At 51.2% G+C, this 51,472-nt stretch carries 54 protein-coding genes (1 of these 54 only partly in view); 36 read left to right on the top strand and 18 right to left on the bottom strand.

Features of this window, described 5'->3' with window-relative positions; all coding sequences use genetic code 11:
* Positions 1-1,302: phage tail fiber protein (locus tag OGX97_RS10390; RefSeq protein ID WP_286592342.1), on the top strand; the 1,302-nt coding region annotated here is incomplete at its 5' end.
* A 134-nt stretch (positions 1,303-1,436) separates the two neighbouring features.
* Here the strand turns inward: OGX97_RS10390 and OGX97_RS10385 are convergent.
* Positions 1,437-1,679, bottom strand: a complete 243-nt coding sequence (locus OGX97_RS10385) for a DinI family protein (protein WP_008323361.1) — start codon at positions 1,677-1,679, stop codon at positions 1,437-1,439.
* Positions 1,680-1,757: 78 nt separating this feature from the next.
* Between OGX97_RS10385 and OGX97_RS10380 the strand changes: the two genes are divergently transcribed.
* Positions 1,758-2,147, top strand: a complete 390-nt coding sequence (locus OGX97_RS10380; RefSeq protein WP_182316990.1) for a HumD family translesion DNA polymerase — start codon at positions 1,758-1,760, stop codon at positions 2,145-2,147.
* Positions 2,148-2,194: 47 nt separating this feature from the next.
* Here the strand turns inward: OGX97_RS10380 and OGX97_RS23210 are convergent, their stop codons facing one another.
* The 3 genes from OGX97_RS23210 to OGX97_RS23205 form a co-directional block, all read right to left on the bottom strand.
* Positions 2,195-2,311 carry a YnaM/YnfT family protein gene (locus tag OGX97_RS23210; RefSeq protein WP_352446998.1) on the bottom strand — a complete coding sequence of 39 codons (117 nt, stop codon included), beginning with the start codon at positions 2,309-2,311 and terminating at the stop codon, positions 2,195-2,197.
* Between the two features lie 254 nt (positions 2,312-2,565).
* Positions 2,566-2,979, bottom strand: a complete 414-nt coding sequence (locus OGX97_RS10375) for a hypothetical protein (RefSeq protein WP_182291830.1) — start codon at positions 2,977-2,979, stop codon at positions 2,566-2,568.
* 443 nt (positions 2,980-3,422) lie between these two features.
* A complete protein-coding gene (locus OGX97_RS23205) occupies positions 3,423-3,767 on the bottom strand; it encodes a hypothetical protein (protein WP_048235186.1) in 345 nt (114 codons plus the stop codon).
* A 204-nt stretch (positions 3,768-3,971) separates the two neighbouring features.
* Here OGX97_RS23205 and OGX97_RS10365 point away from each other — a divergent pair, with 204 nt between their 5' ends.
* From OGX97_RS10365 to OGX97_RS10340, 6 genes are all read left to right on the top strand, one after another.
* The gene (locus OGX97_RS10365) at positions 3,972-4,661 is read left to right on the top strand and encodes a LolA family protein (protein ID WP_279850698.1); all 690 of its coding nucleotides are present in this window, start codon (positions 3,972-3,974) and stop codon (positions 4,659-4,661) included.
* A 12-nt stretch (positions 4,662-4,673) separates the two neighbouring features.
* Entirely contained in the window at positions 4,674-5,144 is a 471-nt protein-coding gene (locus tag OGX97_RS10360) for an SRPBCC family protein (RefSeq protein WP_032943818.1), read from the top strand.
* Between the two features lie 208 nt (positions 5,145-5,352).
* Complete coding sequence (locus OGX97_RS10355; RefSeq protein ID WP_032943816.1) at positions 5,353-6,495, top strand: transglutaminase-like domain-containing protein; 1,143 nt, start codon at positions 5,353-5,355, stop codon at positions 6,493-6,495.
* Positions 6,473-6,829: a hypothetical protein gene (locus OGX97_RS10350; RefSeq protein ID WP_267445884.1), complete on the top strand. Its 357-nt coding sequence runs from the start codon at positions 6,473-6,475 to the stop codon at positions 6,827-6,829. The genes OGX97_RS10355 and OGX97_RS10350 overlap by 23 nt, the downstream gene beginning before the upstream one ends.
* On the top strand, positions 6,826-7,107 hold the full coding sequence (locus OGX97_RS10345) for a heavy-metal-associated domain-containing protein (RefSeq protein WP_003833910.1): 282 nt from the start codon (positions 6,826-6,828) through the stop codon (positions 7,105-7,107). The genes OGX97_RS10350 and OGX97_RS10345 overlap by 4 nt, the downstream gene beginning before the upstream one ends.
* A 209-nt stretch (positions 7,108-7,316) precedes the next feature.
* The gene (locus OGX97_RS10340; protein ID WP_003034581.1) at positions 7,317-7,982 is read left to right on the top strand and encodes a YecA/YgfB family protein; all 666 of its coding nucleotides are present in this window, start codon (positions 7,317-7,319) and stop codon (positions 7,980-7,982) included.
* A gap of 26 nt (positions 7,983-8,008) precedes the next feature.
* On the opposite strand, the gene tyrP is transcribed toward OGX97_RS10340, so the two are convergent.
* On the bottom strand, positions 8,009-9,220 hold the full coding sequence (gene tyrP / locus OGX97_RS10335; RefSeq protein ID WP_003833907.1) for a tyrosine transporter TyrP: 1,212 nt from the start codon (positions 9,218-9,220) through the stop codon (positions 8,009-8,011).
* Positions 9,221-9,445: 225 nt separating this feature from the next.
* Between tyrP and OGX97_RS10330 the strand changes: the two genes are divergently transcribed.
* A complete protein-coding gene (locus OGX97_RS10330) occupies positions 9,446-9,685 on the top strand; it encodes a YecH family metal-binding protein (protein WP_003034586.1) in 240 nt (79 codons plus the stop codon).
* Positions 9,686-9,730: 45 nt separating this feature from the next.
* Here the strand turns inward: OGX97_RS10330 and ftnA are convergent, their stop codons facing one another.
* Entirely contained in the window at positions 9,731-10,228 is a 498-nt protein-coding gene (gene ftnA, locus OGX97_RS10325) for a non-heme ferritin (RefSeq protein ID WP_003034588.1), read from the bottom strand.
* A 194-nt stretch (positions 10,229-10,422) separates the two neighbouring features.
* Positions 10,423-10,758 (bottom strand): YecR family lipoprotein, encoded by a 336-nt coding sequence (gene yecR / locus OGX97_RS10320; protein WP_048224236.1) that lies wholly within the window; start codon positions 10,756-10,758, stop codon positions 10,423-10,425.
* A gap of 267 nt (positions 10,759-11,025) precedes the next feature.
* On the opposite strand from yecR, the gene OGX97_RS10315 reads away from it, so the two are divergent.
* Positions 11,026-11,664 (top strand): RpiB/LacA/LacB family sugar-phosphate isomerase, encoded by a 639-nt coding sequence (locus OGX97_RS10315; protein WP_279850693.1) that lies wholly within the window; start codon positions 11,026-11,028, stop codon positions 11,662-11,664.
* Between the two features lie 33 nt (positions 11,665-11,697).
* On the opposite strand, the gene OGX97_RS10310 is transcribed toward OGX97_RS10315, so the two are convergent.
* Positions 11,698-13,119, bottom strand: coding sequence for an MFS transporter (locus OGX97_RS10310; RefSeq protein ID WP_048224233.1), 1,422 nt, complete (start codon positions 13,117-13,119; stop codon positions 11,698-11,700).
* Positions 13,120-13,248: 129 nt separating this feature from the next.
* Here OGX97_RS10310 and OGX97_RS10305 point away from each other — a divergent pair, with 129 nt between their 5' ends.
* A complete protein-coding gene (locus tag OGX97_RS10305) occupies positions 13,249-13,500 on the top strand; it encodes a DUF2766 family protein (RefSeq protein ID WP_003034595.1) in 252 nt (83 codons plus the stop codon).
* A 139-nt stretch (positions 13,501-13,639) separates the two neighbouring features.
* On the opposite strand, the gene OGX97_RS10300 is transcribed toward OGX97_RS10305, so the two are convergent.
* On the bottom strand, positions 13,640-14,143 hold the full coding sequence (locus tag OGX97_RS10300; protein ID WP_003034597.1) for a non-heme ferritin-like protein: 504 nt from the start codon (positions 14,141-14,143) through the stop codon (positions 13,640-13,642).
* A gap of 553 nt (positions 14,144-14,696) precedes the next feature.
* Here OGX97_RS10300 and OGX97_RS10295 point away from each other — a divergent pair.
* From OGX97_RS10295 to otsA, 6 genes are all read left to right on the top strand, one after another.
* Positions 14,697-15,254 (top strand): DJ-1/PfpI family protein, encoded by a 558-nt coding sequence (locus OGX97_RS10295; protein WP_048235190.1) that lies wholly within the window; start codon positions 14,697-14,699, stop codon positions 15,252-15,254.
* A gap of 318 nt (positions 15,255-15,572) precedes the next feature.
* Positions 15,573-16,562 carry an arabinose ABC transporter substrate-binding protein gene (locus OGX97_RS10290; protein ID WP_003833897.1) on the top strand — a complete coding sequence of 330 codons (990 nt, stop codon included), beginning with the start codon at positions 15,573-15,575 and terminating at the stop codon, positions 16,560-16,562.
* Positions 16,563-16,694: 132 nt separating this feature from the next.
* A complete protein-coding gene (araG, locus tag OGX97_RS10285; protein WP_003839135.1) occupies positions 16,695-18,209 on the top strand; it encodes an arabinose ABC transporter ATP-binding protein AraG in 1,515 nt (504 codons plus the stop codon).
* Positions 18,210-18,223: 14 nt separating this feature from the next.
* Complete coding sequence (araH, locus tag OGX97_RS10280) at positions 18,224-19,210, top strand: L-arabinose ABC transporter permease AraH (protein WP_008785075.1); 987 nt, start codon at positions 18,224-18,226, stop codon at positions 19,208-19,210.
* A gap of 175 nt (positions 19,211-19,385) precedes the next feature.
* A complete protein-coding gene (gene otsB, locus OGX97_RS10275) occupies positions 19,386-20,189 on the top strand; it encodes a trehalose-phosphatase (protein WP_235127335.1) in 804 nt (267 codons plus the stop codon).
* Positions 20,164-21,585, top strand: coding sequence for an alpha,alpha-trehalose-phosphate synthase (gene otsA / locus OGX97_RS10270; RefSeq protein WP_032943805.1), 1,422 nt, complete (start codon positions 20,164-20,166; stop codon positions 21,583-21,585). The genes otsB and otsA overlap by 26 nt, the downstream gene beginning before the upstream one ends.
* A 17-nt stretch (positions 21,586-21,602) precedes the next feature.
* Here otsA and uspC read toward each other — a convergent pair whose 3' ends face one another.
* Positions 21,603-22,031 carry a universal stress protein UspC gene (uspC, locus tag OGX97_RS10265; RefSeq protein ID WP_008785072.1) on the bottom strand — a complete coding sequence of 143 codons (429 nt, stop codon included), beginning with the start codon at positions 22,029-22,031 and terminating at the stop codon, positions 21,603-21,605.
* A 793-nt stretch (positions 22,032-22,824) separates the two neighbouring features.
* Between uspC and flhD the strand changes: the two genes are divergently transcribed.
* From flhD to cheW, 6 genes are all read left to right on the top strand, one after another.
* The gene (gene flhD / locus OGX97_RS10260) at positions 22,825-23,166 is read left to right on the top strand and encodes a flagellar transcriptional regulator FlhD (RefSeq protein ID WP_003034622.1); all 342 of its coding nucleotides are present in this window, start codon (positions 22,825-22,827) and stop codon (positions 23,164-23,166) included.
* Positions 23,163-23,747: a flagellar transcriptional regulator FlhC gene (flhC, locus tag OGX97_RS10255; protein ID WP_008785071.1), complete on the top strand. Its 585-nt coding sequence runs from the start codon at positions 23,163-23,165 to the stop codon at positions 23,745-23,747. Before flhD ends, flhC begins: the two co-directional genes overlap by 4 nt.
* A gap of 124 nt (positions 23,748-23,871) precedes the next feature.
* Positions 23,872-24,759, top strand: a complete 888-nt coding sequence (gene motA / locus OGX97_RS10250; RefSeq protein ID WP_003034628.1) for a flagellar motor stator protein MotA — start codon at positions 23,872-23,874, stop codon at positions 24,757-24,759.
* Entirely contained in the window at positions 24,756-25,685 is a 930-nt protein-coding gene (gene motB, locus OGX97_RS10245) for a flagellar motor protein MotB (protein WP_003034631.1), read from the top strand. Before motA ends, motB begins: the two co-directional genes overlap by 4 nt.
* Before the next feature lie 4 nt (positions 25,686-25,689).
* Positions 25,690-27,726 carry a chemotaxis protein CheA gene (cheA, locus tag OGX97_RS10240; RefSeq protein WP_235127337.1) on the top strand — a complete coding sequence of 679 codons (2,037 nt, stop codon included), beginning with the start codon at positions 25,690-25,692 and terminating at the stop codon, positions 27,724-27,726.
* A gap of 20 nt (positions 27,727-27,746) precedes the next feature.
* The gene (gene cheW / locus OGX97_RS10235) at positions 27,747-28,250 is read left to right on the top strand and encodes a chemotaxis protein CheW (RefSeq protein ID WP_003034638.1); all 504 of its coding nucleotides are present in this window, start codon (positions 27,747-27,749) and stop codon (positions 28,248-28,250) included.
* A gap of 76 nt (positions 28,251-28,326) precedes the next feature.
* Here the strand turns inward: cheW and OGX97_RS10230 are convergent, their stop codons facing one another.
* Positions 28,327-29,586, bottom strand: coding sequence for a dicarboxylate/amino acid:cation symporter (locus OGX97_RS10230; RefSeq protein WP_003833882.1), 1,260 nt, complete (start codon positions 29,584-29,586; stop codon positions 28,327-28,329).
* A 406-nt stretch (positions 29,587-29,992) separates the two neighbouring features.
* Between OGX97_RS10230 and tar the strand changes: the two genes are divergently transcribed.
* From tar to bglB, 10 genes are all read left to right on the top strand, one after another.
* Positions 29,993-31,648 (top strand): methyl-accepting chemotaxis protein II, encoded by a 1,656-nt coding sequence (gene tar, locus OGX97_RS10225; protein WP_003833879.1) that lies wholly within the window; start codon positions 29,993-29,995, stop codon positions 31,646-31,648.
* Positions 31,649-31,691: 43 nt separating this feature from the next.
* Positions 31,692-33,293, top strand: coding sequence for a methyl-accepting chemotaxis protein IV (gene tap / locus OGX97_RS10220; protein WP_218659169.1), 1,602 nt, complete (start codon positions 31,692-31,694; stop codon positions 33,291-33,293).
* 19 nt (positions 33,294-33,312) lie between these two features.
* Positions 33,313-34,185 carry a protein-glutamate O-methyltransferase CheR gene (gene cheR / locus OGX97_RS10215; protein ID WP_032943796.1) on the top strand — a complete coding sequence of 291 codons (873 nt, stop codon included), beginning with the start codon at positions 33,313-33,315 and terminating at the stop codon, positions 34,183-34,185.
* A complete protein-coding gene (locus OGX97_RS10210; RefSeq protein ID WP_279850684.1) occupies positions 34,182-35,231 on the top strand; it encodes a protein-glutamate methylesterase/protein-glutamine glutaminase in 1,050 nt (349 codons plus the stop codon). Before cheR ends, OGX97_RS10210 begins: the two co-directional genes overlap by 4 nt.
* Positions 35,232-35,248: 17 nt before the next feature.
* Positions 35,249-35,638 carry a chemotaxis response regulator CheY gene (cheY, locus tag OGX97_RS10205; RefSeq protein ID WP_003034656.1) on the top strand — a complete coding sequence of 130 codons (390 nt, stop codon included), beginning with the start codon at positions 35,249-35,251 and terminating at the stop codon, positions 35,636-35,638.
* 10 nt (positions 35,639-35,648) lie between these two features.
* Positions 35,649-36,293: a protein phosphatase CheZ gene (gene cheZ, locus OGX97_RS10200; RefSeq protein ID WP_003034659.1), complete on the top strand. Its 645-nt coding sequence runs from the start codon at positions 35,649-35,651 to the stop codon at positions 36,291-36,293.
* 158 nt (positions 36,294-36,451) lie between these two features.
* Positions 36,452-37,603, top strand: a complete 1,152-nt coding sequence (gene flhB, locus OGX97_RS10195; RefSeq protein ID WP_003833866.1) for a flagellar biosynthesis protein FlhB — start codon at positions 36,452-36,454, stop codon at positions 37,601-37,603.
* Positions 37,596-39,674: a flagellar biosynthesis protein FlhA gene (gene flhA, locus OGX97_RS10190; protein WP_218659170.1), complete on the top strand. Its 2,079-nt coding sequence runs from the start codon at positions 37,596-37,598 to the stop codon at positions 39,672-39,674. The genes flhB and flhA overlap by 8 nt, the downstream gene beginning before the upstream one ends.
* Entirely contained in the window at positions 39,674-40,066 is a 393-nt protein-coding gene (gene flhE / locus OGX97_RS10185; RefSeq protein WP_003833862.1) for a flagellar protein FlhE, read from the top strand. The genes flhA and flhE overlap by 1 nt, the downstream gene beginning before the upstream one ends.
* 306 nt (positions 40,067-40,372) lie before the next feature.
* A complete protein-coding gene (gene bglB / locus OGX97_RS10180) occupies positions 40,373-41,512 on the top strand; it encodes a beta-galactosidase BglB (protein ID WP_008785063.1) in 1,140 nt (379 codons plus the stop codon).
* Here the strand turns inward: bglB and mrdA are convergent.
* The gene (mrdA, locus tag OGX97_RS10175) at positions 41,484-43,421 is read right to left on the bottom strand and encodes a penicillin-binding protein 2 (protein ID WP_048216124.1); all 1,938 of its coding nucleotides are present in this window, start codon (positions 43,419-43,421) and stop codon (positions 41,484-41,486) included. The genes bglB and mrdA overlap by 29 nt on opposite strands.
* 229 nt (positions 43,422-43,650) lie before the next feature.
* Positions 43,651-45,384: an arginine--tRNA ligase gene (gene argS / locus OGX97_RS10170; RefSeq protein WP_008785061.1), complete on the bottom strand. Its 1,734-nt coding sequence runs from the start codon at positions 45,382-45,384 to the stop codon at positions 43,651-43,653.
* 238 nt (positions 45,385-45,622) lie between these two features.
* Between argS and OGX97_RS10165 the strand changes: the two genes are divergently transcribed.
* Both OGX97_RS10165 and cutC read left to right on the top strand, forming a co-directional pair.
* Complete coding sequence (locus tag OGX97_RS10165) at positions 45,623-46,189, top strand: VOC family protein (RefSeq protein ID WP_003833855.1); 567 nt, start codon at positions 45,623-45,625, stop codon at positions 46,187-46,189.
* 2 nt (positions 46,190-46,191) lie between these two features.
* A complete protein-coding gene (gene cutC, locus OGX97_RS10160) occupies positions 46,192-46,938 on the top strand; it encodes a copper homeostasis protein CutC (RefSeq protein WP_279850683.1) in 747 nt (248 codons plus the stop codon).
* A gap of 235 nt (positions 46,939-47,173) precedes the next feature.
* Here the strand turns inward: cutC and cmoB are convergent, their stop codons facing one another.
* From cmoB to OGX97_RS10135, 5 genes are all read right to left on the bottom strand, one after another.
* Positions 47,174-48,142, bottom strand: a complete 969-nt coding sequence (gene cmoB / locus OGX97_RS10155) for a tRNA 5-methoxyuridine(34)/uridine 5-oxyacetic acid(34) synthase CmoB (protein ID WP_003833851.1) — start codon at positions 48,140-48,142, stop codon at positions 47,174-47,176.
* On the bottom strand, positions 48,139-48,882 hold the full coding sequence (gene cmoA / locus OGX97_RS10150; RefSeq protein WP_008785057.1) for a carboxy-S-adenosyl-L-methionine synthase CmoA: 744 nt from the start codon (positions 48,880-48,882) through the stop codon (positions 48,139-48,141). Before cmoA ends, cmoB begins: the two co-directional genes overlap by 4 nt.
* 40 nt (positions 48,883-48,922) lie before the next feature.
* On the bottom strand, positions 48,923-49,318 hold the full coding sequence (locus OGX97_RS10145; protein ID WP_003833847.1) for an MAPEG family protein: 396 nt from the start codon (positions 49,316-49,318) through the stop codon (positions 48,923-48,925).
* Positions 49,319-49,492: 174 nt separating this feature from the next.
* Positions 49,493-50,311 (bottom strand): DUF72 domain-containing protein, encoded by an 819-nt coding sequence (locus OGX97_RS10140; RefSeq protein ID WP_057066831.1) that lies wholly within the window; start codon positions 50,309-50,311, stop codon positions 49,493-49,495.
* Positions 50,308-50,874, bottom strand: coding sequence for a hydrolase (locus OGX97_RS10135; protein WP_267439090.1), 567 nt, complete (start codon positions 50,872-50,874; stop codon positions 50,308-50,310). Before OGX97_RS10135 ends, OGX97_RS10140 begins: the two co-directional genes overlap by 4 nt.
* Positions 50,875-51,138: 264 nt before the next feature.
* Here OGX97_RS10135 and aspS point away from each other — a divergent pair, with 264 nt between their 5' ends.
* A protein-coding gene (gene aspS, locus OGX97_RS10130; protein ID WP_279850681.1) for an aspartate--tRNA ligase crosses the window boundary here: on the top strand, positions 51,139-51,472 show its 5' end (the start). Its footprint extends 1,439 nt past the window's final position; 334 of the gene's 1,773 nt are visible here — the first part of the coding sequence; the start codon lies at positions 51,139-51,141; the stop codon falls past the right edge of the window.

Below are 51,472 nucleotides of genomic sequence, written 5' to 3'. Positions count from 1 at the left end.
ACCGCGTTTACCACCGAGGTGGCTGCCGGAGATTTTATTGTTGTCACTGTCGGAGGCGTTCCCTATACGCTACCGGTTAAGTCCGTGGAAAGTAGTGCCGCGTTGACGCTGGTCAGTAATTTCACCGGGCCAACACAGGCTGGCGCGGCCTGGTCAGCTGTTCCCCGTATGGCGTTGAATATGGTCACCGCGGCGCTGGTGGCACAAAGTGCAGAAGCCCTGCGAGGACTGAACTACGACAAACAGAACTGGCAAAGCATTTTTAGTGGAAGCGGAAATGTCACCGTTAAGTTGCCTGATGGCAGTTCATTCACAGGACCTGCATGGGGCGGGATTTCTGCAACACTGAGTAATATTAATCAGTCTTTAAGCAGTATAAATACGGAGCTGGGTGAAAAACTTGTAAAGGAACAGAATCTTGGGGATTTGCCTGATAAACACACCGCCCGCGGAAACCTTGGGCTGGGAAGCGCAGCGACAAAAAATACAGGGGCGTCTCTCGGTGACATCATGATGGTTGGTGCATTTGGGCTGGGTGGGGTTGCGGCGCTACTTAACAATGCAGATATTGGCTCGCCTGTTACAGGATCTCAGTTATTTATGAACGGTGGTGGTCCGACAGGGTTTTGGACTGAGTGGGGGGCAGGGGTAAAAATAAGTTACAGCAACACGCATAACTTTCAGATTTATTTATCTGGTAGTGATGCAACACTCCTGACTCTTGTTCATCAGGTCGGCGGATCGCCTTTAATTCGTAAACATTACAACAACGGAAATACCACCATAGATTCTAACGGTAACCTTAAACCTGCTTCACCTGTCATCAAATTGAAAGGCGATGGTACGGCAGAATTCAACGAGGAAGCGGAAGGCGTAATGACTGAGCGCATCGACACCGGCATTTATAAGATATCCGGGGTCCTGGGATTTAACTCTGAACCATTATGGGGAGGCGTGGATGGTGGTTTCGTTATTCCAGCCAATACAAATGGACTGCCTTTATTGTGGGTGGATTATGAAATCGATCCGGATGGTTCCATAACGCTTAAAACATATCACCGTACTCACCACAGTGCGCCAGAATTTGCCCGGAATCTGATTGGTATTAAAAATGAAGATGGATCGTTTACTGAAACGGTGCAGGATGGTGAACCGGTTGATATCCCCGCTGGTCGCTGGGTAGACCTGCGCGTTGAGATGCCCAGGAACAGCCTCTGGAATATTAAACAACAGGAAGTACAGGAAGCCAGGGAAATAGCTGAACGTAAGCGCCAGCAAAATCAGCAGGGTACCCAGTCGTGAAAATGATGGTTGCCGCAACCACGCCGTATGCAGGAGCATGATTGCGGCCAACTGGCGAACGTTCGATAGTGCGAGTATTGAATGATTGCCAGTCACGGCGGATTGTACTTAAGCAATATGACGGTTCAAGGTGTTTAATCTGAAACCAGCCACATATCAGCTTCTTCAAACATTTCCTGAACAGTACGGCTTATCTGTTCCTTCTCATGCTTGCTGGCGTCAGTGTTGATCGCCGGCAGTGTCATCATCGGCTTAACCCGAATATCAGCATCGGGGAAGATCCGGTGAACCCTCCTGGTCAGTTCGCCCAGAATGATATCTTTTGCACCGGGCAGCCCATCAAAATTCCTTTTATCATAAACGAGTTCCACGAACATTGCTTATTGCCTCTTTACTGGATGGATATACAGTATTTATACTGTGTTTTTATCCAGTATTCAAGAGAGGGCGTAAACATGGGCTTTCCTTCACCTGCGGCAGATTACGTTGAAACACGAATCTCCCTCGATCAGCAGCTAATCAGCCAGCCAGCAGCGACTTATTTTATGCGGGCATCGCGTTCACATTTCAGGGAAGGGATACTCCAGGGGGCGTTGCTTGTTGTTGATGCGTCACTTTCTCCCTGTGATGGCTCGCTGCTGATCTGCGCGATAGACGGAGAATTTAGGATCAAGCGATATCGGACACATCCTCAACCCCACCTCGTTAATCTGGAGAACGGGAGAAAGGAGGCGCTGCCAGTAGATGATGGCGGTTACAGTTCTGCACCCGCTATATTTGGGGTGCTTACTTACATCATCAATGACGCCAGGAATGCAGAGTTTGATGATTGCCCGGTGATGTGAGCACATCACTGTTAAGTGAAGTATGAAGTGGGGTTACGTGGTTGAGGTTAATTATCATTTCTGTCTGGATTGTTAGACAAACCAATCCCTACTTTTACCGCAGCGAACAACATGATGCACAGAGTGGTAATCACGGCAAATACCAATGAGAGACTAGTAATCATAGGGCTTCTTAATGTCAGATGAATTCTATTGTCAGACAACTGTATAGAGAAAAGGTTCCTGGCAATTATCGTGCTTGCTACTCAAGAGGATATTACAATCCGATAGATCGTAGTTGGCTGGTGATCTGTCGATAGTTTCACCCCAATAATTCCCCGGAGTTTCCCCGTACAGAAAACAGACATAAAAAAACCAGCCGTAACTGGCTGGTTCTTAGAGGATTTAACCTCTACTACCGAAACCCCATGACGGTGGATTACTTAACGTAAGCACCACATGAATTACATTTATACTTTCCAGCAAAGCGGAACTGTCCGCTAACTGGGCTCATTGAAGACATTTTCTTTGCAGAGCTTTCATAGCATTTAGGGCAAAACGGGCCATTAGGTTTACCTTCAATTTCATTAGCTCGCCAGTATACGGCGTCACGGAAAATGAGATCATCAGAAGCATCAAGTTTCTTTTGCAATTCTTCAACTTTCTGCTTCAGCTCATGCATTTCTATCTGAGTGTCTGCTAACTCGATCTTGGCTTCCGACAAAGCAATATAAAGCTCACTAAACTTAAGCCTCATCTCAGCATCAGTGTATGCCCCAGCAGCATTTTTTAAGTCTTTAGCTAAATCAAAAGCAGTTTTAAACGCGGTCAAACCGGCGAAGATATCGGCCATAAATCCCTCTTTTTCTTAGAAAATGCAAGACAGATGTTCTCTGAAAGGGTAGTGATTTTAACATTTGTGAAAGGAATTTTTATGTGAGTGAAATCAAACCATTCAGTAATCAAAATCGTCGCCATTGGAACATTGCTGCACTTATAACTGATTGATAATGTAGATCAATTATTTATGATTTATTGGCGAATAATAACCGTAACATACTGATTTACTGATAAAACACGCATGATTTAAAATCCCTCGGCGTTCGCGCTGTGTGGGTTCAAGTCCCACTCCGGGTACCATGGGAAAGAACAGAATAATCAAAGCAATAAGCAGTGTCGTGAAACCACCTACGGGTGGTTTTTTTGTGCCTGTTTTTTACAAGCATAGATACCTTGCGTCAAGCAACCTGCCAGAAACGTAAACTGCCCTCTATATACTCACTATTGCTAATCAATCTATCGCCGAATCGGCGCGTTAAACATAAAGCCCCCTCGGGCAGGGTTGTTGATAAACCCATCGCGGGCGGGATTATAGTTGTGGTCCTGGAAACCATTCATCAGTATGGGATCGCCAAAGCCATCCTGTATCGCCAGCTGTCTGTGGATTCGGTTTCGTGCCCTGAACGTGAAAGCGAAATCATCCGTCCCGCCAATGATGATCACGCCATTACCAGCTCGAAGTGCCTCGCTCAACTCTTGCTCTCTAACAGCCTGGTTTTGTAACGCGCTGGCTGTGGCAGACGATGACGCCAGCAGCAGTAATATGAGAACGGCGCATGAAAATACCGATGGCAGTTTCATGATTAATACCTATAAAAAGCATGGCTATTAAAGTATAGCTTTATGTTGTCATCTTAACTGAAAAGAAAACCAATAATTTAAACCTGCTATCCATACTGTGTTTAAAAGTCCGGAAGAGTAGTGCCGCGCAGTTAAGAACTATAATAAAAACAGCCAACAGGTGATTACTTCTTTTTGCTGGCAATGCTGGTTCAGGGGGCTGCTATGAGCATTTCATCTTTTCCGATAGTTATGCTCGCAGCATTGCTCACCCTTAGTGGTGCAGCATATTCGGTGGAAAAAAAGGATATCTTTTCGCAGAATGCCAGGGCTACGGATCCCATCGCATTTTCTCAACAGTCATTTAATAACCTGACGTCTTATCAGGTCATGATGCGCTCCTCGTCGCCATCCGATGAAAGCAAAATTATTCGCTATAGCTTTCAAAAGCCTGGGTACGTGCGGATGGATTTTACCCAACCGCATTCAGGTGCGGTGCTTATTTTTAATCCTGTCAGCGGTAAAGTGACGTTATGGCCATTTGGTGTGGGTTCGTTGCCCATTTTGCACCTGTCGCCTACTAATTCATTGATCCAGGATGAGCGCGGTCATCGGGTGAATCGTTCTGATATCGGCGTGTTGTTGGGCAATATTCGTCATCTGCAACGCGAAGGGACAACAACCACAGTTGGTAATGAAAACCTTGCAGGACGGGCGACGACGCACGTATCTGTGGTTGGGCCTGGAACAATGGCGGTTGATGGTGTTCACCGCTATGACGTCTGGCTGGATAATTATCACGGACTCCCTGCCAAAGTGATCAGCTATGCGCCAGATGGGCAGCGATTAGAAACCGTGCTTCTGGATGCTATGGTCATTAACATCCGTTTTCCCGCCAATCTCTTCTCGCCTTGAGGAGTCTGTATTATGGCTGACTATCAGTTTTCCACCGTCTGGCGGGTTGAGGCTTCTATTCAGGAGGTATGGGATATATTTTCCCATCCTGACCAGTGGCCGGAATGGTGGGGAAGTCTGGAACGCATCGTTGAGCTAAAGAAAGGCGATCTGCAGGGCATTGGGGCGCTGCATCGCTATACCTGGAAAGGGGCGCTTCCTTATCGCTTAACCTTTGACATCAACGTACTGAATATAGCACCTTACTCGCTGCTTGAAGGACAAGCCAGTGGCGCGGTTGAAGGGCGAGGCGTGTGGTCTTTTTCTGCAAGTGGTGCAGAAACTATCGTCAGATATGACTGGAATGTGCGTACCACGATCCGCTGGATGAATTATCTTGCCCCGCTGGCGGCACCTGTTTTTCGCTGGAATCACGATATGGTTATGCGCGAAGGGGCCAGAGGGTTAGCCCGTAAGCTGGCAACGAATGTTTATATATTCTGAACTCGCTCTCACGGCTGTACTTTTTGCCTGCCTATGGCTTACTATCTGTCGCGCAGTTTCTTATTTCATTCACAGTTAACAGGTCTGTTATTGATGAATAACCTCCATCGGCTCACCTTTTTATGTCAGCGTCTGTCTGCTGTGATGATCGCATACGGTTTTTGCCTTCTTAGCCGTAGCCCAACTCTTACAACATGGACAGACAGCAATGCAACGTCGACAATTTCTCAAAAATAGCGTTCTCCTTTCCGCCGCCGGTTTAGTCGGTCCTGCGGTTATTAGCCAGACGGTTCACGCCGCTGAGCCATCCGTTGCACCAGTCGCGCGTCGGCGCTTTGTGTTATCCCAGACGTATAAACTTAACCCTCCTAAGGGGTCGAGCGGCGTGGTAAAACTGTGGATCCCGCTTCCGGTAGATACCGCGTTTCAACAAATGACGGCGCTTGCCTTTAGCGGAAACTACAAGCATGCGTACGTTACCACTAATAATACTTATGGCGCGAAAACGCTGTTTGCCACCTGGCCTGACTCGCAGGGCGAACTGTTGATTAACGTTGATATCGACATTGAAACCGCCGACTGGGAGCCGCTGAAGCAGGACGCGCTGAAAACCTGGCAAGCGCCGGAGCAGATTATTTATCCGCTGGATGTAAAACCGTACCTGCTGCCGACGACACATACCCCAGTTGATGGGCAGGTTCTGGAAACCGCACGTAAAATTACCGGTAATGAGCAGGATCCGCTGAAAAAAGCGCGCCTGATTTACGAATGGGTGAGTAGCCATATGGAGCGCGATAACGACGTCATTGGCTGCGGCACGGGGGATGTGGCGGAGATCTTAAAAAGCGGTAAGCTCAAAGGAAAATGCACCGACATGAGCTCCGTTTTTGTTGCTCTGGCGCGGGCCAGCGGCATTCCGGCGCGCGAACTGTTTGGCATCCGTCTGGGCAAAGCCAATAAACTCGAACGTTACTCGAAAAGCGCTTTTGGCAAAGCAGACAGTGCAGGCGTCGCCGATGTGAGCGGCGGACAACATTGCCGCGCCGAATTCTATCTGGCCGGTTACGGCTGGTTACCGTGCGATCCTGCTGATGTGACCAAAATGCGTCTGGCAGAGAAAAAATCGCATCAGGACGCCGATGTCCAGGCGGTAAACACTTACCTGTTTGGTAACTGGGAAATGAACTGGGTTGGATTTAACTACGGGCGTGATTTCGAGCTGTATCCGGCAACGGAGCAGGGAGCCATGAACAACTTTGGCTATCCTTACGCTGAAGTCGATGGCGACCCGATCAATTTCTACGATCCTAAAGCGTTCTCCTACAGCTATGTCGCCACAGAACAACGCTAAAGGGGCGGGACTCACCCTGTTGACGGCCGCTGCGGCTGCCGTCACCGCGGGCTTATGCTGCGTTGGACCGCTGCTCTATCTGTTGTTTGGTATTTCGGCGGCGAGCTTTGCTGTTTTCAACCAGTTTGAGTTTTTGCGAATTCCCCTGATGCTGGTGTCATTGGGCTTATTACTGCGTGTCTTCTGGCGGCTCTATTTTTCCAGGCGGCTGTGGTGCTCCGGATGGTTAACGTTGAAGCAAGCGCGCGTTCTCTACTGGTGCGCGCTGGCGTTGATTTTGCCGGTGCTATTTTATCCAACGCTCGTTGCCTGGTTTTATGAGGTATTTGAATGAAAATCTTCACATTAGTTGCATGCTTGTTGCTGCCGCTGTGGGCTCAGGCGGCCAATCAAAAAGTGGTGCTGGATATACAAAATATGACCTGCTCGCTGTGCGTTATTTCGGTCAATCAGGCTCTACGTGAAACCGACGGTGTGATTAAAGCAAAATCCTCCCTAAAAACCCGACAAGCAGAAGCGATTGTGCCAGAAGGTTTTCCAACCGATACTTTACTTAACGCGGTAGCGAAAACGGGCTATACCGCAACGCTCAACCGTATTGAACAACAGTAAACCACCTTCGGGTGGTTTTATTGTGTTTTCCCGGTATGATGCCCGGCGGCTTAGTGTTCTCTTTTGTGCGTTAACTTCCGGAATTCCCCTCGTTTCCTGTTAACCTGAACGGGCGGCAGCTATATGCCGCATATGCCCATTTGTATCTGTTATCCCTCCAGCCATGTAGGATGATCACAGGCAAGATTTTTTGACTAAGGAAAAGCGTTATGAAAACGGGACCATTAAACGAGAGCGAACTGGAATGGCTGGATGATGTACTGACTAAGTACAATACAGACAAGGCTATTCTGGATGTGTCAGAACTGGATGGTTTGCTGACGGCGGTGCTGAGTTCACCGTATGAAATTGAACCAGAGCAGTGGCTGGTCGCAATTTGGGGCGGCGCGCAGTATGTCCCTCGCTGGTCCTCCGAAAAAGAAATGACGCGTTTCATGAACCTGGCGTTTCAACATATGGCGGATACGGCCGATCGTCTGGATGAATATCCTGAGCAGTTTGAGCCTCTGTTTGGTTTGCGTGAAATTGACGAGCATGAACTGACCATCGTTGAAGAGTGGTGCTTTGGTTATATGCGCGGCGTCGCACTGTCAGACTGGTCCGCATTACCGGACACGTTAAAACCAGCACTTGAAGCTATTGCGCTGCACGGTACGGAAGAGAACTTTGCGGTGGTTGAGAAACTAACGCCGGAAGCGTTTGAAGAGAGCGTCGATGCCATCCGCCTGGCAGCGCTGGACCTGCATGCTTACTGGATGGCGCATCCTCAGGAAACGCCGGTCAAAGTACCGGTGAAAGTGGATGCCAAAGTAGGGCGCAATGACCCTTGCCCATGTGGCAGCGGCAAGAAATATAAGCAGTGCTGTTTGCATTAACAGAAAGGGGCGAAAGCCCCTTTGTTTTAACCCACTTCTGGTAGTAATCCTGCTGCAATAGAAAACTGTACTGCTATTACCACAATGCCGCACAAAAATACCAGCGCCAGCGCCGGAGCACCGCCTGCTACGCGGTAGTTGGCCTGCGGATTATGTTTTCTGCTCTGCCAGGCCAGCATCGAGGGAATGAGCAGCGCCAGCACCGCCAGGGCAACGCCCGCATACCCTAATGCCATGACAAAACCACGCGGATAGAACAGCGCGAATGCCAGCGGCGGCAGGAATGTCACCGCGCCGGTTTGCATTCTTCCCGCTACGGTATTGCGGCGCTGGAAGAGGTCGGCCAGGTAGTCAAATAATCCCAATGCAACGCCGAGGAAAGAGGTTGCCAGCGCGAGGTCGGCGAACAGATGCACCGCCAGTTCGACGTGCGGCGAAGCCACGACTTCACGCAATGCCTGCAATAAGCCGTTTAAGCCTGCGTGGTTGGCTAATAGCCCCATGAACGTTGTCGAGTTAATGCTACCAAGCGTCGCCAGTTGCCAGAAGATATAGGCGACCAGAGGAATAGCGCTACCCGTAATAAACACCCAACGCAGTTTACGGATGTTACCGTTCATATAGCTGACGATACTGGGAACACTGCCGTGAAAACCGAATGAGGTGAATATGACCGGGATCGCGGAGAGCGCCAGCCCCTGTTGCAGCGGCAGCGTAAGCAGGTTCACTTTATGAATATGCGGCATTAACAGAGCCAGCATCGCCACCAGGAAGATTATCTTGGCACTGAATAGCAGACGGTTGAACAGATCGACCAGCGAGGTCCCAACACAAACCACGCCACCGGCAACAAAGGTGAACAGCAGTACACCTGTCGTCGGAGATATATTTGTTCCAGTCCAGTCGCTGATGCTGGAAGCCAGCAGTTCACCTGCACCACTGATGTACGCCGCCGTCAGGGCATACATTAAAAACATCATGCTAAAGCCCGTTACCCATTGTCCGTAACGACCAAGATAACGTTTTGCCAGCGTACCCAGCCCGGTGTCTGCCGGGACATGTTGATACACTTCAAGCAGCAACAGCGCTGTGTAGCACATCAACGCCCAAAGACTGACTAACAATACCAGCGTGACGCTAAACCCCACGCCTGCCGCAGCCAGCGGCATTGCCAACATACCGGCACCAATCGTGGTTCCCGCCACGATAAAAATACTACCCAGGGTTCTGTTTTTCACGCTTTCCTCTGTCCCAGAGATAATCAATGGTTATATCTGCGGCGCAGATTAAGGCAAAACGCTATTTTCGTCAAATCACCGTTACAATGACTGTACATTAATGTTTACGATTTTTTGACCGTTAAGATGTATAACAAATGACATTTATCTGCTGATAAACCTGCGTTAGCGCAAAGCGACGATGTGCGGTTCACATTAGGCTACGGACTTTATTAAGGAGGTAATATGGAATCTATTCACGGTCACGAAGTGCTTAACATGATGATTGAATCTGGTGAGCAGTATTCAAATGCCAGCCTTGAAGCGGCGATTACGGCACGTTTCGGCGAGCAGGCGCGTTTTCACACTTGTTCTGCGGCGGATATGACGGCAGGTGAGTTAGTGGCGTTTTTAGCGGCGAAGGGAAAGTTTATTGCAAAAGAAGACGGCTTCTCTACGCACGAAAGCAAGATCTGCCGTCACTGATTTCAAGGGGTAATGATGGCGTGTTGCCTTCATTACCCTAAAATATTAATTCTGTGTATCAAGCGTAGCCAGTTCTTTATCGATGAAATAAAGACCTTCGCCGCTTTTTCCTGCCAGCGACAGCTTATCAATAACAGATTTAAATAATTTCTCTTCTTCATGCTGCTCGGCAACATACCATTGCAGGAAATTAAAGGTTGGATAATCCTGGTGGGTCATTGCCGCGTGTGCCAGCTCATTAATTTTCTGGGTGATTAGCTGCTCGTGTTCGTAAGTAACACGGAACAGTTCATCCAGAGAAGCATATTCAGCAAAGGGTGAAGAAACGGTATTAATACGCGGCAAGCTGCCGGTATCGGTCAGGTAGTCGAACAGACGCTGCATGTGCGTCATCTCTTCCTGGGCGTGACGGCGCAAAAACGCGGCGGCACCTTCGAAGCTGTGATAGCTGCACCACGCGCTCATCTGTTGGTAGAGCAGAGATGAATATAATTCAAGATTCATTTGCTCATTCAGTTGGTCGATCATTTCTGTTTTCAGCATGGTTCTGCTCCACAAACGTTATTATATATTGACGTGGCGCCACTATAATTTGTTATTTAATTATTTGCAAAAGGTAAAATAATAAATTTATTTATTAAAAATGCGAATGGGAATAAAACGCATTAACGATATTAAACGGAGGATATAAATAATAAAGTGGTAAAAGACCAGCAAAAATGAGCTGGTCGGAAATATTAATAATTGAAAGAAGGTGATTGGGGCACCGCGACACCATGACACTGCCAGGCGAGTGTAATTTTGGTATTTAAGCACAGAGAGCCTGCATACACGCTACAGGTTGACACCGGCTGACCAAACGCTTCTGCGCTGGCATAGCCCAGGCGCTGACACTCTTTAGTGGCTGTCCCTTGGGTAACGTAGTCATCGGTGCGTGCTGTTTGTAACATGGCCTGATTATAAGTCAGGCGAACCACACCAGTGATGGTGCTGGCTTCGCTGACCTGTGCCTGTTTTGTAATTGTGCATCCTGTCAGCATGAGCGGCAAAAGCGCTAGGATAAAGGTCTTCATGAGATCGCTCTGAAAGTTCGAAGATACACTATCATGGCATACAGAGACCCTCATCAATGGCTTGAATAGCCCGAAGATCACCTGCGATTAATCACAACGAGGTCATTTGCTTGAGGTAATTCTGAACTGTTCAGACAGGAATGTGAGCGCAACTTTGTTTTTTAAAACTAAATTTCATTAAATTTGAAAGTGTGATTGCAAAATAGTAATGTGGCTGAATGTTATGACTTTCAGCGGGCTACCGCAGCGCATTCAGGAGAGTATAGAATGAAAATTGCATTGATGATGGAAAACAGCCAGGCAAGCAAAAACGCCACCATCCATAACGAGCTTAAGGCCGTTGCGGATGAGAAAGGTTTTCCGGTCTATAACGTTGGGATGAGCGACGAAAATGATCATCATCTGACCTACATCCATTTAGGCATTATGGCCAGCATCCTGCTTAATTCCAAAGCTGTAGACTTTGTTGTTACAGGTTGCGGTACGGGCCAGGGGGCAATGATGTCACTGAATATCCATCCGGGTGTGGTGTGTGGTTATTGCCTTGATCCTGCAGATGCGTTCTTGTTCTCTCAAATTAACAACGGCAACGCGCTTTCTCTGGCATTCGCCAAAGGTTTTGGCTGGGGTGCAGAGCTGAATGTGCGCTATATGTTTGAAAAAGCGTTCACCGGGCGTAACGGTGAAGGCTACCCACCGGAGCGTAAAGAGCCGCAGGTGCGTAACGCCGGTATTCTGAATCAGGTGAAAGCGGCTGTGGTAAAAGAAAATTATCTGGACACGCTGCGCGCGATCGATCCTGAACTGGTGAAAACCGCTGTATCAGGCCCGCGCTTCCAGCAGTGCTTCTTTGAAAACTGCCAGGACAAAGCAATCGAAGCGTTTGTACGCGAGGTGATTGGCTAAATCCTGTGAGCCCGGCGGCGTTCACCCTCCGGGCTACCTGTTCTTGTTCGATACTGCGCTTCCTGCATCACGGGTGAGCCGCAGCGTATCCACCATACCTACCAGACAAATAATGGCAATAGCGACAAAGGCCAGCCGGAAACTGATCCCCGGAATATTGCCCAATGCCAGCTTTTCACTGACCACATCGCCAATGCGGATGCCAATAGCGGCTAAAGAAATGCCCAACCCCACCGCTAATTGTGTCGCCGTACTGAACAGCGTATTAGCGTAGCTCATTTGTGCTGCGGGGACGTCCGCGAAGGCAAGCGTGCTGACGCCGGTAAACTGAATTGAGCGGAACACACCGCCCAGATACAACACCAGCAAAATAACCCACACGGGGGTCTGCGGCGTAATTAATGCACAGGCCAGCAACGCCAAAACGTTAAGTGCACCGTTAATCAACAGCAGTTTCTTAAAGCCCAGCCAGCGTATCAACGGTGTGGTGGCAGGTTTAATCGTCAGATTGCCGACAAATACCGCCAGTACCAGCGAGCCCGCGTGAAAAGCGTTCATGCCAAAACCTACCTGAAACATTAACGGCAGCAGAAATGGCACGGCGCTGATAGAGGCACGAAACAGCGATCCGCCATACATGGTGACGCGAAAAGTAGGCACGTTCATGGCATCAAGGCGAATCATTGGCCAGGCGGTGCGATGAAAATGATGCAGGGCAAACAGAAAGGTCACTGTTCCTAGCGCCAAAAGTCCGGCGGTCAGCCAGCCCTGAGGCTGTTGGGTTCCCAGTAACTCCATGGCATACACCAGGCTCACCATCGCAACAGAGGTTGCGATAAATCCCGTTATATCAAATGGGCGGCGCTCGTCGTCATGAATATCCGGGATAAAACGTAGCGCCAGCGCAATCGCCAGTATTCCGAGCGGTACATTAATGAAGAAGATCCAGCGCCAGTTGGCATAGCTGGTAATGAATCCGCCAAGGGGAGGGCCAATGATGGGGGCGACTAACGCGGGCCAGGTCAGGGTCGCAATAGCGGTGATCAACTGATGTTTAGGCGTGGTTCGCAATACCGCGAGTCGGCCAACCGGAACCATTAGCGCACCACCTACACCCTGTAAGATTCGCATGGCGACAAAGCTCTCAAGGCTTTCGGACAAACCGCATAAAACCGAGGCGAAAGTAAATATCGCCAGTGCAAGGGTAAACACCTTTCGGGCGCCGAAGCGATCCGCAATCCAGCCGCTGGCGGGGATCAGTACCGCGAGGGTGATCAGATAGGCGCTGATACCTATGTTCAGGTCAACTGCGTGCACGCCAAAACTTTTCGCCATGTCGGGCAGTGCGGTGGCAATCACCGTGCCGTCAATAAACTCCATAAAGAAAGCCCCGGCAACAAGTAATGCAGCCGGGGATAGACCGCGTTTGTTCTCAACCGCTAAATGTTCACTCATGTTGTGCTTGCCATCTCAAAAGAAACTGACTGGAACTATTTTTATTTTCAGCGCATTCGGAAGGCATGCGCGGCTATCGTTTCGTTCGTTGAATGGGTACTATGACGACCTTTCTATAAGGAGCTCACTATGTCCCAAACACTGAATGCCGATCAGGAACTGCTCTCGGACGTTGTTGCCTGTCAGCTGGTTATCAAGCAGATTCTGGATGTTCTTGATGTTATTGCCCCAGTTGAAGTTCGGGAGAAAATGTCCAGCCAGCTGAAAAGCATCGACTTTTCCAGCCATCCTGCAGGTGCCGATCCGGTCACTATGCGCGCAATACAAAAAGCGGTTGCCTTGATCGAGTTGAAATTCACGCCGCAGAATGAATCTCACTAAAATAAACCGTTGTTTCAGGTTTTAGAAAGGTTTTTTTGCGCCTCGCAGAATGAGAGGCGTGGGCGTAGAGAAAATTAAGCACCAGCCGGATAAGGTGCGTCGCATCGTTATCCGGCATTAACACGATGAAAATTGAAGATTAGTGATGTTGATAGTTCACGACGTTCAGCAGGTGCTTATCGGTTTGCGCCATGCACAGTCCCGCACGTTTAGCGCTGCGGACTTCATCAAGAATCGTCTGTAACAGCACGCCATCCTGCTGCTGCTCTTTTTCCAGATCGTGAAGAAAATCAATGGTTGTTGCATCATTCAAGGCTTCTGCTTCATTGGTTAAGCGTGATAGCTTGCTGTAACGCTGTTGGTATTCATCCAGCGTTTTCTGAAACAGTTCTTCAAGGGAAGTTAGTTCATCACCTGGAACATCGATAGCCTTGACGATAGGGTTAGCCCCGGCACTTTTCATAAAATTAAACATACGCATCATTTGAGTCACGTTACCTTGCGCCTGGGTGCGTAGAAAGGTTGCGGTGCCAGTCAGGCTGTGTTCGTAGCACCATTCACTGAGATGCAGGTAAAGATTCGATGCGTAGAACTCGAGGTTCATTTGTGTGTTGAGTTTATGAACAATTCCAACTGCAGCCATATCAATATCCTTATTTCCAGAAAGGGGGATGTACGTTACTAACGTCAGTGCAACGGGCTGCCGCTACACGTCACCTCTACGTACAATTAAAACTGTTAGCAGAATAAATCCGTTCCGCCGGTCCTTTAGTGATCACGAATTATATTCGCTCCCGATCAAGATTCAGCATAACTCCAGTCCCGACATAAGAAAATCCTTAAATCTGCGTATTTATGATTTTTTACATATTGTCATAGCAATATTAGTGATTTTTCCGCTTGTGCTTATAAATGCTGTGAATATAACATATTGATATTTATAGTATTAAAGTAAAATTTTGATAATGAAATGATGTTTCATATCACGAAATGAAATTTCACAATCAGGTATTGTCTGTCGCCAGATGATTATCTGGTCTTCGGATGAAGAAATTTCACCATTGACCCGCGTCTGTGAACGCTATCTGCTGGCTAATTTTTTGCGCCAGATCAGTTTTGTGGAAATTAATAAAGTTAAGCGCCTGAATGATTCGACATTTATTGTTTGGTGTATTTGGAAAAATCGAGGAGTGTGTATGAAAAAGGTTGCCGTGCTACTGGCACCTGGTTTTGAAGAGGCGGAAGCCATTGTTACCATTGATATTCTGCGCCGCCTGCAGATCGAAGTTGAAACACTGGCCTGCGCCGAGTCCCGTGCGGTGGTGAGCTACCATGACGTGCCGATGGTGACGGACAGCACGCTGGCTGCGCGTCAGACGGATCTTTATGATGCCGTTGTGTTACCCGGCGGGCCGCAGGGCAGCGTTAACCTTGCCGCCAGTGAGGCTGTCATCCAGTTTATCGCTCGCCATGACGAGGCAGGAAAACTCATTTGCCCGGTGTGTTCTGCGGCGGCGCGCGTGCTGGGCGGCAACGGCCTGCTGAAGGGGCGTCGCTATGTGTGTTCGGGAGATCTGTGGCAAAACGTCGCGGATGGGGAATATATTGATGCGCCGGTTGTTGAAGATGGCAACCTTATTAGCGGCAAAGGATTAGGGCATATTTTCGATTTTGCTTTCACGCTTTCAGCGCGTCTGCTGGAAGATGACATTCCGGTTCGCGATCACGCTGACCACATTTATTACAGATGGTAATCATTGTGCTCCCGAATGCTTCGGTATTCGGGAACAAGGATTCGTTGGCTGATGTTATGGACTAATCTGCTACCCCTCTTTTTTCCCGTCGACAAAACCGCGTTTTTTTATGTCATTTCCCGCTGAATTTATGTACGCAATTACTGTAATTCTGTGGTGTGATGCCGCTCTCTTATGGAGAATCAATTTCCCGCTAAAAATACTCTCAGCACTGGCATTGATCTTATCAATAAAAGGTAATGCCTTGTTTTACGTCCGAATTACAAAAAATCGTCTGATTTTACCCTACATAAAAGAACGTTAAAGCTGGAGTTAACCATGCACAAATTCACTAAAGCGCTGGCTGCCATCGGTCTGGCGGCCATTATGTCACAATCCGCTATCGCTGAATCCATGAAGCTCGGTTTCCTGGTCAAACAGCCGGAAGAACCGTGGTTCCAGACTGAATGGAAATTTGCCGATAAAGCCGGTAAAGACCTTGGTTTTGAGGTGATTAAAATTGCCGTTCCGGATGGTGAGAAAACCCTTAACGCCATCGACAGCCTGGCTGCAAGTGGAGCAAAAGGGTTTGTGATTTGCACGCCAGATCCAAAACTGGGGCCAGCCATTATGGCTAAGGCACGTGGCTACGATATGAAAGTCATTGCCGTCGACGACCAGTTTGCCAACGCTAAAGGTAAGCCGATGGATACCGTGCCGCTGGTGATGATGGCGGCAACCAAAATTGGTGAACGCCAGGGCCAGGAGCTGTACAAAGAGATGCAAAAACGCGGTTGGGATGTGAAATCCACCGCCGTAATGGCCATTACCGCCAACGAACTGGATACCGCACGTCGTCGTACTTCTGGTTCAATGGAAGCGCTTAAAGCCGCAGGCTTCCCGGAAAAACAGATTTACCAGGTCCCAACAAAATCGAATGACATCCCCGGCGCATTCGACGCCGCCAACTCCATGCTGGTTCAGCATCCTGAAGTCAAAAACTGGCTGATTGTCGGCATGAACGACAACACCGTGCTGGGTGGCGTACGTGCGACCGAAGGGCAGGGCTTCAAAGCACCAAACGTGATTGGTATCGGGATCAACGGCGTTGACGCGGTGAGCGAACTGTCAAAAGGCGAAGCGACCGGGTTCTACGGTTCACTGCTGCCAAGCCCGGACGTGCACGGCTACAAATCCAGTGAAATGCTCTACAACTGGGTAACGAAAGGTGCAGAGCCACCGGCATTCACTGAAGTGACAGATGTGGTGCTGATTACCCGCGATAACTTCAAAGAAGAGCTGGCGAAGAAAGGCTTAGGCGGTAAGTAACAGAAGTGCTGCGATGTTGTAGGCCGGATTAGGCGAAGCCGCCTTCCGGCGCAATGCCCGGTGGCGCTGTGCTTACCGGGCCTACGTCCGGCGGTTTTCCAGGCCGGTAAAATCCTGACTCACGGAGACGTTATGCAACAGTCTACCCCGTATCTCTCATTTCGCGGCATTGGCAAAACGTTCCCGGGCGTTAAGGCGCTGACGGATATCAGTTTCGACTGCTATGCCGGACAGGTGCATGCGCTGATGGGCGAAAATGGCGCCGGGAAATCAACACTCTTAAAAATTCTCAGCGGTAACTATGCGCCAACAACGGGATCTCTGACGATCCGCGGACAGGAAGTTTCGTTCGCGGATACCACTGCCGCACTCAACGCCGGTGTCGCCATTATTTATCAGGAACTGCATCTCGTCCCGGAAATGACCGTTGCCGAGAATATTTACTTAGGGCAGTTACCGCACAAAGGCGGGATTGTGAACCGCTCGCTGCTGAACTATGAAGCAGGAATCCAGTTGAAGCATCTGGGGATGGATATCGATCCCGATACCCCACTGAAATACCTCTCCATTGGCCAGTGGCAGATGGTGGAGATTGCAAAAGCGCTGGCGCGAAACGCCAAAATTATCGCCTTTGATGAACCAACCAGCTCCCTGTCGGCTCGCGAGATTGAGAATTTGTTTCGCGTCATCCGTGAGCTGCGCAACGAAGGTCGCATCATTCTGTACGTTTCACACCGTATGGAGGAGATTTTTGCTCTCAGCGATGCCATCACCGTGTTTAAAGATGGTCATTACGTCAAAACGTTCACGGACATGCAGCAGGTCGATCACGATGCGCTGGTGCAGGCGATGGTCGGGCGCGACCTCGGGGATATCTATGGCTGGAAATCCAGACCGTATGGCACAGAGCGTCTGCGGCTGCATGAAGTCAAAGCTCCAGGCGTGCGTACGCCAATCAGCTTATCCGTGCGAAGCGGTGAAATTGTCGGGCTGTTTGGCCTGGTGGGGGCCGGACGTAGCGAATTAATGAAAGGGCTGTTCGGCGGTACGCGTATCACTGCGGGCCAGGTATTTATTGATGAACAGCCTATCGATATCCGTAAACCAAGCCATGCCATTGAAGCGGGGATGATGCTGTGCCCGGAGGATCGCAAAGCTGAAGGGATCATTCCGGTCCATTCAGTGCGCAACAACATCAACATTAGTGCACGGCGTAAGCATGTTCTGGGGGGATGCGTGATCAACAACGGCTGGGAAGAGACCAATGCCGATCACCATATTCGTTCACTCAACATCAAAACGCCGGGTGCAGAGCAACTGATCATGAACCTCTCCGGCGGTAATCAACAGAAGGCTATTCTCGGTCGTTGGTTGTCGGAAGAGATGAAAGTTATTTTGTTGGATGAGCCGACACGCGGCATTGATGTGGGCGCCAAGCATGAAATTTACAATGTGATTTATGCCCTCGCAGCGCGCGGTGTGGCCGTGTTGTTTGCTTCCAGTGACCTGCCAGAAGTGCTCGGTGTCGCCGACCGTATTGTGGTGATGAGAGAAGGCGAAATTGCCGGTGAGTTACTTCATGAACAGGCGGATGAGCGCCAGGCGTTGAGCCTTGCTATGCCTAAAGTCAGCCAGGCTGTAGCCTGAATAAGGAGAGTATGATGTCTTCCGTTTCTACATCGGGTTCTGGCGCAACGAAGTCGGCGCTAAATCTGGGCCGCATTTGGGACCAATACGGCATGCTGGTGGTGTTCGCCGTGCTGTTCCTGGTTTGTTCCCTCTTTGTGCCAAACTTTGCTACTTTCATCAACATGAAGGGGTTAGGGCTGGCGGTATCAATGTCGGGTATGGTTGCCTGCGGGATGCTGTTTTGCCTGGCATCCGGTGATTTCGACCTGTCTGTCGCGTCTGTAATTGCCTGTGCTGGTGTTACCACTGCCGTAGTCATTAACATGACCGAAAGTCTGTGGATTGGTGTGGCTGCCGGGCTGTTGCTCGGTATTCTGTGTGGTCTGGTGAATGGGTTCGTGATTGCGCGGTTAAAAATTAACGCCCTGATCACTACTCTTGCGACAATGCAGATTGTACGTGGTCTGGCCTATATTATCTCCGACGGTAAGGCAGTCGGGATTGAAGACGAGCGTTTCTTCACACTCGGCTATGCTAACTGGTTTGGTCTGCCGGCGCCTATTTGGATCACGGTCGTTTGTTTTATTGTCTTTGGCTTACTGCTGAACAAAACCACGTTTGGGCGTAATACGCTGGCCATTGGGGGCAATGAAGAGGCTGCGCGCCTGGCTGGGGTTCCGGTTGTTCGCACCAAGATTATTATCTTTATTCTTTCCGGTCTGGTATCCGCCATTGCCGGGATTATCCTCGCATCGCGTATGACCAGCGGCCAGCCAATGACCTCAATCGGTTATGAGTTGATCGTTATTTCAGCCTGCGTGTTAGGGGGCGTTTCGCTTAAAGGCGGCATCGGAAAAATCTCATATGTGGTGGCCGGGGTGTTGATCCTGGGGACGGTTGAGAATGCGATGAACCTGCTGAATATCTCTCCGTTCGCGCAGTATGTGGTTCGTGGCCTCATCCTGCTGGCGGCGGTGATCTTCGACCGTTATAAGCAAAAAGCGAAGCGTACCGTTTGATGATTTAAACCCCAACTTTTTAGTCTAGCTTCTGCCCGTCGCCAGCCGCTACCCGGCTGGCGATTGTTTTTTCAAATGGCGAGCATGGTCACACTGTCTATACTTATATCCGTCATACATCATCTATACGCCGCGATCCGCGTGGCGTTCTGACCATGATGAGGAGGATAACCGGGTGACAGCATCACTGACTTTACCCCCTGAACAATCTGTAAACTGTGCTTACTTTTTTGATCTCGATGGGACACTTGCTGAGATTAAACCCTTTCCCGACCAGGTCGTTGTCCCGAAGACAATCCTGCAATGTCTACATCAGTTAGCGACGCAGAATGCGGATGCGCTGGCATTGATTTCAGGGCGCTCAATGGTTGAGCTTGACGCACTCACTACTCCGTTTCGTTTTCCGCTTGCCGGAGTACATGGGGCAGAACGCCGTGACATCAATGGTCAAACGCACATAGTAAACCTGCCTGAAGGTATCGAACGTGAAGCCGGGGCGTTATTACACGCAGCGTTGGTGATGTTACCGGGGGCAACACTTGAAACCAAAGGCATGGCCTTCGCGTTGCATTATCGCCAGGCACCCGAACACGAAGCGGCGCTGGTTACGCTGGCTGAGCGCATCACGCGCAAATGGCCGCAGCTTGCTCTGCAGCACGGAAAATGTGTCGTGGAAATAAAGCCTAAGGGCAGTAATAAAGGCGACGCGATAGCTGCATTTATGCAGGAAGCGCCTTTTGCTGGCCGGATCCCTGTGTTTTTCGGTGATGATCTGACAGATGAAACAGGGTTTGCTGTAGTTAACCGCGCTGGCGGTATTTCTGTAAAGGTAGGGAGCGGGCCGACGCAGGCAACATGGCGTATGGATGGTGTCAGGGATGTCTGGCACTGGCTGGAGAAAAATAACTCTTCGCAGCAAGAACCGAAAGCAACGAATAACAGAAGAGGTGGCTATGAGTCGTTTAGTCGTAGTATCTAATCGTATCGCCTCACCAGATGACAAAGGGAGCGCGGGTGGGCTCGCGGTCGGTGTACTGGGCGCGTTAAAAGCTGCTGGTGGTTTATGGTTTGGCTGGAGTGGTGATACAGGTAATGAGGATAAACCGTTAAAAAAGGTCACCCGTGGCAATATCACCTGGGCCTCGTTTAATTTGAGTGAGCAAGATTACGAAGAGTATTACTGCCAGTTTTCAAATGCGGTTTTATGGCCCGCGTTTCACTATCGACTGGATTTAGTTCAGTTTCAGCGCTCTGCCTGGGAAGGTTACCAACGGGTTAATGCCTTACTGGTAGATAAACTTCTGCCATTGCTTGGCGATGACGACATTATTTGGGTTCATGATTACCATCTGTTGCCATTTGCCTGCGAGTTACGTAAGCGCGGCGTGCGTAATCGCATCGGTTTTTTCCTGCATATTCCTTTTCCGACGCCGGAAATTTTTAATGCGCTCCCTCCACATCTGGCGCTGCTTGAGCAAATGTGTGATTTTGATTTGCTTGGTTTCCAGACCGAAAACGATCGTCAGGCTTTTCTGGACTGTCTCGCAGCCCAGACTCGGGTGACCACGCATAAAGATAAGCAGCACCTGGCATGGGGAAAAGCGTTTCGTACTCAGGTTTATCCCATCGGTATTGAACCGGATGAGATTGCACGACAGGCGTCCGGTCCGCTGCCGCCAAAACTGGCACAGCTAAAAGCGGAGCTTAAAAATGTGCAGAATATTTTCTCCGTGGAGCGTCTGGATTACTCCAAAGGCTTGCCGGAGCGCTTTCAGGCCTATGAGGCCTTACTGGAACATTATCCGCAGCACCACGGTAAAATTCGCTATACGCAGATAGCACCGACCTCGCGTGAAGAGGTGCAGGCCTATCAGGATATTCGCCACCAACTGGAAACAGAGGCAGGGCGAATCAACGGCAAATATGGGCAACTGGGCTGGACGCCGCTTTACTATCTGAACCAGTATTTTGATCGTAAATTGCTGATGAAGATCTTCCGCTACTCTGATGTAGGGTTGGTGACCCCGTTGCGCGATGGTATGAACCTGGTGGCGAAAGAGTTTGTGGCCGCACAGGATCCTGCTAACCCTGGCGTGCTGGTTTTATCGCAATTTGCCGGGGCGGCGAACGAGCTAACCTCCGCCCTTATTGTTAATCCTTATGACCGGGATGAAGTGGCAGGCGCATTAAACCAGGCGCTGACGATGCCACTTACCGAACGTATCTCGCGCCACGCTGAAATGCTTGAGACTATCGTTAAAAACGATATCGACAACTGGCAGGCGACGTTCATTTGCGATCTTAAAACAGTCACGCCGCGTCGGAGTCAATGCCAACTGCCAGACAATATCTCTTCCTGTTCTAAACTCGCATGAAGTCGTGGCACTGTGGATTAATCTCCAGCTAGCGGAACCAGAAGAACGTCCACCTGGCTGGTATGAATCACGCTTTTCGCTGAACAGGATGCGCGAGAAAAAAAACTGTGGTTATGGTTGCCGTAAATGACCAGATCAACGGCGTGTTTGCGGCATACATCCAGGATATGTTCATTCAGAGCCCCATAGGTAATAAAGGTATGTTCAATGGGGTATTCTGCTTCTTTGCTAAGTTTGTCGATAAAATCCTGAGTCTCTTCTTGCATCACTTCACGCAGGTCTTCCAGCATGGGGGCAGCAAACTGGTTATACAGTTCGGGGTCTGAGACCAGTGTAATCAGGCTAATTCGGGCGTTGACAGGGCGAGCGATAGAAACCGCCTTGTCTAACAACTGCTGACTTTCAGGGGTGGCGGCAACAGCAACAAGAATGTGCGAATAGCTCATAACCCGCTCCTTTTTTTCAAGAATTATGAGATGGCTTTTCAGCTTTACTCAGCTTACCCCATACTGCAACGTTTCCCGCCTCGATAGTGTGAATGTCATCATGATTATTCATTAATTATTCTTATAAATAGAATAATCGATTCATATTAGTTGCAGATATGTTCAGGTTACTTAAGTGAAACCCACCGCTAATGAAAACAATGTGTTAATAAAAATTAAACATATATTAACATTTGCAAGGTCGTCACATCGCGGTATTAATTAATCACTCTAAATATTTAACTTATTGTTTCTAAAGAATTTAATTAAAAAAGTTTTTTGAGTTAAATATGTGATCCAGCTCGCTATTTCACGGCGTGATATTAACGGATGTGAACAAAATACTATTCGCTTTTATTGCAAGAATATTCGTACATCAGGAATTGAAATAGATGATGGCGGATTAAAAAATAAGCAAAGTAAAAGCTACGCTGATGGATTTATGTTAAGTGTTTGGCTGGTTTATGTGATCTTGATCACATATTCTTTAAATTCGCAGCATACCTCCGTTGTATGTGTAACTGACGGCGGGTAGAGTTGCGTCGAATTAGGAAAAATCTTAGACATTTGTAAGAATTGATGTGAGCTTGTAAGGGACGCTGCCTTCTTAAAAGGGAATGTTTAGACAACGCGTAAGTGTCGTCACGCTGCTATGTATTTGACCTTTTGCTTTTTTTTACCGGGCCTTCCCGGCGACATCACGGGGTGCGGTTTTACCGCATGAAAACAATGTTGGTTATTATGGATGCAAATAATGCATACATCCGAGTTGCTGAAACACATCTATGACATCAATTTGTCATATTTATTGCTTGCACAGCGTTTGATCGTTCAGGACAAAGCATCTGCGATGTTTCGCCTTGGTATCAGCGAGGAAATGGCGGACACGTTGGCAACATTAACACTTCCTCAAATGGTCAAACTGGCCGAAACAAACCAACTGGTATGTCATTTCCGTTTCGACGATCACCAGACTGTTACTCGCCTGACGCAAGACTCCCGCGTTGACGATCTTCAGCAAATTCATACTGGTATCATGCTTTCAACACGCCTGTTAAGCGACATCGATGATGCAGCACGTAAGAAAAGGGCTTGATGATGAGCGAAAAAAGCATTGTTCAGGAAGCGCGTGATATCCAGTTAGCAATGGAATTAATCACATTGGGCGCCCGTTTGCAAATGCTGGAAAGCGAAACGCAATTAAGCCGTGGTCGATTAATCAAGCTGTACAAAGAATTACGCGGTAGTCCTCCGCCAAAAGGGATGCTCCCGTTTTCCACCGACTGGTTTATGACGTGGGAACAAAATATTCATGCGTCGATGTTTTGCAATGCATGGCAATTCCTGCTCAAAACGGGTCTCTGTAGCGGCGTGGATGCCGTGATCAAGGCGTATCGGTTATATCTTGAGCAGTGTCCGCAGCCTGAAGAAGGGCCATTGTTGGCGTTAACCCGCGCGTGGACGCTGGTGCGATTTGTCGACAGCGGATTGCTGGAGTTGTCCCAATGCAATTGCTGCGGTGGGAATTTTATCACCCACGCACACCAACCCGCAGGCAGCTTTGCCTGTAGTTTATGCCAACCGCCATCACGGGCCGTAAAAAGACGTAAACTTTCCCAGAATGCTGCCGATATTATTCCACAACTGCTGGATGAACAGATCGAACAGGCTGTTTAACTGATATGGTGTGGATGAACACTCCAGCAGCGGTAAGCGATTACCGCTGCTTTTTTTTGTCCTGACCTTACGTTAATTGCCCGACTGCGCATCCTGTCATAGTCAATTGCGAAAGGATGATGTCGTGCTTATCTTATTAGGTTACCTGGTTGTTATTGGTACAGTTTTCGGCGGTTACATGATGACCGGCGGACACCTTGGGGCACTCTATCAACCGGCTGAGCTGGTGATTATCGGTGGTGCGGGTATTGGGGCATTCATCGTCGGCAATAACGGGAAAGCCATCAAAGGGACGATGAAAGCGATCCCGTTGCTTTTCCGTCGTTCGAAATACACCAAAGCGATGTATATGGATCTGCTGGCGCTCTTGTATCGCCTGATGGCCAAGTCACGTCAACAGGGCATGTTCTCGCTTGAGCGCGACATCGAAAACCCAAAAGAAAGTGAAATCTTCGCCAGCTATCCGCGCATTCTTGCGGATGCTGTAATGCTTGATTTTATTGTCGATTATCTGCGCCTGATCATCAGCGGCAACATGAATACGTTTGAAATTGAAGCGCTGATGGACGAAGAAATTGAGACTCATGAGAGTGAGGCTGAAGTCCCGGCGAATAGTCTGGCGATGGTCGGCGACTCACTACCGGCATTCGGGATCGTCGCGGCCGTTATGGGTGTTGTGCATGCGCTGGCTTCTGCCGATCGCCCGGCAGCAGAGCTGGGTGCGTTGATTGCGCATGCGATGGTGGGAACATTCCTCGGTATTTTGCTGGCCTATGGATTTATTTCTCCGCTTGCCAGCGTTCTGCGCCAGAAAAGCGCTGAAACAACCAAAATGATGCAGTGCGTGAAGATAACGCTGCTCTCCAATCTGAATGGTTACGCGCCGCCGATTGCCGTTGAATTTGGTCGTAAGACACTGTACTCCAGCGAACGTCCTTCGTTTATCGAACTGGAAGAACATGTTCGTGCGGTGAGAAATCCAACTGCGCAACAGACGACCGAGGACGCATGAAAAATCAGGCCCATCCCATTATCGTTGTAAAGCGACGCAAACATAAGAATCACGGTGGTGGGGCGCATGGCTCGTGGAAAATCGCCTACGCCGATTTTATGACCGCGATGATGGCCTTCTTTCTGGTGATGTGGCTCATTTCTATTTCCAGCCCTAAAGAATTGATCCAGATTGCCGAATATTTCCGTACACCGCTGGCCACCGCAGTGACCGGGGGAAATCGTATTTCGAATAGCCAAAGCCCGATTCCAGGCGGCGGGGATGATTACACCCAGCAGCAGGGCGAGGTGAACAAGCAGCCGAATATTGATGACCTGAGAAAACGTATGGAACAGAGCCGCTTGAGCAAACTTCGCGGCGATCTCGATCAACTGATTGAATCCGATCCCAAACTGCGAGCGCTGCGTCCGCATTTAAAGATTGATTTGGTTCAGGAAGGGCTGCGGATACAGATTATCGACAGTCAGAATCGCCCGATGTTTAAGACCGGTAGCGCTGAAGTTGAGCCGTACATGCGCGATATCCTGCGCGCGATTGCTCCAGTGCTCAACGGGATCCCTAACCGGATCAGCCTTTCCGGTCACACGGATGATTACCCTTACGCGAATGGTGAGAAAGGGTACAGCAACTGGGAATTGTCTGCCGATCGCGCAAATGCATCGCGTCGCGAGCTGGTTAGCGGCGGTCTGGATGATGGAAAAGTATTACGTGTGGTAGGTATGGCCGCCACGATGCGTCTGAGCGATCGCGGTCCTGAAGACGCTATCAACCGCCGTATTAGCCTGCTGGTTCTCAATAAGCAGGCAGAAGAGGCCATTTTGCATGAAAACGCTGAAAGCCAGAATGAGCCGGTAAGTGTCTTACAACGGCCAGCGGAACTCCCGCCGGTAAGCGTTCCCACATCGCCACCAGCCAATCCGAGGTGATAGCGTGAGCATGGATATTAGCGATTTTTATCAGACATTTTTTGATGAAGCTGACGAACTGTTGGCTGATATGGAGCAACACCTGCTTGATTTGGTTCCTGAAGCCCCGGATTCCGAACAGCTGAATGCCATTTTTCGTGCAGCGCACTCGATTAAAGGCGGGGCGGGCACCTTCGGCTTTACCATTTTGCAGGAAACGACCCATCTGATGGAAAACCTGCTGGATGAAGCGCGGCGTGGCGAGATGCAGCTCAATGCCGACATTATCAACCTGTTTTTGGAAACGAAAGATATTATGCAGGAACAGCTCGACGCCTATAAAAGCTCAGTGGAGCCTGATGCCGACAGTTTTGAGTACATCTGCCAGGCGTTACGGCAGTTAGCGCTCGAAGCGAAAGGTGAAACCGCACCGGCAGTTGTTAACTCAGCAAAACTTAGCGTTGTTGACAGCGCCGCGATGCAGGAAGAGGCGGTTGCAAAGCCTGAACCCGCCAGTGAAGAGAGCAAAAAACGCATTACTCTCTCGCGTCTGAAAGCCAGCGAAGTGGATTTACTGGAAGAGGAACTGGGGAATCTGGCGACCTTAACCGATGTGGTAAAAGGAAGCGACACGTTATCAGCAACGCTTGATGGCAACCTGGCAGAAGATGACATCATCGCGGTGCTTTGCTTTGTCATTGAAGCTGACCAAATTGAATTCGACACCGTCAGCGCAGCGCCTGTGGCAGTTGAAGCTGAAGAGGTGGCAGTTGTCACTGAACCGCAGCCGGTTGCTGTGGCACCTGCGGTGAAAGCTACCGCCAGTGAAGCACCACATAGCCGCGCGGAACGTGAAAAACCCGCCCGCGCCAGCGAGTCGACCAGTATCCGCGTAGCGGTAGAAAAGGTTGATCAGCTTATTAACCTGGTTGGCGAGTTGGTGATCACCCAGTCGATGCTGGCCCAGCGCTCTAACGAACTGGATCCTGTCAATCATGGCGATCTCATCACCAGCATGGGTCAGTTACAACGTAACGCCCGCGATTTGCAAGAGTCGGTGATGTCGATTCGTATGATGCCAATGGAGTACGTGTTCAGCCGTTTCCCTCGTCTGGTGCGCGATCTGGCCGGTAAGCTGGGTAAACAGGTCGAGCTGACGCAGGTAGGTAGTTCAACCGAACTCGACAAGAGCCTGATTGAACGCATCATCGATCCGTTGACGCACCTGGTGCGTAACAGCCTCGACCATGGTATCGAATTGCCGGAAAAACGCCTTGAATCCGGCAAAAGCCCAATCGGCAATCTGACGCTTTCCGCGGAGCATCAGGGCGGGAATATTTGTATTGAAGTGACCGATGATGGCGCTGGCCTGAACCGCGAACGTATCCTGGCTAAAGCTGTCTCTCAGGGCATGCCGATCCACGAAAACATGAGCGATGACGAAGTGGGTATGCTGATCTTCGCGCCAGGCTTTTCGACCGCCGAACAGGTGACGGATGTTTCCGGACGCGGCGTGGGTATGGATGTGGTGAAGCGAAATATCCAGGAGATGGGCGGCCATGTCGAGATCCAGTCTAAACAGGGACAGGGGACCACTATTCGCATTCTGCTGCCGCTGACGCTGGCGATCCTCGACGGGATGTCCGTGCGTGTGGCCGATGAGGTCTTCATTCTGCCACTGAATGCCGTTATGGAATCGCTGCAACCGCGCGAAGAAGATCTCCATCCGCTGGCCGGAGGAGAGCGCGTTCTGGAAGTGCGTGGCGAATATTTACCACTGGTTGAGTTGTGGAAAGTCTTTGAGGTTGAAGGCGCTAAAACTGAAGCGACTCAGGGCATAGTGGTCATTTTACAAAGTGCAGGGCGTCGCTATGCGCTGCTGGTGGATCAGTTAATTGGTCAACACCAGGTGGTGGTCAAAAACCTGGAAAGCAACTACCGCAAAGTGCCAGGTATTTCTGCTGCAACGATCCTCGGCGACGGCAGCGTCGCGCTGATTGTCGATGTCTCTGCATTGCAGGGGTTAAACCGCGAACAACGTGTGGCGATCACAGCCGCCTGATTGAGTGAGAAGGGAATAATATGACCGGTATGAGTAATGTAACTAAACTGGCCGGCGAACCGTCAGGTCAGGAATTCCTCGTGTTTACGCTGGGGGATGAAGAGTACGGTATCGATATCCTGAAAGTGCAGGAAATCCGTGGTTATGATCAGGTGACGCGTATCGCTAACACGCCTGCGTTTATCAAAGGCGTCACAAACCTGCGTGGTGTGATTGTGCCTATCGTCGACCTGCGCGTGAAATTTAGCCAGAGCGATGTGGATTACAACGAAAACACAGTGGTGATTGTGCTGAATCTGGGTCAGCGGGTGGTTGGAATTGTGGTAGATGGCGTCTCGGATGTGCTGTCGCTGACAACGGATCAAATCCGTCCGGCACCGGAGTTTGCGGTCACGCTGTCGACGGAATATTTGACGGGATTGGGTGCGCTGGGTGACCGGATGCTGATTCTGGTCAACATTGAGAAGCTGCTGAACAGCGAAGAAATGGCGCTGCTGGATATTGCCGCTTCCCACGTCGCATAATCGCCATAACTCATCCGGCCTACAATGATTGCTGTTGCAGGCCGGATTAGCGTAGCGCATCCGGCAGATTTCCCTCTTACGCTTCCCGCTCAACCAGCTCCGGTTCTTCTTCCAGTAAACCTTCATCCTGCGCCAGCATCGCCGTTGCAATCCCGTTACCTAATACGTTGATTGCTGAACGTCCCATATCCAGGAAGTGGTCAATTCCCATCAGTAACAGGATCCCGGCGACCGGAATGTTAAAGCTCGGGATGGTTGCAGCCAGCACTACCAGTGCTGAACGCGGCACACCGGCAATCCCTTTGGACGCCAGCATCAGCGTCAGCATCAGGACGGTGATTTCTGCGAAGGAGAGGTGGATGTTATAGGCCTGCGCGATAAACATGGAGGCAAATGAACAATAGACCATGGAACCGACCAGGTTAAACGAATAACCGATAGGCAGCACGAATGACACGATGTTGGGTGAGCAGCCAAATTTAGTTAATTGCTCCAGCGTTTTCGGATAAGCGGCCTCAGAGCTGCTGGTGGTGAATGCGACCAGAACCGGGTCTTTCAGCATGCTTACCAGGCGAAATACCTCTTTTTTCAGCATCACATAACCCACAGCCAGCAGAACCAGGCAGGTCAGCAAAATCGCTACATAGTAGCCGCCGATAAACGACGCATAGTTAAGCAGGATCCCCAGACCCTGGGTGGAGATGACGGAAGAGATGGCGGCAAAAATAGCCAGCGGCGCAACGTACATCACGTAGCCGGTCACTTTCAGCATAATGTGGGAAACCACATCCAGCGCGGCAACCAGTGGAGCGTTAAATTTCTCTCCGAGCGATGCGCCACCAATACCGAAGAACATTGAGAACACCACAATTTGCAGGATCTCATTGTTAGCCATCGCTTCGGCGATGCTGGTTGGAATGGTATGCGTCAGAAAACCTTTCAGGCTCATGCCGCCTACGGCCAGGCCGGTGTCGGTGGCTTCCAGCGGGATCGCCAGGTTCAGCCCGCTGCCGGGTTGCTCAAGGGAAACCACAAACAGACCGACCAGGATAGACAATATAGAAGAGCTGATAAACCAGATCATCGCTTTGCCGCCCACGCGACCGATGGTGGACGTTTCTCCCAGGCGCATAATACCAACGGTCAGGGTGCTGAATACTAAAGGTGCGATCACCATTTTAATCAGGCGTAAAAAGATGTCGGTAAGAAGCGTAATGTTATCGGCCCAGGCGGTCACAACGCCGGGGGAGGCATAAGAGTGGATCACCGCACCCGACAGGATCCCCGCCAGCATGAAGATCACGATAAACAACGTGAGTTTGTTTGCATTTGCCACTAAAAAGCCCTCAGTAAGGATTTAACATTTATTGATCGGTTACTCATTTTTTATACTTATTAAGTGGTAACGAGGTATTCATCATATAAATTGGATTAAAGCGTAAGCGGATACAACTTTTTTTAATTTTTTATCCATTTTGTTGTGGTATTTACGATGCGTATGTGTGATCTCAATCACATAAAAATGCGTATTTCGGCCATTCTGACCGTGCTCACCGATGAAAATAAATGTTATTTACATGATAATTATGGTGTTTTTATGTGAATGATTTGTGGTTGCTGCACACCCGTTTTATCTTCCCCTCGCCAGGCTTCACATCCCTTCAGGATTTCCTTTTCGCAAACGTAAAGTTATCTCAGCGAGTGCCGATAACGTTGATAACTCGTTTTCAGGAAGGTGCCTTATGTTTAACCGTATCCGCGTTGTCACAATGCTGATGATGGTGCTGGGGGTTTTCGCACTGCTACAGCTTGTTTCCGGTGGTCTGTTGTTTTCTTCATTGCAGCAGAATCAGCAAAGTTTTGTTATTTCTAACGATCTTCGACAGCAGCAAAGTGAACTCACCTCAACATGGGATCTGATGCTGCAGACACGAATCAATTTAAGCCGTTCTTCTGCGCGCATGATGATGGATGCATCTAACCAGCAAAGCAGCGCCAAAAACGATCTGCTGAAGAATGCGAAAGCATCGCTGGCGCAGGCTGAAACGCATTACGCAAAATTTAAAAACATCACACCGTTGCCGGAAATGGCAGAAGCCAGCGGCAACGTTGAGGAAAAATATCAGCAGTACCATGCGGCCCTGGCAGAACTGGTTCAGTTTCTGGAAAGCGGCAATATGGACGCCTACTTCGCGCAGCCCACGCAGGGAATGCAAAACGCGCTCGGCGAGGCGCTGGGCAAGTACGCCAGCGTTAGCGAAAAGCTTTACGTCCAGGCATTTGATCAAAGCGCGCGGGATTACCATTTCGCCCAATGGCAGCTCGGCGTGCTGGCCGTGGTGCTGGTGCTGATTCTGGTGGTGGTCTGGTATGGCATCCGTCATACCCTGCTTAATCCTCTGTCCCGTGTCATTGCCCATATCCGGGAAATCGCCAGCGGTAACCTGACCGCAACTCTCGCCGTTAGTGGCCGTAACGAAATCGGCGAGTTGGCCAGTACGGTTGATCATATGCAGCGCTCGCTGACGGAAACCGTCACTCTGGTGCGTGAAGGCTCTGACGCGATTTATTCCGGTACCAGTGAAATTGCCAGCGGAAACACTGACCTTTCATCTCGTACGGAACAGCAGGCGTCTGCACTTGAAGAGACCGCAGCCAGCATGGAACAGCTGACCGCAACTGTGAAGCAAAACGCGGACAACGCGCGTCAGGCCTCGCAACTGGCAAAAAGCGCGTCCGATACCGCGCAGCATGGCGGCAAAGTGGTTGATAGCGTGGTGAACACCATGCACGAAATCGCCGATAGCTCGAAGAAAATCGCCGACATCATCAGCGTCATCGATGGCATTGCCTTTCAGACCAACATTCTCGCACTGAACGCGGCAGTTGAAGCAGCACGTGCCGGTGAGCAAGGCCGCGGCTTTGCTGTGGTAGCGGGTGAAGTGCGTAATCTGGCAAGTCGCAGTGCGCAGGCGGCGAAAGAGATCAAAGCATTGATTGAAGATTCCGTTTCCCGGGTTGATACCGGTTCCGTACTGGTAGAAAGCGCCGGCGAAACAATGAACGATATCGTCAATGCCGTGACGCGGGTGACCGACATTATGGGCGAGATTGCCTCGGCATCTGACGAGCAAAGCCGGGGGATTGATCAGGTTGCGCTCGCGGTCTCTGAAATGGATCGCGTTACGCAGCAGAACGCCTCTTTGGTACAGGAGTCAGCTGCCGCAGCGGCCGCTCTTGAAGAACAGGCCAGTCGCTTAACGCAGTCGGTATCGACTTTCCGTCTTGCGTCACGTCCGGCCTCGACAAAACCACGCGATACACGATTACCAGCAGCCCCGAGCGCATCCTATCCGCGCCAGAGCATTGAACAAGATACGAATTGGGAAACATTTTGACTGATAGTTAAACCGCGGCCAGTGCCGCCCAATGGGAGCGTTGATGTTTAATCGTATTCGAATTTCGACCACGCTGTTTTTGATTTTAATCCTCTGCGGTGTTTTGCAGATTGGCAGTAATGGCTTGTCCTTCTGGGCATTTCGGGACGGTTTTCAGAACCTGAATCAGGTCGAACGGAGTAATCAGCAACGCGCTGCGCTGGCCCAAACCCGCGCTGTGTTATTACAGGCCAGTACGGCCCTTAATAAGGCAGGGACGCTGACCGCCCTGAGCTATCCGCCAGAGGACATCAAAACGCTGATGACCCTCGCGCGCGACAGCCTGGCGCAGTCTGAATTGATGTTTAAACGCTTTATGGCGACGTCGGATTCGACGGAACAAGGCAAGGCGCTGTTTGGTGCAACGGAGAATAGTTTCAGCCAGTGGCACAGCGCTCTCGCGCATCAGGCCACCTGGCTTGAAAACAATCAGTTGTCAGATTTTCTGACCGCGCCGGTGCAGGCGGCTCAGGATGCTTTTGATGCGAATGTGAATGCGTGGCAGAGCAACATCGACAGCGTGTTACAAACGGCAGGCGATCAGAGCCAGCGAAATTACCATATGTCGGGGGTGATTTTCGCCACCATGGTGGTACTGGCGGCACTGCTCACCAGCGGTGCGCTGTTCTGGTCGCGCAAGATGATCGTTCAGCCGCTGGCGATTATTGGCAGCCATTTCGACAGTATTGCCGCGGGGAACCTGGCACGACCGGTAGCGGTTTATGGTCGCAATGAGATCTCGGCCATTTTTGCCAGCCTGCAGAAGATGCAAAAGGCGTTACGCGAAACGGTCAGTGACGTTCGTCAGGGCAGCTCAGCCATGCATAGCGGTATTTCAGAAATTGCGATGGGCAATAACGATTTATCTTCGCGAACCGAACAGCAAGCGGCCGCTCTGGCGCAAACGGCGGCCAGCATGGAGCAACTGACCGCCACCGTCGGCCAGAACGCTGATAACGCACGCCAGGCGTCAGGAATCGCCAAAAGTGCGGCAGACACAGCGCATAAAGGTGGCGAGCAGACGTCCCGGGTCGCCAGCACTATGCATGAGATTTCTGCCAGCTCGCAGAAAATCGGCGACATCATCGGCGTGATTGACAGCATTGCCTTCCAGACCAATATTCTGGCGTTGAATGCCGCGGTAGAGGCCGCCAGGGCGGGGGAGCAAGGGCGTGGTTTTGCCGTCGTCGCTGGTGAGGTGCGCAATCTGGCAAGCCGTAGCGCACAGGCGGCGAAAGAAATTAAGGGACTGATTGAGGAATCTGTCACCCGGGTGCATCAGGGCTCGCAGCTGGTGGATATGGCGTCGCGCACTATGACGGAAATAGTCAGTTCGGTGACCCGGGTTAACGACATCATGGGCGAGATTGCCTCGGCATCCGATGAACAGCGCAGAGGCATTGAGCAGGTGGCGCAGGCCGTCAGCCAGATGGACTCCGTGACGCAGCAAAACGCCGGTCTGGTGGAAGAAGCCGCATCCGCCGCCGGACAACTTGCCACGCAGGCCGATCATCTTTCTGCTTGTGTCGCATTTTTTAAACTTGAAGAGCAAACCGTAGCAAAACAAGAGTTGGCGCAGCCTCAGGTTGCGCCCGTTGTATCCTGAATGTGATTGAGAAGGCGCTATGACATCATCTCTGCCCTCCGGGCAAACGTCATTATTGTTACAGATGACACAGCGCCTCGCGCTGTCTGACGCGCATTTTCGTCGGATATGTCAATTAATCTACCAGCGTGCGGGGATCGTACTGGCCGACCATAAGCGGGACATGGTTTATAACCGCCTGGTTCGTCGTCTGCGTACCCTGGGGCTGGATGACTTTGGTCGCTATCTCAGCATGCTGGAAGCTAACCAGAACAGTGCTGAGTGGCAGGCTTTTATTAACTCCCTGACTACCAACCTGACCGCGTTTTTTCGCGAAGGGCATCATTTTCCGGTGCTGTCAGATCACGCTCGTCGGCGCAGCGGTGAATACCGCGTCTGGAGCGCGGCGGCGTCAACCGGAGAAGAACCCTACAGCATTGCGATTACGCTTGCCGATACCTTAGGTATGGCACCGGGCCGCTGGCGCGTTTTTGCCAGCGACATTGATACCGAAGTGCTGGAAAAGGCCAGAAACGGCATTTACCGCCTCGATGAGCTAAAGACGCTGTCACCCCAGCAGTTGCAGCGTTATTTCATGCGCGGCACCGGGCCGCATGAAGGACTGGTACGCGTAAGGCAGGAACTGGCAGGTCATGTTGAATTTTCCAGCGTGAACTTACTGGATAAGCAGTACAACGTGCCTGGCCCTTTTGATGCCATATTTTGTCGTAACGTGATGATCTATTTCGATAAAACGACACAACAGGACATTTTGCACCGTTTTGTTCCACTTCTTAAACCTGACGGGCTGCTGTTTGCAGGTCATTCAGAAAACTTTAGCAACCTTGTGCGCGAGTTTAGCCTGCGTGGACAGACCGTGTATGCGCATGCGCCAGGTAAGGATAAAGCATGAGTAAAATCAGGGTGTTGTCGGTAGATGATTCTGCATTGATGCGTCAAATCATGACCGAAATTATTAACAGTCACAGTGATATGGAAATGGTGGCGACGGCGCCGGATCCGTTGGTCGCCCGGGATTTAATCAAAAAATACAATCCCGACGTCCTGACGCTGGACGTGGAAATGCCGCGCATGGACGGCCTCGACTTCCTGGATAAGTTGATGCGCCTGCGTCCAATGCCTGTGGTGATGGTTTCTTCACTGACCGGCAAAGGTTCAGAGGTCACGCTGCGGGCCTTGGAACTGGGGGCGATTGATTTTGTCACCAAACCGCAACTGGGGATCCGCGAAGGGATGCTGGCGTATAGCGAGATGATTGCTGAAAAGATCCGCACCGCATCGCGCGCAAAACTGGCGGCCCATAAGCCCATGGCGGCACCGACGACCTTGAAAGCAGGGCCGTTACTCAGTTCGGAAAAGCTGCTGGTGATTGGGGCATCAACCGGAGGAACAGAGGCAATTCGCCATGTACTCCAGCCATTGCCGCTTTCAAGCCCCGGTATTCTTATTACCCAGCATATGCCACCAGGGTTTACCCGTTCGTTCGCCGAACGTCTGAACAAACTGTGCCAGATAACCGTGAAAGAGGCAGAAGACGGAGAGCGCGTACTCCCGGGGCATGCGTATATCGCGCCGGGCGACAAGCATATGGAACTGGCACGCAGCGGCGCGAACTATCAAATCAAAATTCATGACGGTCCGCCGGTTAATCGGCATCGGCCCTCAGTGGATGTGCTGTTCCATTCGGTGGCGAAACATGCGGGGCGCAATGCCGTCGGGGTGATCCTGACCGGTATGGGCAACGATGGCGCAGCCGGAATGTTAGCGATGAATCAGGCGGGAGCCTGGACCATTGCGCAAAACGAAGCAAGTTGTGTGGTGTTCGGCATGCCGCGCGAGGCCATCAATATGGGTGGCGTAAGCGAAGTGGTCGATCTTAGCCAGGTGAGCCAGCAAATGCTGGTGAAAATTAGTGCCGGACAGGCAATACGTATTTGAATCAGGAGTTTATTTTTATGGCGGATAAAGAGCTTAAGTTTTTGGTTGTGGATGACTTTTCCACCATGCGTCGCATCGTGCGTAACCTGCTTAAAGAGCTGGGATTCAACAATGTTGAAGAAGCTGAAGACGGCGTGGATGCGCTGAACAAGCTGCAGGCTGGGGGATTCGGTTTTGTTATTTCTGACTGGAACATGCCGAACATGGATGGACTGGAACTGCTGAAAACCATCCGTGCTGATGGCGGGATGGCTTCTCTGCCGGTGCTGATGGTCACGGCAGAAGCGAAAAAAGAGAACATCATTGCGGCAGCACAGGCAGGTGCCAGTGGCTATGTCGTGAAACCGTTCACGGCGGCGACGCTGGAAGAAAAACTGAATAAAATCTTTGAGAAACTGGGCATGTGAGGGTGTGATGATGATGCAACCACAAATTAAACCTGCTGACGAACACTCTGCAGGGGACATCATCGCGCGCATCGGCAGTTTGACCCGAATGCTGCGCGACAGCCTGCGTGAACTGGGGCTGGATCAGGCCATTGCCGAAGCGGCAGAAGCGATTCCTGATGCCCGCGATCGTCTCGATTATGTTGTACAGATGACCGCGCAGGCGGCGGAGCGTGCGCTAAACAGCGTAGAAGCTTCGCAGCCGCATCAGGACGCGATGGAAAAAGGGGCCAAAGACCTGACTAAACGCTGGGATGAATGGTTCGAAAATCCGATCGAACTCTCCGACGCACGTGAACTGGTCACCGATACCCGTCAGTTCCTTGGTGATGTACCTGGACATACCAGCTTTACCAATGCCCAACTGCTGGACATCATGATGGCGCAGGATTTCCAGGATCTCACCGGACAGGTCATCAAGCGCATGATGGATGTTATCCAGGAGATTGAACGTCAGCTGCTGATGGTTCTGTTGGAAAACATTCCGGAACAGGGCGCTCGTCCAAAACGTGAAAACGAAAGCTTGCTTAACGGCCCGCAGGTTGACGCCTCGAAAGCCGGTGTAGTGGCAAGTCAGGATCAGGTTGACGACCTGCTGGATAGCCTCGGGTTCTGATGAGTATTTGCCGGATGTGAGGCGTGGGCCTCTCATCCGGCTTATGCGCAATTCTGCTTAAAGCCATAAATCCCGTCTTTTTTACCGCTTACTCTTCCCATTGCTGGATAGCTGTTCTGGCATCATTCTCGCCTATATCTCTATCTAGGGTCTGATGCGTGGCAGAAGAAAGCGACGACGACAAAACAGAAGCCCCCACACCCCACCGACTTGAAAAAGCGCGGGAAGAAGGGCAGATCCCCCGATCCAAAGAGCTAACCTCACTGCTTATTTTGCTGGTGGGTGTGTGCATTATCTGGATTGGTGGGGAGTCGCTTGCCCGTAGGCTGGCTGGCATGCTGTCGGCCGGATTACGTTTTGACCACAGTATGGTCAACGACCCGAATCTGATCCTCAGCCAAATCATCCTGCTGATTAAAGACGCGATGATTGCGCTGTTGCCGTTGATTACCGGCGTCGTTCTGGTGGCTTTAATTTCCCCGGTGATGCTTGGCGGCTTGATTTTCAGCGGTAAATCCCTGCAACCCAAATTCTCCAAGCTGAATCCGCTGCCGGGCATTAAGCGCATGTTTTCCGCGCAAACCGGCGCAGAACTGCTCAAAGCAATACTGAAGTCCACGTTGGTGGGAAGCGTGGCCGGATTTTATCTCTGGCATAACTGGCCGGCGATGATGCGTCTGATGGCGGAGTCACCGATTACGGCGATGGGCAACGCCCTGGATTTAGTCGGTATGTGTGCACTACTGGTGGTACTTGGCGTTATTCCGATGGTGGGGTTCGACGTCTTTTTCCAGATCTATAGCCATGTGAAAAAGCTACGTATGTCGCGTCAGGATATCCGCGATGAATTTAAGCAAAGCGAAGGTGACCCGCACGTTAAGGGCAAAATTCGTCAAATGCAGCGCGCGGCCGCTCAGCGTCGCATGATGGCGGATGTGCCGAAAGCAGACGTTATTGTCACTAACCCTACGCACTACTCAGTGGCGTTGAAGTATGACGAGAACAAAATGAGTGCGCCGAAAGTTGTTGCGAAAGGGGCCGGGCTGGTTGCGCTGCGCATTCGTGAAATTGGCGCAGAGCACCGTGTCCCGACATTAGAAGCGCCGCCACTGGCGCGTGCGCTCTATCGCCATGCTGAGATTGGTCAGCAAATACCGGGTCAATTATATGCCGCCGTTGCTGAAGTACTGGCATGGGTATGGCAGCTAAAACGCTGGCGTCTGGCTGGCGGCAAGCGTCCACCACAACCTGAAAACCTTCCGGTGCCTGAAGCACTGGATTTCATGAACGAGAAGAATACTGATGGCTAATCTGGTCGCGATGCTGCGTCTGCCCAGCAACCTGAAATCCACGCAATGGCAAATACTTGCCGGACCGATCCTCATCCTGCTGATTCTGTCGATGATGGTGCTGCCGCTGCCGGCTTTCGTCCTCGATTTGCTGTTCACATTTAACATTGCGCTGTCGATCATGGTGCTGCTGGTGGCGATGTTCACCCAGCGTACACTGGAGTTTGCCGCATTCCCGACGATTTTGCTGTTTACCACATTATTACGTCTGGCCCTGAACGTCGCGTCTACCCGTATCATTTTGATGGAAGGACACACTGGCGCGGCGGCGGCGGGGAAGGTGGTTGAAGCCTTTGGTCACTTCCTGGTGGGCGGTAACTTTGCGATCGGCATCGTGGTCTTCGTGATTCTCGTCATCATTAACTTTATGGTAATCACCAAAGGTGCGGGGCGTATCGCCGAGGTTGGCGCGCGCTTCGTGCTGGATGGTATGCCCGGCAAGCAGATGGCGATTGATGCGGATTTGAATGCCGGTCTGATTGGCGAAGATGAAGCTAAAAAACGACGTTCGGAAGTGACCCAGGAAGCGGATTTTTACGGCTCAATGGACGGTGCGAGTAAATTCGTCCGTGGAGATGCCATCGCCGGTATTTTGATCATGGTGATCAACGTGGTCGGCGGTCTGTTAGTTGGGGTGTTGCAGCATGGTATGAGCATGGGCAGCGCTGCGGAAAGTTATACCCTGTTGACCATCGGTGACGGGCTGGTGGCACAAATTCCTGCGCTGGTTATCTCTACCGCGGCGGGTGTTATCGTGACCCGCGTGAGTACCGACCAGGACGTAGGCGAACAGATGGTGACCCAACTGTTCAGTAACCCCAGCGTCATGTTGCTCAGTGCGGCGGTACTTGGACTTTTGGGTCTGGTTCCGGGCATGCCTAACCTGGTGTTTCTGATGTTTACTGCCGCATTGTTGGCTCTGGCATGGTGGATGCGCGGTCGTGAGCAAAAAGCGCCAGATGAACCGCAGCCGGTGAAAATGCCGGAAAACAACTCCGTGGTGGAAGCCACATGGAACGACGTGCAGCTGGAAGATTCGCTGGGCATGGAGGTTGGTTACCGCCTGATCCCAATGGTGGATTTTCAGCAGGATGGCGAGTTACTGGGGCGAATTCGCAGTATTCGTAAGAAATTTGCCCAGGATATGGGCTTCCTGCCGCCGGTGGTACACATTCGAGACAATATGGATCTGCAGCCGGCCCGCTATAGAATTTTGATGAAAGGGGTAGAAATTGGCAGCGGTGACGCCTATCCGGGACGCTGGCTGGCCATTAACCCGGGTACTGCCGCCGGGTCGCTGCCGGGTGAGAAAACGGTCGATCCGGCGTTCGGACTGGACGCTATCTGGATTGAAAGCGCATTGAAGGAACAGGCGCAGATTCAGGGCTTTACGGTGGTTGAAGCCAGTACTGTTGTTGCTACACATCTAAACCATCTGATTGGACAGTTCGCCGCTGAGCTGTTTGGCCGTCAGGAAGCGCAGCAGTTACTGGATCGAGTGTCGCAGGAGATGCCAAAGCTGACGGAAGATCTGGTGCCGGGCGTTGTGACGCTCACCACTCTGCATAAAGTGCTGCAGAACTTGCTGGATGAGAAAGTACCGATTCGCGATATGCGCACCATTCTTGAAACGCTGGCGGAACATGCGCCGTTGCAAAACGATCCGCATGAGCTTACCGCGGTCGTCCGTGTTGCGTTAGGACGTGCCATCACTCAGCAGTGGTTCCCGGGTAATGAAGAGGTTCAGGTTATCGGTCTTGATATTCCGCTCGAGCGTTTGCTGCTGCAAGCGCTGCAGGGGGGCGGCGGTCTGGAGCCTGGGCTTGCAGACCGACTGCTGGCCCAGACTCAGGAAGCGCTGTCCCGGCAGGAAATGTTGGGCGCGCCGCCGGTCTTGCTGGTTAATCACGCGTTACGTCCGTTACTGGCGCGGTTTTTACGCCGCAGCATCCCGCAGTTGGTGGTGTTATCGAATATGGAGCTTTCCGATAACCGCCATATCCGCATGACGGCGACCATTGGAGGTAAATAATGCGTAAGTTACTGTGGTTGTTGTTTTTTCCTCTGGTGGCGCAGGCCGCCGGAGAAGGGGCCTGGCAGGCAAGTGGCATGGGGATCACCTTAAATCACCGTGGCCAGTCAGCCTCGTCTGATCCTTTGGTTCCCAGCCAGCCGGTCTCAGGCTTGATGACGCTGGTGGCCTGGCGCTATGAGCTGAATGGCCCAACGCCCGCAGGTTTGCGGGTGCGTTTATGTTCTCAGTCCCGTTGTGTCGAACTGGACGGGCAAAGTGGGACCACCAACGGGTTCAATAACGTTCCGGCCATTGAACCGATGCATTTTGTCTGGGAGGTCCCCGGCGGTGGTCGCCTGATCCCCGCGTTACGCATTCAGAGCAATCAGGTGATTGTGAACTACCGTTAACCCCCTCCGTCATTCAGACCAGCAGTTGAAACTGCTGGTTGTTTCAACATCTCAGCCTCTCATTCAATTAAATAGAAACGCCGTTTTATAAAATAAGTGACGTACGTTGCCGGACTCTTTGTATTGTTGCCATTTCACGAGTCCTTCTGGCAGAAATAGAAAGGTTTCACTTTCTGTTAGCTTTTACTGTGACCCTATAAGGATGCCCATTGTCAAAGCGAGGATTGCGGGGCCTCCAAAAAAGCTGCTGCGCCGTAACAGGGGCAGGTCACAGCATTGAATCCGACATTGACAGAGGTTTAGTAAATGATTGTTTACCCGGTTAAACATAGCCCGTTATTGCGCCAGCCAGAACATTTTATTGCCAGGGATGAATTAAAAACGCTGATCAAAAAGGTGACGCATAACCTGGTCAATATTCATGACGAAACCGGCGAGTTCTTGCTGCGTCTGGACGATGGACGCGTAATTGATACTAAAGGCTGGGCGGGATGGGAGTGGACACACGGCGTCGGCCTGTACGGGATGTATCAGTACTATCTGCAAACCGGCGATGAAACGATGCGCGATATCATCGATAGCTGGTTTGCCGATCGCTTTGCTGAAGGTGCAACCACTAAAAACGTGAACACCATGGCGCCATTTTTAACGTTGGCGTATCGCTATGAAGAGACGCGTAATCCAGCGTATCTGCCGTGGCTCGACAGCTGGGCTGAGTGGGCAATGCATGAGATGCCGCGTACCGAATTTGGTGGTATGCAACACATCACGCTGGCGGAAGAAAACCATCAACAGATGTGGGATGACACGCTGATGATGACGGTTTTACCGCTGGCGAAGATTGGCAAGCTACTCAATCGCCCGGACTACATCGAAGAGGCAACGTATCAGTTCCTGCTGCACGTGCAAAACCTGATGGATAAAGAAACGGGGCTGTGGTTCCACGGCTGGAGCTATGAAGGAAATCATAACTTTGCTAATGCCCGCTGGGCGCGTGGCAACAGTTGGTTAACTATCGTGATCCCGGACTTCCTCGAATTACTTGATTTACCGGAAAACAATGCTGTTCACCGCTATCTTGTACAGGTCCTGAACGCGCAAATCGCGGCGCTGGCGAAATGCCAGGATGAAAGTGGGTTGTGGCATACCTTGCTGGACGACCCGCAGTCGTATCTGGAAGCATCGGCAACTGCCGGATTTGCCTATGGGATCCTCAAAGCAGTACGTAAACGCTACGTTGGGCAAGAGTATGCGCCGGTAGCCGAAAAAGCCATTCGCGGCATTGTGCAGCATATTTCACCGGAAGGTGAACTGCTGCACACCTCGTTTGGTACCGGGATGGGACACAATCTTGATTTCTACCGCAACATCCCTCGGACCTCCATGCCTTACGGACAGGCGATGGCGATGCTGTGCCTTACCGAATACTTGCGAAAGTATTTTTGATATCGGTATTCGATGGCGATACCGCTATCGGACCTGATTGTTCAGTCGTCACTGTTTGTACCGTGTTGTCCTGCGGGGCAAACAGATGATCCATGATCTGACGCATAACCGGCGCGGCGGTGACACCATCGCTGCCGCCGTTTTCCAGAATTAACGCCACCGCGACCTTCGGGTTCTTATAGGGTGCAAATGCGGTATAGAACACGTGGTCGCGCAAGCGGACAGGGATCATCTTCGCATTGTAGGTCTGATTTTCTTTCAGGCTAAAGACCTGCGAGGTGCCGCTTTTTGCCGCAATGCCGTATGGCGCGGTGTGAAAGAACTTATAACCTGTACCATTTGGTTCATTCGCCATGCCGAACATCGCCTGACGCACCAGTCCCCAGTAGGGCGATGAGGCCGAGGCGATTTGTGATGGTGCTTCTGGAGCCTGATACGGCGTGATGGTTTTGCCGCTCTCTTCATCGAGCAGCAGGTGAGGGACGATAACCTTGCCGTTGTTAATCAGTGCGACCATGGCTTTTACCATCTGAATAGGTGTGGCAATCCAGTAGCCCTGACCGATGCCAACTGAAATAGTGTCCCCCTGATACCAGGCTTTTTTGTGCACTTTTTGCTTCCATTCGCGGCTCGGAAGCAGGCCGTTATACTCCTCATCAAGATCGATGCCGGTCGGTTTACCATAACCAAACTGGCTGAGCATGCTGTTAATCCGGTCGATCCCCATCATATACGCCACCTGATAGAAGAACGTATCGGCAGACTCTTCTATCGCTTTGGTGACATCCAGCATACCGTGGCCCGTTTTTTTCCAGTCACGGTAATGTCGCTCGGTGCCGGGTAGCGTCCAGGTAGGGGCACCGAAGAAACTGGTCTGCGGAGTGATTACCCCGTTCAGTAATGCCGACATCGCCATATACGGTTTGACCGTTGAAGCGGGAGGGTACAATCCCTGCGTGACGCGGTTGATTAATGGCAGGTCTTTATCCTGGAGTAGCTTGTTATAGTCCTGATAGCTGATGCCTTTGACAAACGGATTAGGGTCATAGCTGGGGTTTGAGACCATCGCCAGTACGGAACCGTCGTGTGGATCTTCAACCAAAACGGCGGCACGCTGGCCAGCCAACAGGCTCTCAATGTATTGCTGTAAATGTAAATCCAGCGTCAGATGGATATCTTTTCCGGCAACGGGCGGCACATCTTTGATCAGGCGTACGATGCGTCCGTGGTTATCTACTTCCACCTCCTGATAACCGGTTTTTCCATGCAGTTCGTTTTCGTAATAGCGCTCAATACCTTGCTTACCGATGTTGTGATCGGCGGCGTAGTTCTCCGCCAGACCCTTTTGATCCAGTGCTTTCAGGTCGTTGTCATTGATTTTTGAAACATAACCCAGGACATGCGCCAGCGCCGCGCCATAGGGATACTGGCGGTCTTCGTAACTATTGATGTTGACGCCGCTAAAATGAAACTGGTTTACCGAAAAACGGGCGATTTCGACATCGGTTAGCGCATTTTTTAGCACCACAGGACGATAGCGGCTGCTGGCTTTCAGCTCATGGCGAAACTGGTCTATGTCATCAGGTGTGAGGTCAACGATCGGCGTGAGCTGCTGGAGTAACGCATTCATATCGCTGATTTTATACGGCGTAACGGAAATATCGTACCAGGTAACGTTGCGCACCAGCGGGATGCCGTTGCGATCGTAAATCATGCCACGCGTTGGGGCGACGGGCAGCATTTTGATGTCGTTTGCATTCGACCGGGTGGTGTAATACTGGTGCTGGCAGATTTGTAAGTTATACAGATTGTAAATTAGGATGCCAAAACAGATGACTACCAGGCCAAAGGCCACCAATACACGCCGCTGGAAGAGCTTTTCTTCCGCCTCAAAATCTCTGAATGTCATTGACCCGTACCCGATTAATTCGCCGCCTAATGATACGGAGGCTTAGACGGGATGACAGGCAAAAGATGTTCCATATCTCTAGGGAAATGTGTCATTCCTTGTGGGTTGTTACAAATTACAGTGAACGTAGCGCCTGATGGTGCTTTGCTGATCAGGCCTACGAGGGCGGTCATTCGGGGAAATAAAAAAGCCCGCGACATAGCGCGGGCTTTCACATTATTTGAGGTGATTACATACGTTCTACGGTTTCGATACCCAGTGTATCCAGACCCAGCTTCAGGGTTTTCGCCGTCAGTTGTGCCAGCTTCAGTCGGCTGTTACGAATCTCTTCGTTTTCAGCGCTGAGAATAGGGCAGTGCTCATAGAAGCCGGAGAACAGACCAGCAACGTCGTACAGGTAAGCACACATCACGTGTGGCGTACCTTCACGCGCAACGACGGTCAGCGTTTCTTCAAACTGCAGCAGACGCGCCGCCAGTTGGGCCTCGCGATCTTCGCTGATAACGACCTGCGCATTTGCCAGCGCGCTTTCGTCGATATCTGCTTTACGGAACACGGACAGTACGCGGGTATAAGCGTACTGCATATATGGCGCGGTGTTACCTTCGAACGCCAGCATGTTGTCCCAGTCGAAGATGTAGTCGGTGGTACGGTTTTTGGACAGATCCGCGTATTTCACTGCGCCGATACCGACCGCATTTGCCAGTTTTTCCAGTTCGTCGGCAGGCATGTCCGGGTTCTTCTCCGCGACCAGACGACGTGCGCGCTCCAGCGCTTCATCCAGCAGATCGGCCAGTTTAACCGTGCCGCCCGCGCGGGTTTTGAACGGTTTACCGTCTTTGCCCAGCATCATACCGAACATGTGGTGTTCCAGCGGCACTGAATCCGGCACATAACCAGCTTTACGTACGATGGTCCAGGCCTGCATTAAGTGCTGATGCTGGCGAGAGTCGATGTAATAAAGTACACGATCGGCATGCAGGGTTTCGTAACGATACTTGGCGCAGGCGATGTCGGTTGTGGTGTAGAGATAGCCGCCATCTTTCTTCTGAATGATAACGCCCATCGGTTCGCCTTCCTTGTTCTTGTACTCATCAAGGAATACGACGGTAGCGCCTTCGCTTTCAACAGCCAGGCCTTTCGCCTTCAGATCGGCGACGATGCCAGGCAGCATCGGGTTGTACAGGCTCTCGCCCATGACGTCGTCACGGGTCAGGGTAACGTTGAGGCGATCGTAGGTTAACTGGTTCTGCGACATGGTAATGTCGACCAGTTTGCGCCACATCTCGCGGAAGTATTCGTCACCGCCTTGCAGTTTCACGACATAACTACGGGCGCGTTCAGCGAAGGCTTCATCTTCGTCGTAATGTTTTTTCGCATCACGGTAGAAACCTTCCAGGTCAGCCAGCGCCATCTCTCCGGCATTTTCCTGCTGCTGTTTTTCCAGCCATGCGATGAGCATACCGAACTGAGTACCCCAGTCGCCGACGTGGTTAGCGCGAATAACGTTGTGACCGAGGAACTCCAGCGTACGCACCGCCGCGTCACCGATGATGGTGGAACGCAGGTGACCAACGTGCATCTCTTTCGCTACGTTAGGCGCGGAGTAGTCAACCACGACGGTTTGTTTAGCCGGTTGAGTGACGCCCAGACGATCGGAAGCCAGCGCCTGCTGAACGTGCTGCGCCAGAAATACCGGATCGAGAAAAATATTGATAAAGCCCGGGCCTGCAATTTCAACTTTGCTGGCAATCCCGTTGAGATCCAGATGAGTCAGCACCTGCTCAGCCAGTTGTCGCGGCGCCATACCCAGTTTTTTAGCGACAGCCATCATGCCGTTAGCTTGATAGTCGCCGAACTGTACTTTTGCTGACTGACGAACCTGCGGTTCGCAATCTGCAGGCGCGCCTGCAGCAATCATGGCCTGACTGACTTTTTCTGAGAGAAGAGCCTGAATATTCACCGGAATACCTTACATTTATGAAGCGGCCTAAAATTCACCGCACCAGTTTAAGAATTAAGGGCGGGAGTATACTGCAAATGCCCGTTGCCGTCAGCATTGTGTGTACCGCCAGTAGCCTGAAATATAAACAATGCAATGGCGTAAATTTATTCATGATGTGTTCGGAGAAAACAGCGGTTGGATGGCGCAGCGCAACAGAGTAAATTAGCGACTTTGAACATGGATATGAGCTTTTAATATGGCGAACTGGCAAACCGTTGCAGAACTACAGGATATTTCTGCAGATTTACCGCATTTCACGCAGGCATTAACGGAACTTTCTACCCGTCTTGGGCTGGATATCACAGGCCTGGAAGCCGATCACATTTCCTTGCGTTGCCATCAAAATACCACCGCAGAGCGCTGGCGTCGTGGGTTTGAACAGTGCGGTGAATTGTTGTCAGAAAACATCATTAACGGCAGACCTATTTGTCTTTTTAAACTGCATGAGCCGGTTTGTGTGCAACATTGGCAATTTTCCATCGTCGAACTGCCGTGGCCGGGCGAAAAACGCTACCCACATGAAGGCTGGGAACATATTGAAATTGTTCTGCCGGGAGAGGCGGAAACGCTGAATGCGCGAGCGCTGGCGCTGCTTTCCGATCACGGTCTGAGTCAACCGGGCATTTTTGTGAAAACCAGCTCGCCAAAAGGTGAGCGTGAGCGTTTACCGAATCCGACGCTGGCGGTTAGCGATGGTAGCGTGACGATAAAATTCCATCCGTGGTCGATTGAAACCATTGTGGCAAGCGAACGTCAGGAGTGAGCATGGCTATACTGGAAATCTGCTGTTACAGCATGGAGTGCGCGCGCACGGCGCAGCAAAACGGCGCGGATCGTATTGAACTATGCTCGGCACCCAAAGAAGGGGGCTTAACGCCGTCACTGGGCGTCTTGCGTTCCGTTCGCCAGCACATTTCGATTCCCGTCAATCCCATTATTCGCCCACGTGGAGGCGACTTTTGCTACACCGAAGGTGAATTTGCTGCAATGCTGGATGATATTGTGATGGTCAGGGAGCTGGGATTCTCAGGGCTGGTGACCGGCATTTTAGATGTGGATGGCAATGTCGATATGCCGCGCATGGAGAAAATAATGATTGCCGCCGGTTCGCTGCAAGTCACTTTTCACCGGGCCTTTGATATGTGTGCTAACCCACTCAATGCGCTTAAAAAATTAGCTGATTTGGGCATTGCCAGAGTACTCACTTCAGGGCAAAAATCAGATGCGGCGCAAGATTTAACAAAAATAATGGAACTTATTGCGCAGCCCGGTGCTCCAATCATTATGGCCGGAGCGGGGGTTCGCGCCTCGAATTTGTCCCTGTTCCTTGATGCTGGAGTGCAGGAAGTCCACAGTTCTGCCGGAGTATGGCTGGCTTCACCAATGCGTTATCGCAATTCGGGGTTGTCGATGTCTTCGGATGCGCAGGCGGATGAGTATTCGCGCTATGCGGTAGACGGGACGGCGGTTGCTGAAATGAAAGCAATCATTGCACACCATCAGGCCAGCTGATTTTTACCGTTGCATCATGTCGCCCAATATGATGCTTGCTCGTACCAGGCCCCTGCAATTTCAACAGGGGCCTTTTTTTCTCCTTCATATTTCAAGTCGCAGCAGCGTTGGCCGCCTCGCGCACCCCGGTCACGTAGTTATCTACGCTCCCGGGGATTTGCTGCGTTGCCGCCTTGCTGCAACTTGAACTATTTTGGAGAAACGGCGCTATACGTAACGGTCATTCGGCAATCTATTACGGCTTACGCGCAATCAATACCGCACGTAATGGGGCGGGGTAGCCTTCCACCGTTTTGCTGTGGTCGTTAGGGTCGAGGAAGTCGGCCAGCGACTCGGTTACCATCCACTCGGTGCGGCGCTGCTCTTCGGTGGTGGTGACGCAGACATCGGCGATGCGCACATCAACAAAACCGCATTTTTCCAGCCAGTTTTTTAGCGCCAACGCAGATGGAATAAAGTAGACGTTACGCATCTGCGCGTAACGATCGCCCGGCACCAGTACGGTATTTTCATCACCTTCGACGACCAGCGTTTCCAGCACCAGCTCGCCATCTTTAACCAACTGATCCTTTAATTGCCACAGATGTTCCAGCGGCGATCGGCGGTGATAAAGCACGCCCATGGAGAACACAGTGTCAAAGGCGTTTAGCGCTGGAAGTTGCTCAATACCCAGCGGCAGCAGGTGAGCACGCTGGTCATTGCCCAGCAGTTTACGTACCGCCTCAAACTGGCACAGAAACAGTTGCGTAGGATCGATCCCAACCGCCAGATGCGCTCCAGCGCCAATCATGCGCCACATGTGATAGCCACTGCCACAGCCAACATCAAGAATGGTACGGCCGGTGAGATCAGACAAGTGCGGCAGAACGCGATCCCACTTCCAGTCGGAACGCCATTCGGTATCGATGTTGACGCCGTACAGCGAGTACGGTCCTTTACGCCATGGCATCAGGTTACGCATCAGGGTGTCGATGCGTTTAAGCTGGCCTTCGCTGAGCGGTTCTTTACTTTCTGCGGTAACGCTGTGTAGTAAGTCCAGACGATGCGGCGTCAGCTCGGGCAGAAACTCGACGGCGTTTGACCATTGTTTAAATAAACCATGCTGATCGCGCTGCCAGGCAGCGATTTGCGCCGGAAGCGTTTCCAGCCAATGGGACAGATGATTTTTGGCAATCAACTGATAAAAGTTACCAAAATCGATCATGCGCCAACCTCAGCTTTCAACGCCACCAGAGAGCCAAAATTGAAGCACTGGAACCACAATTCGCTGTGCTCAAAGCCAGCCTGATGCAGTCGCGCTTTGTGCGTTTCTACCGAGTCGGTCAGCATCACGTTTTCCAGCATGCTGCGTTTCTGACTAATTTCCAGTTCGCTGTAGCCATTGGCCCGTTTGAAGTCGTGGTGCATGTTGAACAGCAGCTCGCCAACGTTAGCGTCTTCGAAACTGAATTTTTCAGACAGCACCAGCGCGCCGCCGGGATTCAACCCTTGATAAATCTTATCCAACAATGCCTGGCGCTCAGGTGGCTCAAGGAATTGCAGGGTAAAATTCAGCACCACCATCGAGGCGTTTTCGATAGTAATGTTGCGAATATCGCCTTCGACAACCTCAACCGGGGTCGGTGCCTTATAGGCGTCAATATGACGACGGCAGCGCTCAACCATCGCCGGGGAGTTATCGACGGCAATAATTTTGCAATTCTCGTGATGAATATTGCGACGCACCGAGAGCGTCGCCGCGCCCAGAGAACAGCCCAGATCGTAGACCTGCGTGTTGGGTTGTACGAAACGTTCGGCCAGCATGCCAATCATAGAAATGATATTGGAATAGCCAGGAACGGAACGCTGGATCATATCCGGGAAGACTTCAGCTACCCGTTCATCAAAGGTCCAGTCACCCAGACTGGCGATAGGCGCAGAAAAAAGCGTGTCGCGGTGAGACATAACGTAAAAATCCGGGAAAAATAAAGTGGCGTATTGTGCGCTAATGCAGGGAGAAAACCAACTCCCAGGGCATATACCAAAGATTCGCCAGCACCATTAGCAACAGCGAACACCAGGTTGCGCTCATGCCTGAACGGCGCCAGCGGAAGAGCCGGTGGTGGAATCCGTAATAATGCATCAGCCGTCCGGCAATCAACATCAGCCCGCAAATATGCACCATCCACGTCTCTGCGCCGTTCATTTCCATAAATAACAGCAGCACTAACGCGACGGGAATATATTCCACCGCATTACCGTGAATACGGATAGCGCTTTGCAGTTCACTAAAACCTCCATCGCCATAGGCAACGCGATATTGCATGCGCAGGCGAACGACGTCAAAGGAGAACTTTATTAACAATAACGCACCCAATACGGCATAAAGCGCGCTTACCATACAAACTCCCTTTACTCGTCATACTTCAAGTTGCATGCGCGGTGGCTGTACTCGCTCCCCTCAGTCACTTACTAATGTAAGCTCCTGAGGATTCTCTCCCTTGCCATCTTCCTGCAACTCGAATTATTTAGAGTACGGTTGGGTTGATGGCACTGACTATGATAGGTGGCATTTTCAGAAAAGAGAAGATTGCTGTGGAATAGAGGGTGCTGATCCGATCTCTGGCAGGGCGCTGCGTAAATCTGCCCATAGCGTATCAACAAGCTCCGGGGCCTGCGCGATGTCCGGCGTATGCAAAAACAGATACGGCGTCGTGGTGCGTTGCCATAGCGACAGCTTGGTCAGCCAGACGGCAAAAAGCTCGCTGTTTTGTGCCATATTATCGCTACCGATAAAGCGTACCATCGGATGGTTTGCCGTCACTACCGCATGCACCGGAACCTTCGGTTTCTTGCGCTGGGCGTCGCGTATTGCTTCAGTATGCGGGATTGCGGCATGCACCGGGCGGCTGTCCAGAATCACCCGGTTTACTCCACGCTCGTGTAAACCGCGATTAAATAGCTGCTCGGCTTCGCCTTTGGCAAAGAAGTCTGGATGGCGAACTTCCACACCGTAGGTAAAGGAATTCGGGAGCATATCGAGAAACTGCCACAGGGCAGGCAGATCGCGTGGGCCAAAAGTCGCGGGTAATTGCAGCCAGTATTGCCCAATGCGCGCTTCCAGCGGCGACATGCGTGTAAAAAATTCCTGTACAAGGTCATCACAATTACGCAGCGCAGCCTGATGCGAAATGGTCGCCGGAAATTTAAAACAAAATCGAAACGCATCGGTGGTCTGTGCCTGCCAGCGGGCAACAATATCGGATTTAGGCAGCGCATACAGCGTGGTATTGCCCTCCACGCAGTTAAAGTGGCGGGCATACTCTTCAAGGCTGGTGATCCCCAGACGCACCCATTTTGGATGCGACCACTGGGGTAAACCGATATAAATCATAGCGCTTGCAGAATCTCCTCCACGCTGCGAACGCGCGCAATGCGCGGGAAAATGTGGGTCATGCTGGCCTGGTGTTGCTCAGCACTGGCGGCGCTACAGGCATCCTCTGCAATGATAAGACTGAAACCCAGCTCCCACGCATTTCGCGCCGTTGACTCCACGCCAATGTTTGTGGAAATGCCGCACAGGACGATGGTATCGATGCCCCGACGACGCAGCTGTAGCTCCAGATCGGTGCCGTAGAACGCGCCCCACTGGCGCTTGGTGACTTCGAGATCGCTGGCGCATTTCCCCAGAGCTGCCGGGTAATCCCACCAGTTTTCAGGCAACGCTTTAGCCGGAGTTTGCGCATCAACCGGTTGTTTCAGCGCTTCGGCGTAATCGTCAGACCAGCCGACGCGCACCATTACCACCGGGGAACCGTGGGCACGGAATTTTTCCGCCAACTGCGCGGCGCGGGTAACCACATCATGTGCCGTATGAGGGCCGCCAGCGAAAGGCAGGATCCCTTCCTGTAAATCAATTACGACAAGGACGGTTGTTTTAGCGTTCAATTCCAGCATGGTCACTCCAGTAATAAAAGAATTCCGTTACACCTTAATCGCGAATCAGTGTGAAAGGGGCGACAATTTTTGTTATTTTTTGTGAGATTACGCAATGCCCGTCGAGGAAACAGGCGTACAGTCAGTACCGGACTTATCGTGCGGCAGAATTTCCAGTATAATAGCCGCCTTTTTTCATTCAGTTGTGACATTCAGCTAAAGCTGCGACTTCGTCATCTGCGAGGCAGGTGACAATCCGCCTGCGGCAAAGTTAAGGGATATCTCATGCGTACAGAATATTGCGGACAGCTACGTCTGTCCCACGAGGGGCAGCAGGTGACTCTGTGTGGTTGGGTCAACCGTCGTCGTGATCTTGGTAGCCTGATCTTTATCGATATGCGCGACCGCGAAGGTATCGTGCAGGTATTTTTCGATCCGGACCGTGCGGACGCGTTAAAGCTGGCCTCCGAACTGCGTAATGAGTTCTGCATCCAGGTTACGGGCACCGTGCGTGCGCGTGACGCGAAAAACGTCAACGCCGATATGGCGACGGGCGAAATTGAAGTGCTGGCTTCCGATCTGACTATCATCAACCGTTCAGACTCGCTGCCGTTGGACT

The organism is Citrobacter sp. Cpo061, from assembly GCF_030332845.1.
GTDB classification, from domain to species: Bacteria; Pseudomonadota; Gammaproteobacteria; order Enterobacterales; family Enterobacteriaceae; genus Citrobacter; species Citrobacter portucalensis.
The sequence above is the reverse complement of the archived record's forward strand: the minus strand, read 5'-3'. Positions and strand labels throughout refer to the sequence as shown.

Coding starts and splice junctions, on each gene's coding strand:
- OGX97_RS10340 (WP_003034581.1), top strand. CDS start 7,317: ATGAAAACGGGACCATTAAACGAGAGCGAACTGGAATGGCTGGATGAT.
- OGX97_RS10310 (WP_048224233.1), bottom strand. CDS start 13,119: ATGAGTGAACATTTAGCGGTTGAGAACAAACGCGGTCTATCCCCGGCT.
- OGX97_RS10380 (WP_182316990.1), top strand. CDS start 1,758: ATGGGCTTTCCTTCACCTGCGGCAGATTACGTTGAAACACGAATCTCC.
- OGX97_RS10305 (WP_003034595.1), top strand. CDS start 13,249: ATGTCCCAAACACTGAATGCCGATCAGGAACTGCTCTCGGACGTTGTT.
- otsA (WP_032943805.1), top strand. CDS start 20,164: ATGAGTCGTTTAGTCGTAGTATCTAATCGTATCGCCTCACCAGATGAC.
- OGX97_RS10295 (WP_048235190.1), top strand. CDS start 14,697: ATGAAAAAGGTTGCCGTGCTACTGGCACCTGGTTTTGAAGAGGCGGAA.
- yecR (WP_048224236.1), bottom strand. CDS start 10,758: ATGAAGACCTTTATCCTAGCGCTTTTGCCGCTCATGCTGACAGGATGC.
- ftnA (WP_003034588.1), bottom strand. CDS start 10,228: ATGCTGAAAACAGAAATGATCGACCAACTGAATGAGCAAATGAATCTT.
- OGX97_RS10135 (WP_267439090.1), bottom strand. CDS start 50,874: ATGCTGGAATTGAACGCTAAAACAACCGTCCTTGTCGTAATTGATTTA.
- OGX97_RS10300 (WP_003034597.1), bottom strand. CDS start 14,143: ATGGCTGCAGTTGGAATTGTTCATAAACTCAACACACAAATGAACCTC.
- OGX97_RS10385 (WP_008323361.1), bottom strand. CDS start 1,679: ATGTTCGTGGAACTCGTTTATGATAAAAGGAATTTTGATGGGCTGCCC.
- flhE (WP_003833862.1), top strand. CDS start 39,674: ATGCGTAAGTTACTGTGGTTGTTGTTTTTTCCTCTGGTGGCGCAGGCC.
- cutC (WP_279850683.1), top strand. CDS start 46,192: ATGGCTATACTGGAAATCTGCTGTTACAGCATGGAGTGCGCGCGCACG.
- cmoA (WP_008785057.1), bottom strand. CDS start 48,882: ATGTCTCACCGCGACACGCTTTTTTCTGCGCCTATCGCCAGTCTGGGT.
- OGX97_RS23205 (WP_048235186.1), bottom strand. CDS start 3,767: ATGAAACTGCCATCGGTATTTTCATGCGCCGTTCTCATATTACTGCTG.
- flhA (WP_218659170.1), top strand. CDS start 37,596: ATGGCTAATCTGGTCGCGATGCTGCGTCTGCCCAGCAACCTGAAATCC.
- OGX97_RS10290 (WP_003833897.1), top strand. CDS start 15,573: ATGCACAAATTCACTAAAGCGCTGGCTGCCATCGGTCTGGCGGCCATT.
- OGX97_RS10315 (WP_279850693.1), top strand. CDS start 11,026: ATGAAAATTGCATTGATGATGGAAAACAGCCAGGCAAGCAAAAACGCC.
- OGX97_RS10375 (WP_182291830.1), bottom strand. CDS start 2,979: ATGGCCGATATCTTCGCCGGTTTGACCGCGTTTAAAACTGCTTTTGAT.
- OGX97_RS10350 (WP_267445884.1), top strand. CDS start 6,473: ATGTCGCCACAGAACAACGCTAAAGGGGCGGGACTCACCCTGTTGACG.
- flhD (WP_003034622.1), top strand. CDS start 22,825: ATGCATACATCCGAGTTGCTGAAACACATCTATGACATCAATTTGTCA.
- cmoB (WP_003833851.1), bottom strand. CDS start 48,142: ATGATCGATTTTGGTAACTTTTATCAGTTGATTGCCAAAAATCATCTG.
- cheY (WP_003034656.1), top strand. CDS start 35,249: ATGGCGGATAAAGAGCTTAAGTTTTTGGTTGTGGATGACTTTTCCACC.
- OGX97_RS10145 (WP_003833847.1), bottom strand. CDS start 49,318: ATGGTAAGCGCGCTTTATGCCGTATTGGGTGCGTTATTGTTAATAAAG.
- cheR (WP_032943796.1), top strand. CDS start 33,313: ATGACATCATCTCTGCCCTCCGGGCAAACGTCATTATTGTTACAGATG.
- OGX97_RS10210 (WP_279850684.1), top strand. CDS start 34,182: ATGAGTAAAATCAGGGTGTTGTCGGTAGATGATTCTGCATTGATGCGT.
- OGX97_RS10360 (WP_032943818.1), top strand. CDS start 4,674: ATGGCTGACTATCAGTTTTCCACCGTCTGGCGGGTTGAGGCTTCTATT.
- motB (WP_003034631.1), top strand. CDS start 24,756: ATGAAAAATCAGGCCCATCCCATTATCGTTGTAAAGCGACGCAAACAT.
- bglB (WP_008785063.1), top strand. CDS start 40,373: ATGATTGTTTACCCGGTTAAACATAGCCCGTTATTGCGCCAGCCAGAA.
- cheZ (WP_003034659.1), top strand. CDS start 35,649: ATGATGCAACCACAAATTAAACCTGCTGACGAACACTCTGCAGGGGAC.
- araG (WP_003839135.1), top strand. CDS start 16,695: ATGCAACAGTCTACCCCGTATCTCTCATTTCGCGGCATTGGCAAAACG.
- OGX97_RS10140 (WP_057066831.1), bottom strand. CDS start 50,311: ATGATTTATATCGGTTTACCCCAGTGGTCGCATCCAAAATGGGTGCGT.
- OGX97_RS23210 (WP_352446998.1), bottom strand. CDS start 2,311: ATGATTACTAGTCTCTCATTGGTATTTGCCGTGATTACCACTCTGTGC.
- cheW (WP_003034638.1), top strand. CDS start 27,747: ATGACCGGTATGAGTAATGTAACTAAACTGGCCGGCGAACCGTCAGGT.
- araH (WP_008785075.1), top strand. CDS start 18,224: ATGTCTTCCGTTTCTACATCGGGTTCTGGCGCAACGAAGTCGGCGCTA.
- OGX97_RS10165 (WP_003833855.1), top strand. CDS start 45,623: ATGGCGAACTGGCAAACCGTTGCAGAACTACAGGATATTTCTGCAGAT.
- OGX97_RS10355 (WP_032943816.1), top strand. CDS start 5,353: ATGCAACGTCGACAATTTCTCAAAAATAGCGTTCTCCTTTCCGCCGCC.
- mrdA (WP_048216124.1), bottom strand. CDS start 43,421: ATGACATTCAGAGATTTTGAGGCGGAAGAAAAGCTCTTCCAGCGGCGT.
- OGX97_RS10330 (WP_003034586.1), top strand. CDS start 9,446: ATGGAATCTATTCACGGTCACGAAGTGCTTAACATGATGATTGAATCT.
- tar (WP_003833879.1), top strand. CDS start 29,993: ATGTTTAACCGTATCCGCGTTGTCACAATGCTGATGATGGTGCTGGGG.
- uspC (WP_008785072.1), bottom strand. CDS start 22,031: ATGAGCTATTCGCACATTCTTGTTGCTGTTGCCGCCACCCCTGAAAGT.
- OGX97_RS10365 (WP_279850698.1), top strand. CDS start 3,972: ATGAGCATTTCATCTTTTCCGATAGTTATGCTCGCAGCATTGCTCACC.
- tap (WP_218659169.1), top strand. CDS start 31,692: ATGTTTAATCGTATTCGAATTTCGACCACGCTGTTTTTGATTTTAATC.
- OGX97_RS10345 (WP_003833910.1), top strand. CDS start 6,826: ATGAAAATCTTCACATTAGTTGCATGCTTGTTGCTGCCGCTGTGGGCT.